Below are 57,671 nucleotides of genomic sequence, written 5' to 3'. Positions count from 1 at the left end.
GCGGCGAGGGCGTCCTGGAACACCATCGCCACGTGGTCGCCGGCGACGGCCCGGCGCTCCTTCGGGCGCATGCCGAGCAGCTCGGTGCCGCGGAAGCGGATCGAGCCGCGCGTCACCTTCGCCGTCGGGCCGAGCAGATCCATCACCGCCAGCGAGCTCACCGTCTTGCCGCAGCCCGACTCGCCGACGATCGCCAGCGTCCGGCCCGCCGTCACCGTGTAGGACAGGCCGTCCACGGCGGGGACCACGCCGTGGGGCGAACGGAACTCCACCGCCAGGTCCTCGACCTCGAGCACCACCTCGCCGCTCATCTCAGTCTCGGATCGAGGGCGTCGCGGAGGGCGTCGCCGAGCACGACGAGGGACAGCACGGTGGCGATCAGGCACGACAGCGGGAACAGCAGCAGATGCGGGTAGCCCCCGGTCACCCATTCGGCGCCGTTGCTGATCATGATGCCCCACGACACCGCCGGCGGCCGGACGCCGATGCCGAGGAAGGCGAGGACCGCCTCGGCGCCGATGATCCCGGCGATCGACGTGGGCACGAGGGCGGTGACCGGTCCGAGGGCGTTGGGCAGGACGTGGCGGAACATCACCCGCAGGTCGGACGCGCCGAGCACCTTGGCGGCCGTCACGTAGTCGAGACCCTTGGCCTCGAGAACGCTGGCCCGTACGTAGCGGGCGTAACCCATCCAGCCGAACATCGTGAGAACGATGGCGGGGAGGAGGATGTCGCCGAACGTGCCCGAGCCGACGTCCACGTTGCGGAACAGCGAGAGCATGAGGAGGGCGGCGAGGAGCAGCGGAACCACGAGGAACACCTCGATGGTCCGCGAGACGATCACGTCGACCCACCCCAGGTAGTAGCCGGCAGCCAGCCCGAGGAGCACACCGATGGTCACCGACACGCTGACGACCACGACGGCGAGGAGTAGGGACGGGCGGGCCCCGTGGACGAGCTGCGCGTACACGTCGCAGCCGAAGGCGTCGGTGCCGAATGGATGGGTGTCGCCGAATCCCTGGGGTCGGAGCTTCGACTGGGTGATGAGGCAGCTCTGCGGATCGGTGCTGGTGAACAGGCCGGGCACGGCGACGACGAGACCGAAGAAGGCGAGGATGACCGCCGCGGCGATCGTGTCGGGCCGCCGCCGGAGGCTGCGCCAGGCGTCGGCGGTGAGCGACCGCGTGGCCGCCGATTCGGCCACCTCGGCCGCCGTGGCGACCGCCGCCATCTCCCCGGCCGCGGCCTCACTCATCGGGGCCCTCCGCGCCACGCGTCACGGCCATCGTGAGCACGTCCCGCGCGGCGGCTGGATCCGGTAACCCTCCGTGTCGCGCTCTGACTCCGTCGGGGGGTTCGGGGGGCGGTAGCCCCCTGATGCGGCGGGCGGGCCGGCTTTGCCGGCCGCCGCCAGCAGCTGGGCGCGGCGGAGCCGCTCTTCGAAACTCGGCCGCCGAAGCGAGCGAGCGCAGCGAGCGATGCGGAGGCGGTCGACATCATTCGTAGCGGATCCTCGGATCGAGGGCGGCGTAGGCGACGTCGACGACGATCATCACGACGACGGTGACGATGGCGAGGATCGTCACCACGCCCACCACGAGCGAGACGTCGGACGCCCGCACCGCCTCCCACAGCACGCCACCCATGCCGTAGATGTTCATCATCCCCTCGGTGATCACCGCACCGCCGAGGGCATCGGCGAACGTCAGGCCGACGGCGGTCACCACGGGCACCGACGAGTTGCGTACCACGTGGTGGGTGACGACGTGCCGCTCGGGCAGTCCTTTGGCGCGTGCGGTGCGCACATGTTCGCTGCTGTAGCTCTCCAGCTGGCTGGCCCGGACGAGGCGGACGAAGGCCGCCGAGCCGGCGAGGCCGAGCAGGATGCCGGGGATCAGGAGCGTGGCCCACGGGTGATCGGCGTCGAACGACGGGCGGAACCACAGGGCCGGCAGGCTTTCGGCGCCGAAGTTCCTCGCGGCCCACTTCGACAGCGGGACCGAGAACACGTAGCGGTACACGAGCAGGAGCACGAACACCGGCAGGGCGTCGATCAGGACGCTGGTGAGGCGGATGCCGTGATCGGCGGCCTTGCCCCGCCACCGGGCGGCGATCGATCCGAGGACCATGCCGAGCGTCAGCCACGTCACCGTGACGATGCAGAACAGACGCAGCGTGTTGGGCGCCGCCGTGAACACGATGTCGGTCACGTCGCGGCCGCGCAGGTTGGTGCCGAAGTCGAGGCGGGCGTAGTCGGCGATGCGATCGAGGAACGGACCGAGGCACGGATTGCCCGGCTGGTCGTAGCACGGGTTGTCGAGGCCGTAACGCTTCTCGACGGCCGCCAGCTGCGCCGCGCTCGGCTGCCGGTCGCCGAAGAACGCCAGAGCCGGGTTGCCGTTGAGCTGGATGGCGAGCGTGGTGAGCAGATGCAGGGCGAGCACCACCAGGAACAGCGTCACCACCGCCTGGAGACATCGCCTCGCGATGTACCTGCCCATGTCAGGATCGCTCGACGGGGTCACCCGAGTGCCGGGTGTCCCGAAGGGGGACGCCCGACACTCGGGTGCGCTTCGACACTCGGGTGGGTTGGGCCGTCAGGCGGCGACCTCGAGCAGGCGCAGCTTGACGCGGCCGCTGAAGGGGTCGAGCACCACGTTCGACAGCCGCTCGCTGTAGTACACCGAGCTCACCGAGTAGTAGAGAGGCGCCGTCGGGAAGTCGGCGGCGAGGATCGCCTCGGCCTCCTGGTAGGCGGCCACCGCTTCGTCGAGCGTCGCCGCGCCGTCGCCTTCGGCAATGGCGGCCTCGAAGTCGGCGTTGTAGTAGCCGAAGTTGGTGTTGCCCTCCTCGGCGTTGCCCGAGGCGTACACCGGGGCGAGGTAGTTCTCGTTCAGCGGGTAGTCCGGGAACCAGTTGTTCCGGAACGGGCCGACGAACGCCCGCTCGCGGCGGTTGGCCGAGAAGTCGGGCGTGGCGTTGAGCTCGTAGGGGATGCCGAGGGTGGCCTGGATCGAGTCGCCGATCGCCTTGAAGATCTGCTCCTGCGTCGAGTCCTGACCGAGGCTGAGCACGAGCGTCTCGCCCTCCGGCCAGCCACCTGCCGCCTCGAGGGCGGCGACGGCCGCCTCTGGGTCGTAGGTGCACCACTCGCACGTGCCGGCCTCGCCGCCGGGCACCGCTCCGGGCACCACCCACGAGTCGGCCGGCAGGTACTGGCCGGGCAGGAGCGCGGTGAGGATGTTGTCACGATCGATCGCCATCGAGATCGCCTTGCGGAACTCGATGTCGTCCCAGGGCGCCCCGAGGTACAACGGGAAGCCGAGGTAGGTGAGGGCGGCGCCGGGGCGCTCGACGTACCGGGACTGCAGGTCGGGGTCGGCCTCGGCGGCCGCCAGCTCGCTGGGCGGTGGGGCCGACGCGTCGATCGCGCCGGACAGGAAGTCGGGCCAGTCGTCGGTGCCGGCGTACTCGGTCCACTCGACCACGTCGAACGCGGGCGCCTCGTCGAGGGTGTAGTCGGCCCACTTGCTGGCCGTGAGGCTCACGCCCTGCTCCCACTCGTCGACCTGGAACGGCCCGTTGCCGATCGGCTGGACGGCACACGCCTCGATGTCGTCCACGCACGCCTGGGCGATCGGGAAGAACCCGGTGTAGCCGAGCATCGTGGAGAAGCCGGCGAACGGCGCCGTGAGCGTGACCTCGAGCGTGAGGTCGTCCGCGATGTTGAGGCCCGACAGCTCGGTGGCCTCCGGCTCGACGGTGACGGTGACGTTGCCGTCGTCGTCCTCCTCGTACTCGCCCTGCATCGCGTCGTAGCCCTCGATGCGCTCGAAGAAGTAGTTGTTCCCCATCGCGTTGGGGCCGTAGGCGGCGTAGTTCCACGCCCGTGCGAAGGCGCTGGCGTCCACCGGCTCGCCGTTCTGGAACGTCAGGTCGGGCCGGATCGTGATCGTCCACACCTGGTTGTCGGTGGTCTCGATCGACTCGGCGACGTACGGGTAGGGCTCGGTGGTCTCGGGGTCGTAGCGGACGAGACCGTCGTACACGACGTCGAGCACAGCGATGTTGTCGTCGAAGTTCGTGTCCATCGGCAGGAGCGTGTCGACGTTCTGACTGAGCGTGAGGTGCACGGTGACCGGCTCGCCGGAACTCTGCGCATCGCTGGCCCCGACTCCGCCGGCGACGGTCCCGACCGTCACTGCCATGGCCACGGTGGTGGCTGTCGCCACCGCCATCCGTCTCGTCGTCATCGACATCTCCTCTCGTCGTCTCGTGACCCTGGCGCGCGCCCTCGGATCTGGAGACCCTGGACACCACCTCGAGTGGCCCGAACCTAGCCCCTGTCGGAAGGGTCGTCGGACGGGCCCTGTGAACGCCGGGTGAACGGCCGCCGCCGGCTCGGGGATGCGTGCCGGAGGGTCGGGCAGCGGTCACGATGGAGTCGATGACGTCTCACGATCCGGTCCCGTTCGCCCCGGGAGTCCGTCCTCCGCGGTTGCGCGACGGCGACGTGGTGGCCGTCGTCGCGCCGTCGGGGCCAGTGCCACCGGACACGCTCGAGGCCGGTGTCGCGGTGCTCGAGGCGTGGGGAGTGCAGGTGCGCGTGATGCCCCACGTGCTCGACACACATCCCTCGTTGGGCTATCTCGCCGGCACGGATGCCGCACGCGCCGACGACTTCACGGCGGCGTGGGCCGACCCCGAGGTTCGGGCGGTCGTCTGTGCGCGCGGCGGGTACGGCGCCCACCGGATGGTCGATCTCGTCGACTGGGACACGCTGCGCGACGCCGCGCCGAAGGTGCTCGTGGGCTACAGCGACGTGACGGTGCTGCACCAGGCGGTGGCCTCGCGGCTCGGCGTCGTCACGCTGCACGGCCCGATGCCCGGGACGCGCGAGTTCGTCGACTCGACCGCGATGCAGGACCATCTCCGAGCCACGTTGTTCGAGCCGGAGACTGTGCAGCGGTTGGGCGGGCCCGATGCGCACGCCATCGTCGACGGCACGGCGACGGGCGTCACGACCGGTGGCTGCGTCTCGCTGATCACCACGTCGGTGGCGACGCCGACGCTGCCGGCGGCGCGCGGCGCCATCGTGCTGCTCGAGGACATCGACGAGAAGGCGTACCGCCTCGACTCCTACCTGACCCACCTGCGCCGAGCCGGCTGGTTCGACGGCGTCGCCGGCATCGCCCTCGGGTCCTGGGTCGGCTGCGAGATCGCCGAGCCGGTCGTCGCCGACATCCTCGGTGATCGCGGCGTGCCGATCCTCGGCGGTGTCGGCTTCGGCCACGGCCCCGACGCGCCGACCGTCCCCCTCGGCGCCGTCGCCACCATCGACACCGCCGACGGCTCGCTCACCTTCCACGAACCGGCACTGGCATGAGCCGGCCGCCGCCTCCATCGTAACGATCCTCCGCTCGTGACCACGCTCGTAGACTGAGGCCATGACGAAGGTCGTCGTGCACCGAGAGCGGTTCTCGGACGCCGTGCGCGGGGGGACGGAGCCGACCGCCGACGACGTCACGATCCTCCGTGACGGCCGCCGGCTCGACTCTGCGGAGAAGGTCCGGGCGTTCGTCGCCGAGTTCGACGCCGAACTGGCCCGACGCCGACGCATCGACGCGGACCGCGAGCGTGACCCGGGCAGACGCTGACATCGAGCCCGACGACGGGCCGCCGTTCGACCCCGATCGCCTGGTCGAGACGCTTGCCCGCCACGACGTCGACTATCTGTTGGTGGGCGGAATGGGGGCCCGCCTCCACGGGGCGACGCGACTCACCAAGGACCTCGACTGCCTGCCCCGCTTCGACGAGCACAACACGATGCGTCTCGCTGGCGCGATGCGCGAACTGCATGCTCGCTTGCGGGTGAACGGCCTCAGCGATGCCGAGAGCGTCAAGCTCACCAGCCACTTGCCGTCACCCGAGTTCTTCCGCCGCGACCAGATCTCGAACTGGATGACGGACGCCGGCCCGCTCGATGTGCTTCAGGACATGCCCGACCGGAGCGGTCAACGGCTCGTCTACGAGCAGCTCGTCGACCGAGCCACTGCTCACCAGTACGCCGGCGGCATCACCGTCGTGGTCGCCGGACTCGACGACATCGTGGCGTCGAAGGAGTACGCCGACCGCGACAAGGACCACGAGGCCCTGCCTGAGCTCTACCGGCTGCTCGGCCGCGACGACAAGCCAGACTCCACGGCCTGAGCTGGCACAGCAGTCGGTCGGGGATGCCGACGGGTACCACTCCGCGACCGCCGGGCTCCGGTAGTGAAAGCGCGGACGTCGGCGCTTAGGGTCGCTGGTCGCTACTTGGACGACTGCGCCGGACGCTGAGACCGGACACCCACGCACGACGGAGGCCGCAATGGCTTGGGATTTCTCCACCGAACCTGAATTTCAGGCGAAGCTCGACTGGGTCGCCCAGTTCTGCAAGGAGAAGGTCGAGCCGCTGGATTACGTGTTGCCGTACGCGGTGCGTTCGCCGGATCCGGTGGTGAAGGAGTACGCCCGCAGCCTGCAGCAGGAGATCAAGGACCAGGGATTGTGGGCGATCTTCCTCGACGAGGAGCTCGGCGGACCGGGGTTCGGGCAGCTCAAGCTGGGACTGTTGAACGAGGTGATCGGCCGCTACTCGTCGGCTCCGCAGCTGTTCGGCGCGGCGGCACCGGACACGGGGAACATGGAGATGCTCGCCGCCTACGGCACCGAGGAGCAGAAGAAGCGCTGGCTCGAGCCGCTGCTCGCCCAGGAGATGTTCTCGGCGTACTCGATGACCGAGCCGCAGGGCGGGTCCGATCCCAACCTGTTCAAGACGCACGCGGTGCGTGATGGCGGCGAGTGGGTGATCAACGGCGAGAAGTGGTTCACGAGCGCCGGCCGGGTGGCCGACATCTTGTTCGTGATGTGCACGAACGGCATGTTCGTGGTGCCGCGTGAGACGCCGGGCGTGGAGATCATGCCCGAGCCGCGCAACCACAACCACATCATCTACCGCGACGTCCGCGTGCCGCTCGACCACCTGCTCGGGCCCGAGGACGGCGCCAAGGTGTTGGCCCAGCGCCGTCTCGGCGGCGGGCGCATCCATCACGCGATGCGGACGATCGCCCAGTGCAAGCTGGCCTTCGACATGATGTGCGAGCGGGCGTTGAGCCGCGAGTCGCACGGCAAGATCATCGGTGAGCACCAGATGGTGCAGGAGAAGATCGCCGAGTCGTACGCCTCGTTGAAGATGCTGCGTCTCTACGTGTTGGAGACGGCGTGGCGGATGGATCAGACGTCTGGCCAGGAGACGCGCACCGACATCGCGGCCGTGAAGTTCACGATGGCCAAGGTGTTGCGGGAGATCTCGTTCAACGCTCTGCACATCCACGGCTCGTTGGGCACGACCGATCTCACGCCGTTGCAGGCGATGTACGCATCGGCGCCGACGATGGGTCTCGCCGACGGCGCTGACGAAGTGCACAAGGCGACCGTCGCCCGGCGCGTGCTCAAGGAGTACCGGCCGCACGAGGGCTACTGGCCGACGGAGTACCTCCCCGCCAAGCGCGAGGAGGCGTGGAAGAAGCTGGAGCCGGTCTTCGCCGAGAACCCGGCCCTGCGCGAGTCGGCCGAGCGCTACAAGGCCTACCTCGCCAAACGCCGTCGCTGACCCGCCCCAGCCCGACCCACCCGAGTGTTGAACCGCGCCGGAGTGTGGAATGCCCGCCTCTCGGGCATTCCACACTCGGATGGGTGCCGCGGTCAGGGTCGGTAGTCGCCGTGGCCGTCCACCCGATACGTGCCGGCCACGTCGCCGGCGACGATCGCGTCGAGGGCCTCCAGCAACCGGTCGACGTCCGACTCGTCGTTGTGCAGGCCGAGGCTCGCCCGCACGAAGCCCGGTCGGTCGGCGAAGCGGCCGGCGCGTATCTGCGCCACCTGTGCCCGTGACCCGGCTCGGTCGATGCCGAGCAGATGGGCGACGTATGGCTGGGCGCAGAAGCAGCCGCTGCGCACGCCGATGCCGTGCTCGAAGCCGAGGATCGCCGCGACCAGCCCGTGCGGCATGCCGCCGACGGTGAACGGGACGACGCCAATGGTGGTGGCGGGATCCTTCGGGCCGTAGACCCGCACGGCCGGGATCCGCGCCAGCCCGGCGAGCAGCCGCTCGTGCAAGCGCCGTTCGTGCTCGACGAGCGAGTCCCAGCCGAGCTCGCCCAACCGGGTCGCCGCTGCGGCGAACGCCACGGCCCCAGCCAGGTTCGGCGTTCCCGCCTCCTCACGGTGGGGCAGACCGGTCCAGACGATCTCGTCGAGCGTCACGGCGTCGACCGTCCCGCCGCCCGGATGCCCGGGCGCGGCGCCGAAGGCGCGACGGTCGCCGACGATGGCGCCGCTGCCGAACGGGGCGTAGAGCTTGTGGGCCGACAGCGCCACGAAATCGAGATGTTCGGGGTCGTCGTGGGGACGCATGTCGATCGGTCGGTGCGGCGCGAGCTGGGCGGCGTCGACGAGCACCCGGCCGCCGGCGGCGTGCACCCGGCGGGCGATCTCGTGGATCGGGGGCACGACGCCGGTGACGTTGGACGCGCCCGACACCACGAGCAGGGCGACGCGGCCGGCGAACTCGGCGAGGCGCCGGTCGAGATCGTCGAGATCGAGGCGACCGTCGCAACCGGCGCCGATGTGCCGGGTCGGCACGCGCGTGCGCCACGGCAGGTCGTTCGAGTGGTGCTCGAGGATCGTCGTGAGCACGACGTCGCCGTCGGCGACGGGCATCGATCCGGCCAAGGTGTTGACGGCCTCGGTGGTGTTCTTCGTGAACACGACCGTGTCGCGTTCGGGATCGGCACCGACGAAACGGGCGATCGCCGCACGCGACTCCTCGAATGCGTCAGTCGAGCGGCGGGCGTTGTAGCCGGCCCCGCGGTGGACGCTCCCGTAGTGGGGCAGCGCCTCCGAGATGGCGGCGATGGCCACGTGCATGGCCGGCGTCGTGGCGGCGTTGTCGAGGTTGACGTATGGCATGCGCCGGCCCGAGAGCGTGGGCACGCGCTCGCCCGAGCCGACCACCTCACGGCGCAGGGTCCGCGCCGCCGGCACAACCTGGGGCGCGTCGAGCTCGGGCACGGTGGGGACGGCCGGCACGTCGCGATGGGCGAGTCGCCCGAGGGCCGCGCGCATCCGGCCGTGGGACGGCGGCGTCCGGCGGGCGGTCGCCGGCGCGCCGGGCGCCGTGCCGACCGAGAACGACTTGGCGACCTGCGCCGCCATGAGGAATCGCGTCATGCCACCACTCACGCGCCGAGTCGCCGGAAGCGGTAGCGGGATATCCCTACACGTCTTCACGGGCGGTGGGCGCCGGTCGACGCCAGCCCTGAGACGACCGCGTCAGCGCGTGGTCACGACGGCTGCACGGCGACCGTCGCCAGCTCCGTCCGGGACCGAACGCCCAGCTTGCGGTACATGCGTGTGAGGTGGGCCTCGACGGTGGCGACGCTCACGTAGAGCTGGGCGGCGATCTCGCGGTTGCGGAGGCCGGCCGCCACCATCGTGGCGATCCTCGCCTCGGTCGGGGTGAGCTCGGCGCGCTCACGGCCGGGAGCGACCCGCTCGAGCTCGGCGTCGGCCTGCATGACCCATGGCTCGGCCCCCATGCCGGCGAACCGCCGGCGGGCGTCGGCGAGGGTGTCGGCGGCGGCGTTGCGCCGGCCGGACCGCCGCAGCGCTCGGCCCAGCTGGAGCAGCGTGCGGGCGGCGTCGACCCGATACCCGAGCTCGTCGAATCGACGGGCGGCATCCGCGAGTGGCCCGGCGGCGTCGGCCCGCCCGACGAGGGCGGCCATCCCGCGCCCGCGTATGGCTGCGGCGTCGATCCACGGTTGGTGCAGGTCGCTCGCCAGTTCGTCGAGCTCGGCCGACAGCTGGCCAGCAAGGCCGCGGTCGCCGGCGAGGGCCACGGCCTCGATGGCGTCGGGGAGCACCGGGACCACCGAGGGGAGTCGCACGCCGATCTCCCGCATCATCCTCAGGGCCGGCGCCAGGGCGGTGAGGGCCACGCTGGGTGCGCCCGACGCCAGGGCGAGGACGCCGAGGACGTGGTGGGCCATGACGAGACGGCTGCGCCCGTCCTGCTGGGCAGCCCGGGCCCGCAGCAGGTTGGCGGCGTCGCGCGCCCGGGGTGCGTCGCCGAGGTGCGACTGGACGATCCCGACCGGATACCCGAGCCAGGCGACGGCCTGCGCGTTGCCGGCGTCGGCGGCCGCCTCGACGCCTTCGTCGGCCAGCTCGGCGGCCGCCGCGAGGTTGCCCGAGGCGATCTCGAGGGCGGCCAGATCCAAGATGCGGTAGGGCCGGCTGAACTCCAGACCGGCCTCGACGCTCGCCCGGTGCAGGTCGACGAGGATCGTGCGGGCCTCGTCGAGTCGTCCGCACCACAGGCAGTGGCGTCCGTAGGTGCTCACCGGACCCCGCCCCAGTCGCTGGCCCGCGCCGGTCTCGGCGCGCCTGGCCAGTTCGAGCGCCCGGTCCATCAGGTCGTCGCGCGGCCGGCCGAGGAGGAGCCCGGCCGCCGCCACCGTCCCGGCGGCGAGCATCTCGAGCGTGACGTCGCCGAGCCGCGTGGCGATGGCGAGCGCTTCGCTCGCCTGGTCCATGCCCTTCTCCAGCTCGGCGCGGTGCACCACGTCGAGCCAGCCGCGCAGCTCGAGGATGCGGCCCCGCAGCGGCTCGTCGTCGCCCGCCTCGACGAGCGCCTGGGCGAGGTACTCGTCACCGCCGTCGAAGTCGATGCCCACGCGCAGGGCGATGGCCTCGGCGCGGATCGGTCCCGGCGGCAGCATGGCCACGAGGCGGTCGCCCTCGATCAAGGCCGTCGCCTTCTCGCCCGCCGCGGCCCGGTGGGCGATCGCCGCGAACACGCGCCGGATCCGCGCCTCGACGTCGTCGGGCGGCGTGACCCGGACGCTGTGCCACGCCAGATCGGCGGCCACGGCGACGGCACCGCGTCGAGCGGCGCGCGTCGCCGCCTCCTGCAGTTCGGCGGCGGCCGCGCGGTCGGGCTCGACGCACGAGAGGGCCACGTGGCGGGCCCGGGCGTCGGGATCGAGGACCGCGCCCGCGAGGCGGCCGTGCAGCATGCGCCGCTGCTCGGGGTCGAGCGCGGCGAGGGCCGACGACGCGAGGAGCGGGTGGCTCACCCGCACCAACAGGTCCTCACCGACGGTGAGCAGCCCGCTTTCCACCGCCCTCGCGATCAGGGCGGGTGCGTCGCCGGGGACGGCGCGAGCGATGAGCCCGGCGCTGCTCGGGCCGAGCGCGGCGACGACATGGACCACGTCGAGGACCTCGTCGGAGACGGCCGACAGCCGGTTGGTGAGCGCGCCCGCGAGGGTCGCCGGAAGGGAGGTCTCGAGCGAGTCGCCGAAGCGGTGGGCGTGGCGGGCGAGCTCGGCCGCGTAGAGCGGGTTGCCGCCGGACAGGGCATGGATCCGCGCCACCGTCGGGCGGGGGATGACGTCGACGACCGACGTGGCGACGACGCGGGTCGCGTCGAGCGGGAGCGGGCCGAGGAAGATCTCGTCACGCCGGTCGGCCGGGAGGGTCCGGTCGTCGGGCGGCGTCGACGCATCGGAACGTTCGGTGGCGAGCACGAGGACCGGCTCGGCGTCGAGCCGGCGCAACGCCGAACGGAGCGCCGGAGCCGACACCGGATCGAGCCAGTTCACGTCGTCGATCGCCACGACGACCGGCGACTCGCGGCAGAGCCGGCGGAGGGTGGCGAGGACGGCCCGCCCGCGCTCGAACCGGTCGATGTCGGGGGCGAGGACCCCGGCGCCGGCATCGGTGTCACCGAACAGCTCGGCGAGACCGACGAGCGGGCCACGCGACTCCTCCTCCGAGCACCGCGTGACCAGGCAGCGGTGTCCCGCGCGACGGTGGCGGTCGACGGCCTCGGCCCACAACCTCGTCTTGCCGATGCCGGCCTCACCCCGGATCACCAGGAAGCGGGTCCCCTCCGCGATGGAGCGGACCGTCTGGTCGATCCGATCGAGTTCCGGGTCGCGTCCGACCAGGGGAGCGTCGACCGGAGCGCTCGAGCGCGACACGGTCACGCATCGACCGTACCGGACGCCGCGCCGGCGTGGCGCGGAAATCGCGGCCGGGCCGGGTCGGCACCGGCCGGCCCGTCTCAGCGCACGACCGTGACGAGCTCGGTGCGCGAGCGCACCTGCAGCTTGCGGTAGATGCGGGTGAGGTGGGCTTCCACGGTGGCCACCGAGATGTTCAGCTCGCCGGCGATCTCGCGGTTGCGTCGTCCGGCCGCGACGAGGGCGACGACCCGAGATTCGGTGGGAGTCAGATCGGTGGTCTCGCGGGTGGGAGCGACGCGCCGGATCTCGGCCTCGGTCTGGGCCTCCCATGGTTCCGTGCCGAGCGCGCGAAACCGAGCCTGGGCGTCGGCCAGCGCATCCGCCGATCGCCTGCGCAGGCCAGCGCGCCGGAGGGCCTTGGCCTGGAGGAGAAGCGCCCGGGCGGCGTCGAGCCGGTAGCCGAGCTCGTCGAAGATCGCCGCCGCCTCGCCGAGCCGGGGGACGGCATCGGCGTCGCCGGCGGCGAAGGCGGCCAGCCCGCGCCCTCGGACCGCAGCGGCGGTGACCCACGGTTCGTCCACGGCGGCGGCGCGGCGTTCCATCTCGTCGGCCACGTGGGCGCAGGCCCGCACGTCGCCCGACAACGCCACGGCCTCGGCGAAGTCGCTCACGATCGGCACCATGGCGGGGAGCAGCACACCGGCGGACCGGAAGCGGTCGACGCCCGTGCGCATCTCGGCCGCGGCGTGCGACGGGCGGCCGGCGGCCATCGCCGCCATGCCGAGGACGTGATCGGCCATCACCAGGCGGGAGTGTCCGTCGTCCAGCATCCCGCGCGTCCGGAGCAGGCCCGCCCAGCGTTCGGCGCGGTCGGTGTCGCCGAGGTGCGCCGCAGCGAGTCCGGCGGGGTAGGCCAGCCACGCCGTGGCCTGCTCGTTGCCCCCGTCGCCGGCGGCCTCGATCCCGTCGTCGGCCAGTTCGGCGGCGCGGGTGACATCGCCGGCCGCCAGTTCGAGGAGGGCGAGGTCGAAGAGCCGGTACGGGCGTTGGAACTCGAGGCCGGCGCTGACGTAGGCGCTCGCCAGCTGCTCGAAGATGGCGCGGGCCTCGCCGAGGCGCCCGGACCAGAGGCAGACCCGGCCCTTCACGATGGCCGGTGTGTGCCCGAGGCGGGCGTCGCCAGGCGGGGTGTCGAGGGCGATGGCGTGCTCCATCAACTCGGGCCGCGGCCGGCCGAGCATCGAGCTGGCCATCGCCACGGTGCTCGACGCGAGCATCTCGACGGTCCGGTCGCCGATCGACCGGGCGAGCGCCAGGGCCTGTTCGCCGTCGGCGAGTCCCTCGGTCGGCTGTGACCGGTGCATCGTGGCCATCCACGCCCGCATCTCGAGGACACGTCCGCGCAGGAGATCGTCGTCGCCGGCCTCGTCCAGTGCCTGCTCGAGATAGCGGTCGGCATCGGCGTAGTCGATGCCGACCCGCATCGCGATCACCTCGGCCCGAGCTCGCCCCGGCGGCAGCGAGGCGACCAGGGCATCGGTCTCGCTCAACGCCCGCACGGTGTCGCCGGCCGCGGCGCGGTGGCGGATGGCCGCCGTGCTGCGGCGCACGCGTGACCGCTCGTCGCTCAGCGGGGTGACGCGGACGGCGTGGGCGGCGAGATCGGCGGCCAGCGCCGACGCGCCTCGCCGCGCCGCCCGCCCGGCCGCTCCCTCCAGCTCGGCGGCGACGTCGGCATCGGGTTCGGCGCACGAGTGGACGAGGTGACGGGCGCGCGCGTCGGGGTCGGTCACCACGTCCGCCAGGCGCCCGTGCAGCTCCTGGCGATCGACCGGATTCATCGCCGCGAGCACCGACGCCGACACCAACGGATGATCGAACCGCACGATTCCGTCGGGGCCGACGACGAGGAGGCCCTGGCCGACGGCGTCGGCGATGGTCGCCGCGGCGTCGGCGATGCCGGCCACGCCGGCGATGGTGGCTGCGTCGCTCGGACCGAGGGCGGCGGCGACGCGCAGGACGGACCGAACCGCGGGCGACACGGCGCCGATGCGGGCGGACACGGCGTCGCGGAGCGTCGGCGGCACGGACGCCACGAGCGGGTCGTCGAAGCGGTGCACGGCGCGCGCCAGCTCGATGGCGTACATCGGATTGCCCCCCGACAACTCGTGCACCCGCTGCAGCGCAGGGCGCGGCAACGCGCCGATCGTCGAGGACACGATGTGCCGCGTCGCTCGGCGCGAGACCGGTCCGAGCACGAGGTGCTCGGACCGGTCGGAGGGAATCGTCGTGCTCGCTGCCTCGGCGTCAGGCTCGGTTCGCTCGGTCACGAGCACGGTGACCGGGTCGTGGTCGAGCCGGCGGAAGGCGTACCGCAAGGCGGCCGCGGACACCGGGTCGAGCCACGGGACGTCGTCGATGGCCACGACCGTCGGCCTGTCGGCCGACAACGTCCGCAGCGCCTCGAGCACGAGATGGCCGCGTTCGAGGCGGTCGACGTCGGGCAGCAGCACGCGCTGATCGACGGGCTGGTCCTCGAAGAGGTCGATGAGCCCGACCATCGCGCCCTGGCTCTCCTCCTCGGAGCACAGGGTGACGAGCACCCGGTTGCCGGTCCGGCGCAGACGGTCGAGGGCCCACCGCCACATCACGGTCTTGCCGATGCCCGCCTCGCCGCGGATCGCGACGAACCGGGGTCCTCGTGCCGCCGACTGGACCAGCTCGTCGAGCCGCGCCGCCTCCCGTTCGCGGCCCGGTGGAGCGGTCGCAACCGGCGCGCCCGGGTGCTCCGCGGCCATCGGCCCACGGTAGCCACCGGGCGGTCCGGTGAGCGCCGGGGTTGTCCGTGCGGGCTACTGCGGGTGGACCTGCGCCTCGTACACGCCGAGCGCCTCGTCGGACGCACCGCTCGACTTGTTCAGCGTGTAGGTCCACAGCGCATCCCACTCGTCGACGTAGGCCTCGACGAGGTCGGTGCCGGCGGGCTTGGTGCTGGCCGGAGCCTTGAGGTGGAGGGTCTCGGTCGTCTTGTTCTCGTGGCCACCGACCGTGGCGATCGTGTTGGCGAACGCCTCGCCGTCGAAGACGTCGGCCGCGCCGGCGCCCTTCACCTTGGCGCCGCTCTTGGAGATGATGCGGAGCTTGACGTCCTTCATCGTGAGCGGACCGCGGTTGAAGATCTGCAGCTTGAAGTCGACCTCCTCGTTGGTGTTGATCGACGTGCCGGCGTCGGGTGAGACGTCGACGAACGAGACGGTGACGTAGGTCGACAGGTAGTCCTCCACCGCATCGGCGATGTCGTCGAGGATGGTGTGCACCGGCAGGTTGGGGATGCCATCGATCGGACCGTCGATCGGATTTTCGATCGGGCTGCCGACGATGGTCGGGGTTGCGGTTCCCACGTGGGGCCTCCTTGTGTTGGATCGCGCCCCGGATTCGGTGGGAACGCGACGGTTGTTGTGTTCGTGGCCAACGTAAGGAGAGGGCGGGAACGGGGGTAGCGGGGTTCCCCTACAAAGGTCGGCGCGGCTCAGCCCCCACCCATCCGAGTGTTGAACCGCGCCCGAGTGTGGAATGCCCGACTGCCGGGCAGTCCACACTCGGATGGGTCGTAGGCGTGCCTCACGGGGCGGGCGGCACGGGGTGGTCGTCGGTGCGGCGGTCGCGGACGGTGTAGATGAGCGGGATCGAGGCGACGCTGACGAGTCCCTTGATGACGAGGTTGACGAGGAAGATGTCCCAGACGGTGCCCCAGCCGAGAGCGTTGGCGCGCAGCAGGGGGAGCGAGGCGAAGGCGCCGACGGCGAAGATGGCGTTGTCGACGGGCACGCTGATGGCGTTGGAGACGAGCACACGGGCCCATTGGTGACGGCGGGTGATGCGGGTGACCCACCAGTGGTACACCTCGGTGTCGATCAGCTCGCTGACGATCATCGCCAGCAGCGAGGCGATGACGATGCGCCACACCGGTCCGAGCACAGCCTCGTAGGCGGCGCCGAGTCCCCAGTCGGCGTCGCTCTCCACGGTGACGGTCCAGGCGAGGTAGGCGGCGAGCAGCACGTTGACGCCGGCGCTGGTGGCGATCATCGTGCGAGCCGCCGATCGGCCGGCCACCTTGTGCACGACGTCGCGCAGCGTGAACGTGATGGGATAGAGGAACGTCCCCATGTCGACGGCGCGGCCGAAGACGACCCCGATCTTGAGGCTGGTCACCTGCGAGATGACCTGGACGCCGACGTAGACGCCGATGGCGACGAGCGCGGCGCGCGAGATGGTCAGGGTGATCGGGGAGGCCGCGACGCCGGACGCGGGCGTCGCCGGGGGAGCGATGGTCACGGTGGTCCTTCGGTTTTGGTGAGGCGGGTGACGCCGAATCGCCCGATCAGCACCGATCCGATTCGTGTGGTCCGAGACCGCCGCGGCCTCGATCGTCCGGGAGGCCGCTTCCGGAGCCAGCAGTGTGCCGCGACATCGGCGGATTTTCTTTTCCGTTTCGCCGTTCCGGTGACGCTCCGGGTGAGTGTGACACGACGCCGAGTCCCCGTCGCCGCCGCCCGGAGCCACTCGGCAGACGGCGCGTTCCCATGGGCTATTGTCGCGGTCGAAGTTCGGGGTGGGGATCCCTTGGGTGAGGATATGGCCGAACTACCGGTGGAAACCGAGGTGCTTGGGGCCCTTCCTCACACGCCGCGGGACGGGATCCGATGAGCGGCATCCACCCGCCCAGTGGTCCGGCGTCCGCTCCGTCAGTGTCCGCCTATCCGCTCGACCCGAGCACGGCCGCCCTCCGCCTGGAACTGCCGCTCGGCCTCGGCGACGTCGGCGTTGTCACGGCAGTCCTCTCCGCTGCCGTGCTCGCCGGCGGGCTCGCGTGGCTCGTCACCGGTGGTGCCGTGGCGCTGCCCCTCGCCACCGTCGGTGGCATCACCGTCGCCGCGGCCGTCGCCGACCACCGCACGGGGCGGATCCCCAACGGCCTCGTGCTCGCTGCGCTCGTCGTCGTCGGATGCGGCTGGGGCTTCGTCGGCACGCTCGACGACCGCCGGATGAGCCCGCTGGGGGCCGACCTGCTCGCCGGGCTCGTACTCAGCGGCGCCCCGTTCCTGTTCCTCGTCTGGCTCGTCGCGCCGCGGCTGGTCGGGGGCGGCGATTGGAAGCTCCTCGCCGTCTGCGGCCTGGCGATCGGGTACGTGGCGCCCCTCGCCGCCCTCGTGATGGTGATGGTCGGATTCGTCGTCGCCGTCCTCGTCGCCGCGGCCCGCCGAGCTCGTCACGTCCGCCTCGGCCCGATGCTCGCCCTCGGCTACGCCATGGCGATCGCCGCCGCCATCCTCGCTCCCGAGCTCTTCCAGAACGCCTACCGCTGACGGCTCACCCCGGCGCGGTCCGATCATGACAACCGATCCATCCCGTCCTCGAGTCACAGTGGCTGGCGCGCCGGCGCCTGCCGCTGCGGCGAGCAGTCCGCTCGCGGACCTCCGGGCGCGCCGCGGCCCGAACGATCGGAGCGCGGCGTGCTGAGGAGGGAACGAGCGGCCAGGCGCGCGGAGTCACCGGGAGGCGGCAGCTCGACGATGGCGGCGGCACGGATCGGTTCCACGGGTGCCGGAGCCGCCGTCGCGCCGACTCCGGGATCTCCGGCGGCGGTGTTGGCGAAGGCTCGCGGGACGGGGCTGCGAATGCGCCCGCATCGGCCGATGCGGGCGCTCGTCGGGGCGTTCCTCGTCGTGGCGGCGGTCGTGGCCGCGCTGGCGTTGTACACCTCGCTGGGCGACAAGACCGAGGTGCTCGCCGTCGCGCGCAACGTACTCGCCGGCGAGCAGATCACGTCGGCTGACCTGCGGGTCGTGGCGATCTCGTCCGACGACGACATCCCGACCATCGCCGCCGAACGGCGCGACGAGATCGTCGGGCAGTACGCCAGGGTTCGCCTCGCCGCAGGAGCCCTGCTCGTCGACGAGAGCGTGCAGCCGCGTCCACTCGTCGATCCCGACCGGGTGTTGATGTCGGTCGAGGTGCCGGCGGGACAGGTGCCGGTCGGGTTGCGCGAGCAGTCACGCATCGTGCTCGTCGTCCTCCCGGAGGCGACCGGGACGTCGACCGTCCCCGTGCTCGTCGAGGCGACGGTTGCGGCCGTGCCGAGGAACCTCGCCGACGTCGTGTCGGGTGCGAGCGGCAGCGGCGGCATGGTCGCCCTGTCCGTGGAGGTGCCGGCCGACCTCGTCGCCGTGGTCGGTTCGGCTGGCGCCGTGTCCGTCGGCGTGCTCGACCCTGCGGCCCCGTTCCCCGGTGCGACGGCGACGACCGACCCGGCCGGCGATGCCGGGAACTCGGCCGCCGACTCCGACGCCGCGACGGACGTCGTCGAGCCGGGCGACGGCGCAGGCGAACCAGCACCGTCGACCACCGCTGCGGCGGTGGGCGCCCAGCCGACCGCCCCGCCACCACCAGGAGGCGGTGGCGGATGAGCATCGTCGCGCTGTGCACGCCGGCGGGTTCGTCGGGAACGACCACGACGTCGGTGCTGCTGGGCGCCATGGCCCCGGCGAACACCGCCGTGATCGTCGCCGAGTGCGATCCGTCGGGTGGTGACATCGCAGCGTGGGCGCAGCTCGGGATCGCTCCGGGGTGGGTCACCGCGGTTGCCGCGTCGGACCGGTCCTGGACGGGTCTGCTCCACCATGCGCAGGCGCTGCCGTCGGGTCTCCAGGTGCTCGTCGCCCCGGCCCGCGGCACCGAGGCTCGAACGACGATCGCCGAGGCGGCTCGAGGTTTCGCCGGCCTGCTCACGTCGATGCCTGATGTGATCGCCTTCGCCGACTGCGGTCGGGTCGGCGAATCGGCGCCGGTGTGGGCGTCGCGCGCCCAACTCACCGTCCTGCTCGTACGGCAGTCCGCGCAGTCGGCGCCGGCGACGGTCGCCATCGTCGACCGAGCCCTCGAGGCGCTCGACACCCTCCGTGGCGCCTGCCCTCGCGTGGGCGTCGTGCTCGTCGGTGGGGAGCCGTACCCGGCGCGAGAGATCGAGGCGGCGCTGGGAGTTCCCTTGTTCGGCGCGCTGCCCGACGACCGGGCCGGCGCCGGCGTCGTCGCGGGAAGCTGGACGCTCGGCCGGCGTGCCGCGCGCAGCCCGCTCGCCCGGGCGGCAGCGACGCTCTCGGAGCAGGTCGCGGCGTCGCTGCCTGCCGCCGTCACCGCGGCGACCACGGTGGCGGACCGTGACCGGAGCGAGGACCGCCTCGACATGGACGGCGGTCCGGTGGCCCTCGTCGATCCGGTGCGCAGCCGCATCTTCTCCACGCCGGTGCCCGGGACCACGAGCCCGGATCCGGCACCGCTCCAACGACCCGAGGCCCGCCCGTGATCGTCGAATCGTCTCCCCATCGGCCGTTCGACGCGACCTTCGGCGAGGTCCCGACCGCCGAGCTGCGCGGCCTCGTCCGCCGCATCGCCGACACCGTCGGCAAGGCGGTGGCGGCTCGTGTGCAGGAGCAGGCGGCGGCCGGTGTCCGGGTCACCACCGACGCCGAGAAGGTCTCGTCGGTGACGGCCATCCACCGGGAGCTCGACGAGTACAACCGGGCCCGTGTCGGCCGCGGCATGTCGCCGCTCTCGGAAGCGGCGCGTGAAGCCGTCGTCGATGCCGTCATCGCCCACGTCTACGGGCTCGGCGAACTCGACACGTTGTGGGGACACCCCGACGTCGAGAACATCGACGTCAACGGTCCCGACAACGTCTGGGTCACGTTCGTCGGTGGGGAGAAGGTGCGCTGGACACCGATCGCCTCCGACCAGGACGAACTCGTCGATCTCATCCGTCGGGCCGCCCGCCGGCTCGGGCACAACGAGGCCGAGTTCGACGCCCGTCACCCGCAGCTCGACCTCCAGCTCCCCGACGGGTCCCGCCTGTTCGCCGTGTTCGGCGGGGACGCCGGCAGCGGCATCTCGACGCAGCCGACGCTGTGCATCCGGCGCCATCGGCACCTCGACGTGACGACGAACGACCTCGTCCGGCTCGGCGTGCTGCCGGCGGCGGCGGCCGAGTTCATCGTCGCCGCCTTCCGGGCCGGCGAGAACCTCATCGTCGCCGGCGATCACAATGCGGGCAAGACCACCTTCCTCCGCGCCGTGTGCTTCGACGCCATCGCTCCCCACCAGCGGGTCATCACTGTCGAGGCCTTCATCACCGAGCTCGGCTTGCACAACGGCAGCCGGTTGCCGAACGTCGTGGCCCTGTACAGCCGGCCGCCGTCGGCCGAGGGTGAGGGCGAGGTGACCGTCGCCGATCTCATCCGTCGGGCCACCCGCCGACTCAACCCGACGCGGGTGATCGTCGGCGAAGTGCTCGGCGACGAGGTGGGCCCGGTCCTCGACGTCTTCTCCGGATCGACCCGTGGTTCGGGGTGCACCATCCACGCCCGTTCGGCGCGCGGTGCGGTCCGGCGCTTCGAGCAGTACGGGCTCGGGTCGGTCCCGCCCGTTCCGGTGGAAGCGATCAACTACGGACTCGCCGAGGCCTCGCCGATCATCGTCCACCTCTCCGGTGACGAGTCGACTGCCGGTCGGCTGCACCGCTCGTGTACTTCGATCGTCGAGGTGACCGGGCTGGAGCAGGGTCGGGTCGCCACCACCGAGCTGTGGGGGATCGGCGCCAGTGGAGAGCTCGAGCCGGTGCATGCCCTGTCGTCCGCCCGCCGTGAGCGGCTGGCTCGCTCGGGCTGGGATTGGCACACGCAGGGATGGGTCCCCCGCTCGCCCACCGTTCCCGTCAACGGTTCGGGCTACGGCCCACCCCACGGGGATCGGCGGTCGTGACGATGGCCCTTGTCGTCGGAGTGCTCGCCGGCGCCGCTGCGGTCGGCGTCCTGGTCATCTGGTCGTCGTACTCTCCGGGTCGGGCGGCGCCCGTGGCTGCGGACGGAGCGTGGCGCGAGGCGCTGGTGCCGCTCGCTCTGGGCGTCGTCGCCGGATCGATCGCCATCGCCGGCACCGGCTGGATCGTCGCGGGAGTGGCTTCCGGCATCGGCGCCTACGCAGCCGTGCGGGCCGCCCGCCACCCGCGTCTGCGCCCCGCGGCCGAGCAGGAGCGCATCGAGGCGCTGGCGTCGTGGTGTGAACAGCTCCGCGATCTTCTCGCCGCCGACCAGGGCATCGTCGGCACGATCTCGGCGACGGTTCGAACGTGCCCCGCGGCGTTGCGGCCGCAGGTGACGGCGCTCTCGTCGCGCCTCGCCCGCCAGCGACCGGCGACGGCGATCGCGCAGTTCGCCGACGACGTGGACGATCCGTCGGGCGATCTCGTGGCGACCGTGCTGCTGGAGGCGACGAAGCGGTCGTCGCGGACGAGCGAGCTGCTGTCCGAGTTGGCGTCGACCATTCGCGACCGGGCGGCGATGCGGCTCCGCGTCGATGCCGAGCGGGCCGGCCACCGCAGCGAAGCGCGGTTCGTGATCGGCTTCAGCGTCATCGTCGTCGTGGCGATCCTTCTGTTCGGCCGGGACACGGAGTTCCTCGACGCCTACGACGACGCCACCGGCCAGCTGGTCCTGCTGCTCGTCGCCGGGTTCTTCGGTGGCGGCGGCTGGTGGCTGTCGCGACTGACGCGCTACGAGCGCCCGGCGCGGTTCTTGACCTTCGAGCCCGACAGCGTGGGTGGGGGAGACTCCTGATGCTGCTGGTGATGGTCGTCGCCGTGGCGTTCGCCGCCGGGCTGTGGCTGCTCGTCGATGCCGTGTGGCCGGCCCCGCGGTCGCTCTCGTCGGCCCTCGCCCGACTCAACGCTCCCGGGCAGCCGAGGCGGCTCGTCGGGCTCGACGGTGCCGTCGACGACTCGATCGCCGGGCGGCTCGGACGGTGGGTCGTCAAGCGGGCCCGCGGTGGCATGTTCGACGATCCGCGCACGACCGCCGATCTGGCGATCCTGCATCGCCCGGTCGAACTCCACGCCGGAGTGTGCGTACTCGGCGCCATCGGCGGGGCGTTCGCTGGTCCGGTCCTGTGGACCATCGCCACGGCGGCGGGCTCGCCGCTTCCCCCACTCATCCCGCTCTGGTTCCTCGTGGCCGGCGCCGCGACCGGATTCGTCCTCCCGCGGGCTCTCCTGCGATCCGAAGCGGCCGCCGCGAGGCGGGACTTCCGTCATGCCCTCGGCGCCTATCTGGACGTTCTCGTGCTCCTTCTCGCCGCCCAGGAAGGACCCGAGTCGGCGATGGAACTGGCGGCGAACGCCGGTCGGGGACCGGCGTTCGATGAGCTGCGCAACGCCACGTGGCAGGCCCGGCTCTCCGGCGAGGCGGTGTGGACCGCGCTCGACGAGTTGGGCGAGCGGATGGGCGTGATGGAGCTGCGCGAGATCGCCGCTGCCGGATCGTTGGCCGGCGAGTCGGGTGCAGCCGTCCGCAAGAGCCTCACCGCCAAGGCGAGGGCGCTGCGCACCGCCTCGCTGGCCGCGGCCGAGACGACGGCGCGTCGTCAGTCCCAGGCGATGTTCGCCCCGCTCGTCCTGCTCGGCATGGGCTTCATCCTCTTCATGATCTACCCGCTCGTCACCAACATCACGGTGGGAGGTCCGTGACGATCGGCAGGTCGATCGGTTCATCCCCACCCTCCACGCCTCTCCCGGCCGTTCAGCCCGGCACGCCACGCAGACCCAGTCACGACCAGTTCCCCAAGCGCCACAGGAGCATCGACATGAGCCAGTTCACGATCACCCGCCACTATCTCGAGGCGCGAGCGTCACGCCTGCTGCGGCGGGTCCGCGAGGACGACCGCGGGGCGGCCACGGCGGAACAGATCATCCTGATCGGCGCCGCCGTGGTGGGCGCCGCCGCCGTCGGCGTGATCATCTGGAACAAGATGCAGGACGGCGCCAACGCCATCCCGACGCCGAGCCCCTGAGCGGACGGCGCAGGACCCACGATGATGGCGAGCGGCGATCCCGGCAACGGCCTCGCAGCCGGCCTCACGACTCATCGCGCCCTGCTGCGCGACGAGCGCGGGGTCGCGGCGACGATCGTGCTGTTCCCGCTGTTCGCCGCGTGCGTGTTCATGTTCGTCCAAGCGGTGTTCTGGCAGAACGATCGGCAAGTGGCCTCGGCCGCCGCCGACCGGGCGTCGGCGGCCGTCGCGCTCTACGGCTCGAGCTCCGGCGAGGCCCAGGCGATGGCCGTCCAGCAGCTGACGGCGGCGGGCCTGCGCGACGTCTCGGTGTCGGTCTCACGTGGTGCCGACGCCACGGTCGTCGAGGTGTCGGGCACCGCGCCGGGGCTCCTGTCGGGGATGTCCATCACGGTCACCGCACGGTCGGTGACTCCGAGTGAGGGATTCCGGACGCCGTGATCAATCGACTCTTGGCCCGAGTGAGGCGCGACGTGCGCGGTGCGGCGGACGTCGCGGCGATCATCGTCATCGTGCCGCTCGCCTTCGGCGCCGTGCTGGTGTTCGTGATGTTCGGTCGCCAAGGCGTCGCCGCCGAAGGAGTCACCCAGGCGGCGGCGGTCGCCGCCCGCGCCGCGTCGCTCGAACGGTCGGCGGCCGCGGCGCAGGGGGCGGCGCACGCCGCGGCTGTCGCGACACTGGCCGCGGCGGGAACCAGCTGCACCGGCGGACCGTCCGTCTCGGTGTCGGCCACCACCTGGGACGCGGGTGGGGTGGTCGACGTGACGGTCACCTGCCACATCTCGGGGATCGCCTCGATCGGCGCGGCCGATCGCACCGTGTCGGGGTCGGCGCGATCCACCATCGACTCGTATCGCGGGTACGACCGATGAGGGCCGCGGCCAGCACCGTGAGCGCGGACATTCCGGAACGCCACGGCGGTCGCCGCGGCACGTCGCGGGTCGCCGACCGATCGGGGCCGTCGTGGCGCGACGACAGAGGCGCCGGGTACGTGGCTGCGTTCATCGTGCTGTTCGGCACGCTCACGCTCGCCGGGATCGGTGTCCTCGTCGACACCGCGCGGATCATGTCGACGCATCGTCAGACCGACACGATGGCACTCGAGGCCGCTCGGGCCGGGGCCAACGCGGTCGACGCTCAGCTCTTGCGGAGCGGCGGGGGCATCGCCGTCGATCCTGGCCGTGCGCAGGCCGCGGCCTCGGTTGCGGCCGCGGCGTTCGTGTCCGGATCGGGCGCATCGATCTCGTCCGTGTCGGTCGACGGCGATCGCGTCACCGTTCGGATCTCGGCCACCGTCGACCCGTGGTTCCCGATCATGTCCACGCGCACGGTCTCGTCGCAGGCCTCGGCCACCGCGGCTACCGGCATCGGGACAGAGGCACCCTGATGGGTGGGTCCACGCGGTCCTGGCGGGGTTCGGCTCCCGGTCGGTCCACCCGAGCACCCGGAGCCTGGACGCGATTCTCCTCCGGCCTGGCGGCCGCGATCGTCGCCCTCGTCGGGATCCCGACCTTGCTGATCGTCTGTGCGACGGCGGTGCTCGACCGTCGCCATCCGATCCCGGCCATCGGGTCCGGCGAGGCGATCGGCGAGTACTTCGAGCGGGGCCTCACGGTGACAGAGATCGTGCCGATCGCCGTCCGCGTCCTGTTGGTCGTCGCCTGGCTGCTCTGGCTGGCGATGGCGCTGTCGATCGTCGGATCCGTCGTCGAGGCGGCCACCGGGAACCGTCGGCGCTGGCCCCACTTCCGGCTGTTCGCCGGACTGTCCCGGTGGATCGCCGCCGGGCTGACGGCGGTGTCGTCGCTCTCGGCGAACTTCGTGTCGGCCGGGGCGATGCCGTCGCCGTTGCCGTTCACGATCAGCGCTGTTCAGACGATCGACACCGCCAGCGCGATGCCCGTGGAGCGGGCCGTCCCGGCAGGCCACGCACGCGTACTCCCAGGAGAGTCCGCCGAGACCTTCGCTCTGCGGACCCTCGGCGACGCTGGTCGCTGGATCGACATCTGGCAGCTCAACCAGAACCGACCCGTCGGTCCCGGCGGCGAGATCTGGACGGCCGCATGGAAGCTCTCCGCCGGCTGGGACCTACGACTCCCGGCCGGGACGGCCGGGACAGCTGGTGCCGCTGCGCCCGCGGAGTGGCTGGACGGTGGTGCCGGAATCCCAGTGGTTCCCGTGCCTGATGGATCCGGCATGGCCACACCGGCTGACGCGGCGCCGTCTGCCGATACCGACGTGGTGCCTGCTGCCGACGCCGAGCCCGCTGGGTCGCTCGACGAGGTCGAGCAGTACCGGGTCCGGCCGGGCGACAGCTACTGGGCGATCGCCGAGGGGCGGCTCGGGCCGGGCGCCTCGGGGAGCGCCGTTGCTGCGTACACGGAGGCCCTGATGGTGCACAACGCCCCGCGGCTCGGTCACCCGACGCCGGCGATGCTGCAGCCCGGGGACCTGGTGAGCCTCGTCACGCCGCCGACGGACGTCGACGTCGGAGTGTCGACGAGCGGCGACGAGACGGTCGACGACCGCGGTGAGCCATCAGCGACCGGAGCCCACGTCCATGTCGTCGAGGCAGGCGACTCCTACTGGCGGATCGCCGAGCAGCGAGCGGTGCGACTCCACGGGAACGACGGGGCCCACGGCACCGTCGTCTACGGGTTGATGCTCGACCTGATCGATCTCAACGCACCCCGGCTCGGCTACGACGACCGCGAGATGCTGCACCCCGGCGACGAGGTCTGGCTGTTCGATCCGGCGCTGTCGACGCCCTCACCATCCGAGCTCGCGGTGCCGGTCGCCGAGGCGGCATCGGCGATCGTCGAGACGGCGACGGCCGCGGCGGACGTCGCCGTCGGTGCTGTGGCCGAGAACGCCGAAGAGGTCGCCGCCACCGGCAGCTCTGACGATCGGGAGCCGAATCCTCCGGAGTCCGCTCCGCCTCCGACGACGGTGGAGGCGCCGACGAGCACCGACGTCCCGCTCGGTCCGGCCGGTGGCGACGCGTCGGGCGACGCCGCGGAGTCACCGAGGCGGTCGTCGCCCTCGCCGATCGGGCTCGGCGAGGCGGCGCTCATCGCAACTGGCATCGTCGCCCTCATCGCCGCCCGTCGCCGCGCGCGACTGCGATCGGCCGAGCCGCCGGCGCGGGTCCCGCTGCCCGGTGCGTCTGCGGCCGCCGTCGAGCGCGAGCTGCGTCGTGTCAGCGCGGCCGACCGGTTGCTGCGTCTCGACATCGCCGTTCGGGCGGCGGCGGCGACGATGGCCGACACCGCCAGCCAGATCGCCGCCGTGTGCTCGTCATCCGACGGCTCGATCGAACTCGTCACCACAGCTGCGGTCACCCTGCCCGAGCCGTGGTCGGGCGCCGGCACCCGGTGGACACTTGCCGCCGACGTCGCGGTGGACGACCTCGCCGTGGCGTCGAGGACCGTCGGCGTCCCGTGCGTCGCCCTCACCGAGATCGGCGTCGACGACGAGGGCAGGGACGTGCTCGTCGACCTCGAGGCGTTCGGCGTGATCGCCATCGACGCCGATCCGGAGTCGTCCGACGACATCGTCCGGGCGATCGCCACGGGGTTGGCGAGCTCGGAGTTCGCCGAAGTGGCGCACCTCGTCGGCGTCGGCGTGGATGATGCGGCGTTCCTCGACCACCGGCAGGCGCACTCGGCCGGCACCGTCGACGAGGCGGTGGAGCTGGCGGCCACGCTGGTGGGGCCGACGGCGTCGGCGCAGCGCAGCACGTTCGCCCTGCGCTCCCGGCACACGGGAGGTGAGACCTGGGAACCGGCCGTCATCCTGGTCGCTACGTCGGCCGCGGACGAGCTGACACCGCACGTGTTGCGGGACGTGATGTCGCGTCGCGGCGTGGCGCTCGTCGTCGGCGGCCCGGTCGTCGGAGCGGCGTCGACGCTGCGACCGGCCGGCGACACCTGGTTGCTCGATCCGTTGGGGATCAAGGTCCGTCCCGTCGGACTCGACCGCGCGTCGCTCGACGACCTGGCCGACGCCGTCGCAGTGCCGGCGGCGGTCACGGTCGACTTTGCCCCGCCGCCTGTGGCGTCGGCTGGATCGGTCGACGCGGATGAGGCGATGGCCGTTGGTCCCGGCCGGGTGATTCACGACCTGCTCGACGCCGGGACGCCGGACTCCGCCGCTCACGTCGTGGTCGTCGACGTCGCGGCCGGAGCGTCGGACCTGGCGTTGGCGCCGATCACGATCGCCGAGACGGGGAACGATCGCGGGTCGGCGGTGCCCGGCATCAACGGCGTCACCCTTGACGTGCCGAGCAACGGCAATGGCCACGGTCCTGGCGCCGCCGGAGACGGGACTGGTCGCCAGGGGAATGGCCGCGGTCCCGGCGTCGCCGAGTGCGGAGCAGCGCTCAACGGCGCGTCGCCGTCGCCGCCATCGCCTGCGCCGTCAGGCTCGGGGCAGGCGTCGCAGCCCGCAGCGTCGCTGGTCGTGCGGCTCCTCGGCCCCGTCGACCTGATCGACGGGGCCGGCCGGGCGGCCCGGTTCGAGCGGTCCAAGACGCTCGAGCTGTTGGCCTGGATCGTCACCCACCGGGACCGGGCCACGCGCAGCGGCGCCCGCACGGCGCTGTGGGATCTCGACGTGCGCGATGCCACCTTCGCCAACGTCGTGTCCGAGGCCCGGCGGGTGATGGGCCGGCACGTCGACCCGCCCGAAGGTGATGAGTGGCTGCGCCGGACGATGACCGACGAGTTGTCGTTGCACGACGGGGTGGTGGCCGACATCGACATCGTGCGGGCTGCGCTGGCCGCTGCTCGTGGCGTTGACGGCTCCGAGGGGTTGGCGCTGCTTCGCCCCGCAGTCGAGCTCGTACGTGGGATGCCGTTCGCCGGCACGTCGTACCTGTGGCCCGACGTGGAGGGCCTCACGTCGAACCTGGTGCTGCTCACGACGTCGGTCACGGCCGAGTACGCCCGCCTCGCGCTCGACGCGGGCGATGTCGACGGCGTGTTCTGGGCGACCGGTCAGGGGCTCAACGTGCTCCCCGGTCAGGAGTCGCTGATCGGCGTTCGCATGCGCGCCCACGCCGAACGGGGCGACCTCTCCGGAGTCCGAGTCGAGTGGGAGGCCTACGAGCGGGTGCTGAACGCCGACCCGTGGAGCGATGGCGAACCCGCCGAGAAACTCGTCCTCCTGAGGAAGCAACTCCTCTCCAAGTGAGATCGATCGGGCAGGCTGGGTGGATGCCGTCGAGCGACACGAACGAGACCCGCGTGAACGAGGAGCCGCTCGTCGGATTCCTCAACGCCGGTTCCGTCGTTCGCATCGGCGCCACGGTGCGCCGCCCGCGCAACCCCGGATCCGACGTCGTCGAAGCGCTGCTGGTCCATCTCGACGACGTCGGATTCTCCGCCGCGCCGCGGTTCCTCGGCGTCGACGGTCAAGGGCGACAGATCCTGGAGTACGTCGGCGGCCAGGTGTACCGCCAGCCGCCGTGGCAGTCCGACGACGCCGAGAACGCGGTGCGGCTCGGTGAGCTCGCCGCCCTGCTCGCCCGCCTGCACGAGGCCACGGCGTCGTTCCGGCCGCCGGACGGTGCCGAGCCGCAGCGCCCGCTGCCGGTGCCGGGGGCCACGTGGACGCACGGCGACCCCGGCTATCCCAACGTCGTCTATCGCGGCACCGACGTGGCGGCGCTCATCGACTGGGAGTTCGCCGGGCCGGGTGACCCGCTGTGCGATCCGGCGGCGCTGGTGGCCCTGTACGTGCGCGGACCCCGTCCCGACGCCCACGATCTGCCGCGACGCGAGGCTGCCACGGCGGCCGCTTTCGCTGCCGTCGTCCGTGGCTACGGGATGTCGTCCGAGCAGGTCGCCGGACTGCCGGCGGCAGCGGCACTGGTCCTCGACGACACCGCAGAGTTCCTCGGCAGCCGCGCCGAGCCCGGCGTCGTCCCCAACCTGCGCTGGCGGGCCACGTGGTTCCGCGACCACGCCGACCACCTGCTCGCCGGCTGATTCGCGCGTAACCGACCTCCGGCGTGCTGCCATGGCGGGCCGTTCCACTACCGTCGCCCGGCATGACGACCGAGTGGAACATCGCTGACGTGTACGAGGCCGTCGCCGCGGCGGTACCCGATCGACCTTGCCAGATCCAGGGCGACCGTGTGATCACGTGGCGCGAGTTCGACCGGCGGGCCTCGGCGCTGGCCGCCGACCTCGCCTCGGCCGGGCTGGTGCACCAGTCGAAGGTGGCCAACTACCTCTACAACGGCGTCGAGTATCTCGAGGGCCTCGTCGGGGCGTTAAAGGGCGGCTTCGCACCGGTGAACACGAACTACCGCTACGGGCCGCAGGAGATCTACTACCTGTTCGACAACGCCGACGCCGAGGCGGTCATCTTCGACACGGCGTTCACCGAGCTGCTCGACGGCATCCGCGGCGACCTCACCAAGGTGAAGCGCTGGTATGCCGTGCGGGCCCAGGACCCCGATGCCTCGCCGGTGCCGGAGTGGGCCGTCGACTACGAGGCGGTGGTGACCGGCGAGATTGCCGACGTGCCCGCGCCGAAGCGCACATCCGACGACCTGCTCCTCCTGTACACGGGCGGCACGACCGGCATGCCCAAGGGCGTGATGTGGCGTCAGGACGACCTGTTCAACGTGCTCGGCGCCGGCGGCAACATCGTCGCCGGACTGCCCCCGGCCACCAGCGTCGCCGAGGTCGGTGAGCGGGCGGCCGAGAAGGTGCCGCCGGTGCAGCTCGTCGCCTGCCCCCTGATGCACGGCACGGGACAGTTCTCGGCCCTGATGGCGATGGCCGACGGCGGGTGCGTCGTCTCCCTCGCCGGGCGCAGGTTCGATCCCGCCGAGCTGTTCGCCACCGTCGAGGCGCGCAAGGTGACCGGCATCTCGATCGTCGGTCAGGCCTTCGCCGGCCCGATGCTCGACTACCTCGAGGCCAACCCGGGCGCCCACAACCTCAGCTCGCTGCTGGTGATCATGTCGTCGGGCGTGATGTGGAGCCAGGAGAACAAGACCGGGCTGCTGCGCCACATGCCGACCACGTTGCTCTACGACTCGTTCGGCTCGTCGGAGGCCGTGGGCCTCGGTGCCAACGTGTCGGCGGCCGGCGTGGCCGAGCAGACCGCTCGCTTCATGCAGACCGACAACAACGCCGTGTTCACCGAGGACGGCCGGCGGGTCGAACCCGGCTCCGACGAGATCGGCATGGTCGCCGTCGGCGGCTACATCCCCGTCGGGTACTACAAGGATCCGGTGAAGTCGGCGGCGACGTTCCGCGAGTACGAGGGGCGCCGCTGGAGCATCCCGGGCGACTTCGCCCAGGTGAACGCCGACGGCACGATCCACCTGCTCGGCCGGGGTTCGGTGTGCATCAACACCGGCGGCGAGAAGGTGTTCCCCGAAGAGGTCGAAGAGGCGCTCAAGACCCACCCGTCGGTGCGTGACGCCGTCGCCGTGGGCGTGCCCGACAGCCGCTTCGGCGAGACGATCGCCGCCGTGGTCGAGCCGTTTGGCGACGCCACGCCGACGCTCGAGGAGCTCAAGGCCCACGTCAGCTCCAAGCTCGCCGCCTACAAGGCGCCGCGGCACCTGGTGATCGTGGAGTCGATCGCACGAGCGGTGAACGGCAAGGTGGACTACAAGCGCCTCAAGCAGCTCGCCGTCGACACGGTCGGCTCCAGCACCTGACCCGACCACGAACGATCTGGGCGCGGATCGTGACGCTGACCGTCACGATCCGCGCCCAGGAGCGCGAATGGCACGATTCGCGCCCAGAAGCTCAGTTCACTTGGCGGGTGTGGCCGGCCCAGAAGGGCTCGCGGAGCTTGAACTTCTGCAGCTTGCCCGTGGCGGTGCGGGCCAACTCGGTGCGGAACTCGACGCGCTTGGGGCACTTGTAGCCGGCCAGGCGCTGCTTGGTCCACGCGATCACGTCGTCCTCGGTGAGCGAGCTGCCCTCGGTGACCACGACGAGGGCGGTGACGAGCTCGCCCCACTTCTCGTCGGGCACGCCGATCACGGCCACCTCGGTCACGTCGGGGTGCTGGAAGATGGCGTCCTCCACCTCGATCGACGCCACGTTCTCACCGCCGGAGATGATCACGTCCTTCTTGCGGTCGGAGATGATCACGTAGTTGTCCTCGTCGATCCGGCCGCCGTCGCCGGTGTGGAACCAGCCGTCGACGATGGCGGTCGCCGTGGCGTCGGGCTGGTCCCAGTAGCCGTCCATCACCACGTTGCTGCGCGCCAGCACCTCGCCCTCGGCGTCGACGCTCATCTCGCAACCGATCGCCGGGCCGCCGGCGCGGCCGAGCTTGACGGCGCGCTCGGCCGGGGAGAGGTCGTCCCACTCGGCCCGCGGGCGGTTGATCGTGAGCAGCGGTGACGTCTCGGTGAGGCCGTAGATCTGGTTGAACTGCCAGCCGAGGTCGGTCTCGACGCGCTCGATCGTGCGGGTGGGCGGCGGCGCCCCGGCGACGACGATGCGCGTGGTTCCGGCACCGGGGATCGGGCCGTCCCAGTTCGCCGCGGCGTCGAGCACCATGTTGACGACGGCGGGGGCGCCGCACATCAGCGTCACGCCGTGCTGCTCGACGCGGCGCAGGATCTCGGTGCCGTCGACCTTGCGCAGCACCACCTGCGTGCCACCCATGCCGGCCACGGCGTAGAGCATCCCCCAGCCGTTGCAGTGGAACTGGGGGAGCGTGTGGAGGTAGACGTCGCGGTCGTTGACACCCATGTGCCAGCCGAACGTCGTGGCGTTGGTCCACAGGTTGCGGTGCGTGAGCTGCACGCCCTTCGGCCGGGCGGTGGTCCCCGACGTGTAGTTGATGGTGGCCGTGGCGTTCTCGTCGGCGTCCCACGGCGCCGGCTCGACGCCGGGCCGCAGCAGCACGCCGTCGGACTCGTCGCCGATCACCAGGCGGTGCTCGCACGCGACGTCGGCGAGGGCGGCGTCGAGCTCGGGGTCGATCAGCAGCACGCGGGCACCGGAGTGCCCGACGATGTAGCGGATCTCCTCGGCGACGAGGCGGAAGTTGATCGGCACGAGGATGCGTCCCGAACCTGACACGCCGAACAACGCGGTGATCAGTCGGGACGAGTTGTGGCTGACGATCGCCACCCGCTCGCCGACGCCGATGCCCAGGGCGTCGAGGCCGGCGGCCATCGCCCGGGCCCGCTCGGCGACCTCGCGATACGTGAGCGATCCCCACGACGGTGCCGGCTGATCGGGCTCGTCGACGATGCCGATGCGGTCGGGATAGAGCAGCTCAGCCCGGCGCAGGAAGTCGTTGACGGTCATCGGCACACGCATGCCCGAAGTATCGCGCTGGCTGTGCGTTCCCCGGCCACGCAGGCCGCGTGTGCCGGCTCCCTCGCTGGCGCTCGGTCGCCTACGCGCTCGGACCTCGGGGAGCTCGCTTCGCTCGCTGGATCTCGCCGTGCGTGTTGCGTTCCTCGGCCACGCAGGCCGCGTGTGCCGGCTCCCTCGCTGGCGCTCGGTCGCCTACCCGCCCGTCCTTTCATCCGAGTACTGAAGGTCGCCCGAGTATGGAGGGTCCCGAATCGGGCCGTTCGGTACTCGGATGAGAGAACTCTGTAGCACCGCTCGTGCATGATGGGCCCATGTCGATCGCCGAGCGCCCGGGCCGAGCCGGTCGGGCCAGCCGCACCACCACCGTGCTGTCCTGCGTCGAGTGCGGCACGCCGCACTCCAAGTGGGTCGGCCAGTGCTCCACGTGCGGCGCCTGGAACAGCCTCGTGGAGGAGACCGTCGAGCCGTCCGCTCCGGCGGCTCGCGTCCAACCGGCGATCGCCCCGCTCACCCGCCTCGACGCCGTCGATGCCGCGTCGGCGGCGGCGCAGCCCACCGGCATCGACGAGCTCGACCGTGTGCTCGGCAGCTCCGGCGATCCGCAGGCGCAACGACGAGGCGGGCTCGTCGCCGGTTCGGTCACGCTGCTCGGTGGCGAGCCGGGCATCGGCAAGAGCACGCTCGTCCTCCAGCTGGCTGCCGGCTGGCCAGGGCCGGTGCTGTACGTCAGCGGCGAGGAGAGCCCGCAGCAGGTGAAGGCCCGGGCCGAGCGGTTGGGCCACGGCGCCGCCGAGCACCTGTGGATCGCCGCCGAGACGTCGATGCGGGGCATCATCGCCGCTCTCGACGAGGTGCAGCCCACGCTGGCCGTCATCGACAGCATCCAGACCATCGCCGACGAGCGCATCGCCTCGTCGCCCGGGTCGCCCAACCAGGTGCGCGAGTGCGCCCAGCAGCTCGTGTCCGAGGCCAAGCGCCGCGGTGTGGCCGTCATCCTCGTCGGCCACGTCACCAAGGAGGGGTCGCTCGCCGGTCCGCGTGCGCTCGAGCACGTCGTCGACACCGTGCTGTCGTTCGAGGGCGAGCGACACCATGCGCTGCGCCTGATGCGAGCCGTCAAGCACCGCTTCGGCTCCACCAACGAGCTCGGGCTGTTCGAGATGACCGGCGAGGGGCTCGAGGGCGTGCCCGACCCGTCGCACCTGTTCCTGTCCGACGGCGCCAAGGGCGTGTCGGGATCGGTCGTCGTGCCGGCGATGGAGGGCCAGCGCCCGCTCCTCGTCGAGATCCAGGCGCTCACCGTGTCGATCCCGCCGAACGCCTTCGGCCGGCGTCACGCCCAGGGCCTCGACAACAGCCGCCTCGCGATGCTGCTCGCCGTCATCGACAAGCGGCTCCACATGCCCAGCACCAATCTCGACGTCTACGCATCCACGGTCGGGGGCGCCAAGGTCGATGAACCGGGCACCGACCTCGGCGTGGCGCTCGCCGTGGTCGGGGCAATCGCCGACCAGTCGGTCCCCCGCGACACCGTCGCCATCGGTGAGATCGGTCTCGGCGGCGAGATCCGCCGCGTCGCCCAGACCCCGCGGCGCCTGGCGGAGGCCGCCCGCCTCGGCTACCGGCGGGCACTCGTCCCTCGCGACGCCCCGACGGTCGACGGCATTCACAACATCGCCGTCGACACCATCGGCGCCGCCGTCTCCGTCGTCATGCCCGCGGCGCTGGCCGTTCGCTCCGGCTGACGCCAGGTTCACTTCCAAGCGGCCGAATCGGCTCCGACCGCACCGGGCGGCCCCGGCGGGCTCGTAGAATCGGGCCATGCCCATCCGCTATCGCCCGGCCAACGACGGGATGCGTGATGCGCTGGGCCTGGTCGCACCCGGTACGCCGCTTCGCGCCGGGCTCGACCGGGTCGTGCGGGCCAAGGCCGGGGCCCTGCTCGTCATCGACGACGGCCCCGAGGTGCTCGCCATCTGCTCGGGCGGCTTCCTCGTCGACGCCCCCTACAGCCCGCAGCGGCTCTCCGAGCTGGCCAAGATGGACGGGGCCATCATCGTGTCCGCCAACTGCGACCGCATCGCCCGGGCCAACGTCCACCTCGTTCCCGACCCGACGGTGCCCACCAGCGAGACCGGCACCCGCCACCGCACCGCCGAGCGCGTCGCTCGGTCGCTCGGCGTGCCCGTCGTGTCGGCCAGCGAGGAGATGGGCGTCATCAACCTCTACGCCGGCGGCTCCAAGCACATGCTGCAGGACATCAGCCGCCTGCTCGACCGGGCCAACCAGGCCCTGCAGACGCTCGAGCGCTACAAGGTGAAGCTCGAGGACGCCCTGCTCAACCTCACGTCGGCCGAGCTCGAGGACGCCGCCTCGCTCCGCGATGTCGTCACCGTCGTGCAGCGCGGTGAGATGGTCAACCGCATCGCCGAGGAGATCGAGACGATGATCATCGAGCTCGGTGTCGAGGCCCGGCTGCTGCGTCTGCAGCTCGACGAGCTCTACGGCGACATCGATGCCGAGCTCGAGCTGGTCGTCGCCGACTACCTGCCGCCCGGCCGATCGGCCGCCGACACGCTGGCCGCCATGGCCACGCTGTCCGACGACGAGGTGCTCGACGTCAAGTCGGCCGCCGCGATGTTCCGGGGCGACGGCGACCGCATGTCGGTCGGCGACCTCGACCAGGACGTCGCGCCCAAGGGACTGCGCCTGCTCAACCGGGTGCACACGCTGCCCGAGGACTCGGCGTCGAAGATCGCCGACCACTTCGGCGGCCTCGCCCGCCTCCAGCGAGCGACGGTCGGCGACCTGATGGCCATCGACGGCGTCGACGGCGAGCTGGCGATCTCGATCAAAGAGACGCTGCAGCGAGTCACCGAGTCGGCGATCCTCGACCAGTACTCGTAAGCCGCGGGCGCCTGAGCCGGCTGGCCCGGCGATCTCCAGAGGTTCTCCCGGTCGTCTCCAAGCGCGGTCCGCGCCGGTCTGAGAACACTCGTCGGGTCGTCCCCACCGCCGAGGAGATTCCCATGCCCGCTCTGTTCTTCGACACCGTGATCATCCGCCGCGACGGCGTCAGCGCCGCCGGTCTCGACCGCACCTACGCCCAGCTGGGTCTCGGGAGCACGGAGACGCTCACGGTGTGCGCCCGCGAGATGACGGTGCAGTCCGTCCCCGACCGCAACCTCAACCTGGCCGCCGACAAGCTCTTCGTGGCGGGCCCACAGTCCTTCGACATCCCGGACTCGGGGAAGCGGACCGTGCGCATCGCCGCCGAGCGCATCGAAGGACCGCTCGTGGTCACCCGTCGCGGGCGTCGCGGCGCGCAAGGTGCGCCCGGCGCCAATGGGCTGCCCGCCAAGGTCCGCATGGTCATCGCCGATCCCTCCGATCCGGACATCCGCGAACCGCGGCTGGTCAGCCCGCCGACCGCCGGCAAGAACGGCCAGCCGGGCGGACCCGGTGAGGACGGCGGCACCGTGCGCGTCTGGTTCGCCACGGCATCGGTGTCGCCGGGCGTCGCTGCCCCAGGCGGCGCCGGCGGCCCGGGTGGCGCCGGCGGCAAGGGCGGCGCGGGCTACGAAGACCTCGGTGTGCCCAAGGCCCCGAACGGCAAGCCCGGTCCGGCAGGCACGCCGGGTCGCGCGGGCCTCGCCGAACGTCGGCCCTTCGCCAACCCCGCCGAGCTGTGGGCGCGCTGGGCGGCCGAGTTCGCCGCACCCGGGATCGCCACCACCTGGTCCGGTCACCGCCTACGGGTCGCCGAGTACGAGTACCGCAGAGGAACCGTCGACTCCCTCGCTGCCGCGAGGCGTCACCTCGAGGTGCTTCTCAAGCGGCCGGGCAGCGATCCCTTCGCCCCGCGCGCCCGGGTCCTGCTCCAGCAACTGTTCGAGCACGTGACGTATTCCGGTGTGCCCCGCGATCTCGATGTCGTCCCCGATGTCGCCTTCGCCGCGCAGCGCAGCGGCGCTTTCCTCGATGCGGCCCTCGACCTGCTCGGACGGGCCCAGACGATCGCCACGGGAGGCGACGTCCAATCGACGATCGCCTCGACGGTCACCCTGCAGGCCGACAAGAGCCGCAACGCCCTCGGTGCCGCCGACGCCCGCAAGACCCACGCCCAGGAGGCCGTGAAGACCGCCGTGTCGGGGACCGACCTCGCCAAGGCGCGAGCCAAGAACATCGACGGCCAGATCAGCGGGCTCCGGACCCAGATCGAGGCCAACAACGCCGCCAACTCCGGCCCGTTCGCCCTGATGAAGCAGGTCATCGACGTCGGCAGCAAGGTCGCCGGTGCGGCGATCGGCGTGTCCACGGGGGTCGGCGCATTCGCTCAGATCGGCAGCGGCTTCGCCGCGCTGAGCGAGATCGGCTCGACGTCGACCGACCTCTTCGACCTCGTCGGCGACGTCAGCAAGGCCCTGTCGAGCTCGGACTTCAAGCCGTTCGTGAAGAGCATCAAGGAGGTCGGTCAGGCGGGCAAGTCGATCTTCGACATCGGCGCCTTGATCGCCGACCTCGACAGCATCAAAGCCACCCACTCCGATCCGCTGGTGGCCAAGCTCGCCGAAGCCCAGCGCGAGAGCCTCCTCCAACAGCGGCAGGTCGCTCTCAATACGCAGATGGAGAAGGAGGCCCAGCTCGGCGTCACCGCGGCGGTCGCCGAGATCGGTGGCATCAACGCCGACATCGCCGCCGCCGACAAGCTGGCCGCCGACATCCGCAACGGCATCACGGTGAGCGCCGACGCCGCGGTCGAACGAATCCTCGTCGCCGTCCGTCGGCTGCTCGATGCGCTGTCGGCCGACGTCTTCCGCACACAGCGGGCCCGCGAGATCTACTTCGCCCAGGACCCCGTGGCTCCCGTGCGACATGACGCCGGCTATCTCCACCCCGACATCGACCGCATCCTGCCGGTCCGCGACCGGCTCAAGCGCATCGCCGACGACCTCGACGCCCGGGCGCCCCAGCTGATCGCCTGGTCGGGCCTCGTCGAGGAACTCGAGAACACCAGCGGCCAGAGCCGCAGCCCCGTCACGCTGTCGTTCTCGACGACCGACGCCGCGCTGCTCGGTCCGCTGCGGGCGTCGGGACGGATGGGGTTCTCGATCGCGATCGAGGACCTCTTCGAGGAGGACGGCTCGCAGCTCCACGAAGTGAAGTTCGACGGCGTGACGATCGTGCTGCGCGGCGCCTCCATCGTCACCGAGGCCGTCGCCGGCGTCGGTGCCGCGACCCAGTCGATCCGCCTTCGCCAGCTCGGGCGCAGCGTGGTGCGTCGCCGCGACGGGGTGATCAAATCGATGACCAGCCCGTCGTTGCACGTGCACGTGGCCTGCGAGGCGACGGCCGACGGCGTCGTCGCCCGGATCACTCCGCCGGCCAACCCCCGCGCCCAGCCGCCGTTCAGCCTGTGGGGCCGCGGCGTCGCCGGCGACTGGGAGCTCCAGGACGTCGACGGCATCGACTTCTCCGGCCTGACGCGCATCGAGGTGGCCTTCGAGACGCAGGCGATCTCCAGCGGACCGCTGCGGGTGGCGTCGACCCGGGCGGCCCAGCGCCAGCTTCGCCCGATCCCCGGAGGTCTGCCCGCCGACCCGCCGCCCCGCCAACCGGTGAAGGTGCCGCCCCGCGGGATGCCGTCCTACTCGTACTCCTACGGGGTCGGCGTCGCGGGTGTGGCCGCCGTCGGCGCCTCGCTGGTCTGAGGGCGCCGGCATGAGAGCCGTCTGGTCGTTCTGGCCCGCCCCGTTCGCCTTGGCCCGGGCCAACGCCTGGGGCACCGAGCGCAACCACCTCCTGGCCTGGGTCCTGTCGTTCGAGTGCGCCCGCCGCCATCACGAGACCACGGCCCTGGTCACCGATGCGGTCGGCGCCGAGCTGCTGGTGGACGGACTCGGCCTGGAGTTCGACGACGTGTCGCTGTCGCTCGATCGTCTCGGCGCCGCCGACCGCTCGTGGTGGACGGTCGGCAAGCTCGTCGCCATCGCCGAGCAGTCCGAACCGTTCGTCCACCTCGATCCCGACGTCTTCCTGTGGAACGCCCTGCCCGACCGGCTGACCGGCGCGGCGGTGTTCGCCCAGAACCCCGAGGCCTACGAACCGGGCAGCACGTACTACAAGCCGGAACTGATCGAGACGGCCCTCACCGCCACCGGCGGCTGGCTGCCACCCGAGTGGGACTGGTACCGCCGGCCGGGAGTCGTGCCTCGAGGTGAGTGCTGCGGCATCGTCGGCGGCAACGACGTACGGCTGCTGCGCCACTACGCCGAGACCGGCTTGCGCCTGATCGGTGATCCGGGCAACGCCGCCGGGCTCGCCGCCTTGCCGGAGCGACAGGCCCTCACCATCACGCTCGAGCAGTACCTGCTGGCCGCGTGCGTGGAGCACCACCGGACGCCCATCAGCTATCTGTTCCCGACGTGGGCGGCCGCCGGCGACGAGCCCACGGCGATCGAGGCCGGCTTCACGCACCTGATCGCCGACACCAAGCGCGAGCCGGGAGTCGTGGCCCGTCTCGAACAGCGGGTCCGCCGGGAGTTCCCCGGTCGTTACGAGCGATGTGTGGCGCTCGCCGGTTCGCCAGGCACGGCATCCCGGCAGGCGCCGGTGCTCGCCGCCGGCGCCTAGAGCCGTGACCACAAACGTTCGCACGCCACGACGGCCGGATGACGCCGCTGGTTGCGTTGCTGCTCCTCGTGGTTGGGCAAGGCAGGCACGTCGTCGCCGCGCCTTGCCAGCGACGCCCCCGACTCGCCGTGGACGAGGCGACCGTTCATGGCCACGGCACTAGTCGGACTTGGGCGGCCGGGGTTCCTGGGGCGGCTGTACCTGACGGGCCAGGATGCCGAGCGTCGCCCGCAGGGCGGACTCGGGGACGACCGGGAAGATGTTGGCGTCCCGCCAGGTCTGGTCGATCTCGGACCAGTCGTAGTACGACGTCGCCAGCGTGCCCTCCTCGTGGGGCTCGAGGCGGTAGCCGTAGACGTGGCCGATCTGCGGGCGGATCTGGCCGAGGATGGTCCAGGCGATCTCGCGGTCCTGCTCGAACGTCTTGATCGTCACCGTCACGTCGTACAGACCGAGCGGGTAGTCGTTGAGCGACTCGCGATCCATGTGCACCACGAAGCTGTCGCCGGCCTTGGTCACGGGATCGCCCGTCGCCGACATCAACATCCCCGAGCTGTCGATGGCGACGTGACCCTGCGGGTCGGCCAACACCTTGAAGATCGCCGCCGGCGTCGCCCGGATGATGCGCTGCACTTCGATGCGGTCGGTGGTCATCACGCGATCCTGCCATCTCGGGGGCACCGGACTTCGCCCGGAGCGCAGGGGCCGGTCGCTCGGTACCGGCCGGTTTCGTTCGGTACGGTTCGGCGGTCAGTAGAAGCGGCGTAGCGCCCGGCTGCGGCGACGGTTGCGGGCCTGGACGACCCGCCAGATCAGCACGCCGCCCGCCACGAGCCAGGCGATGCCGGCCACGAGGGCGATCGTCGACACGAGGCTCCCGCCGCCTCCGCCACCGCCGGCACTGAGCACCGACCGTGTCGTGAGGTCGACCGCCGAACCGTCGAGCGGTGCCTCCCAGACGATCGCTCCATCGCGCTCGTCGCCGGTGGTCTCGGCGACGTCGCCCGGGAGGCGCAGCGACAGCTCGACGGTCATCGACGACGCCGGCGTCGCCCCGGCGGCGGCGAGCTGGGCGGCGAACGGCACACCGCCGACGGCGCCCACCAGCTCGGCGTCGGCGAAGGCGTCGAACGTCCCGCCAGGCAGCGAGAGCGACCCGGCGACCGTCACGGTGACGTCGTCGTCGGTGATCACGTGGCCGATGGAGAGACCGCTGAAGGGCGGGCCGAGGCTGTTGAGCAGACTCGTCGCCTCCTCGACCGACGTGAACGGGTGACGCAGCGAGACCGACAGCCCGCCGTCCTCGGTTGCCGTCGGCGGGTCGACCGCCCACCCCGCGGTGGTGGCGTCGGCGAGCTGGAGGGCGCCGGCCAGCCCCGGTGCCTGCGCCACCACGTCGGCGTCGACGACGGCGGTCACGGCGACCTCGCCCGTGCCGTCGGCGTTCACCGTCACGCCGACGTCGACGTTCAGCTGACAGCCGGCGAGGACGGCGATGGCGACGATCAGGCAGACGACGGTGGTCAGCGGCCGCCGCTGGCCGGCGCGTTCAGGTCGAGGGGTGGAGAACAGCAACCGACCGATGATGGCAGAGGCGGCCGGCGGTTTTCGTACTTCACTGATCGCGTGTGCGGGCGCTCGTGCTGGACCTGTGCGTCAGGACGGGTGTGATGCCGTGCTGCGGCACGGATGTCTGCTCGTGAAGCTGGAGTGCCGCCGTCGGTGGTCTGACGACGCGACGGTCGAGGTTTGTGACGCCGGTTGCGGTTGTCGCATCCTCCGTCACAAACCTCGGGGTCTCGAGGTCGGTGCGAATCGAGGCGACGTTTCCGGGGGTCGATGCGTGACGGTTTCCGACACTGCCGTGTCGCGGGGCTTCCCTCACGCATGTCGCGGGGCTTTCCTCTTGGTGGGGTTGATGGTAGGTGCTGGTGGTGGTCCGGGTCGGTCGTAGAGGGGTTGGTTGCGTTTCGTGGGGTCGATGGCGAGGCGGCGGATGTGGTGGCCGGCGATGAAGACGTGGGCGGTGTCGGCGGTGATGACGACGGTGGCGGGGAGTCCGTTGTAGGCGGCTCCGACGGTGATCCGCAGGTTCCGGCTGACATCGACGCGGCCGCCGCTGATGGTGGCGTTGTAGGTCTGGGTCGGGGTTCCGATCGGCTGGTCGGCGGGGCCGCTCTTGGCTGCGGTGGCCCACACGTCGGCAGGGAACCGTCGGCCGATCGAGCGGTGGGGGCGGTGGTGGTTGTAGATCAGGCGGAACAGGTCGAGTTGGGTTTGCAGATCGTCGATCGTGGTCGCCGGTGGCTGTTTGGCGAGCCACTTCTTGAGGGTTTGGTGAAAGCGTTCGACCTTGCCGCAGGTCTGGGGGTGGGACGGCCGGGAGTGGCCGGCGCGGACACCGAGCTTGGCGAGTGCGTCGGCGAGCACGTGGCAGAAGGCGCGGGCGTTGTCGGACAAGAATCGTGCCGGCCAGCCCAGCACCGCAGCGGCCGCCGCCAGGGCGGCCAGCGTGGCGGCACCGGTGCACGTCACCATGGCGCTCGAGGCCACGAGCAGACGTGAGTGGTCGTCGATGACGTTGAGGACTTTCACGTCGGTGCCGTCGGCGAGTTGCCACGCCGTGTCGTCGAGCTGCCAGCACTCGTTGGCCCGCTCAGCAGTGAAACTGCGATGGCCGCGCTTGGGACGCTTGGAGGGATCGGCCTCGATGAACCCGCGTGACTTGAGGATCCGCCAGATCGTCGCTTCTGACGGCACACCGGGCAGGTCAGCGAGATGGAACCGGATCGTTGCCGGCCCGGCGTCCAAGCCGACGTCGGCCAACCGCTTGCGCTCGGCGATGACTGCTTCTTCGACGTTCGAGGGTGTCCGGTTGGCCACCGTGTGCGCAGCACGCGACTTCGGTTCCAACACGACGTCGCCCTCGCGTCGATACCGCCGTCGCAGATCCCAAAAGAACCACGTCGACACGCCGTGGTCCTTGCAGAACTGCGTCACGTTGAACGTCGATGGGTCGCTCTCGATGATCGCTCGACGAACACTCACTGGGACTTCCTCTCGTGGCATGAACACCAAGGCTCAACGCCCCGGCGGTCACCGTGAGGGATGCCCCGCGACACCCGTGAGGGATCCGCTGCAAGAACGCACGTGACGGTTTCCGACACGATCGAGCCCCCGATCACCGAGTGGCACGATCGAGCCCCAGATTCTCGACGGGCTCCAACTCGGACCCGGCCACCGATGTCGATCACCTCACCTTCGGAGCAGCAGCCGTGACTGGCGAAAGAGCGCAACCTGCAGTGAGGTGCGACCCGCCGAGCGGAAGTGCCGACCCAACGACCTGCCAGCGGCCCATTCCGTATGCACTTCCAGCGTTCAGCCCTACGGAAGCGCCCGGAAACGCGACCGAAAACGCGACTCTCAGGCGTCATACGTCGCGAAATCGCGACGTCTGACGCCTGAGAATCAGTTTTCCGGGTGGTCGAGGAGGTGGGCGCCGGGGGAGGGGTGGACGTACCAGGCGGCGGCGTCGTGCCGCGTGCCTGTTCCGGCCACCGCCGCCACCGCCGTCGCGTCGACGGCGCCGGGGCGGGTGAGGGCCACGACGGCGCCGCCCCAGCCGCCGCCGGTGATGCGCGACCCGAGCACCCCGGGGGTGGCGTCGAGGCGGGCGCACAGCACGTCGACGTGAGGCGCCGACGACTGGTAGTCGTCGCGGAGGCTGCGGTGGCTGTCGGACATCAGGGCTCCCGCCGCGACGACGTCGCCGGCGGCGATCGACTCGGCGAACGCCGCGACCCGCGCGTTCTCCGACACCACGTGGCGAGCCCGGGACCGCAGCACCGGATCGCGCAAGCCGGCGACGTCGTCGGCCGACGCATCGCGCACCGGGCCGATCTCCTGCTCGACCGCGGCCAGCTCGGCGACGCGCGTCGTGTACTGCGAGGCAGCCAGCGATCGGGCGCCGGTGAAGACGACCAGCCACTCCGCCTCGTCAGTGGGCGGGAGCGGTACGGGTGTCGTCGTCAGGGCCCGACAGTCGATCAGCAGCCCGTGACCGGCGACGCCGCCGATGCACGCCAGCTGGTCGAGGAGGCCGGTGGGTACGCCGCGTGCCGCGTGCTCGGCGGCCTGGCAGAGACGGGCGAGGGCGACCGGATCGGTGCCGTCGGCGCCGAGGACGAGGGCGACGGCCACCTCGAGCGCGGCGCTCGACGAGAGTCCGGCGCCGGCCGGCAGGGTGCTCGTGACGGTGCCGGCGAAGCCGACGCTCGGCCGGAGCTGGCTGACCACCCCCGCCACGTACCGCGCCCACTCCGGGCTCTGCGCGGCGGGGTCGGTCACGTCGAGGGGCACGACGGCGTCGGGCTCCCCCGGCGTCGTCAACCGCACGACGCCGGCTGCCGGCGAACCGGCGATGTCGATGTGCCGATCGATCGCCATCGGGAAGCACAGGCCGCCCGTGTAGTCGGTGTGGTCGCCGATCAGGTTCACCCGCCCCGGAGCGCGAGCGGCGACGGCCGGCGCGCCAGTGGTCATCGTGCCTGCACGATCGTCGGGATCGTGACGTCGCCACGGCGCCCGACCAGTGCGGCGAGGGCGGCGGCGGTCTCCTCCGGCGCCGTGTCGTTGATGAACACCCCGAGCGCCGTCTCCACGCTCGCTCGCACCTTGAGCCGCTCGGCGTTGCGATGCGGCGGCAGCAGTTCGACGTGCAGGTGCCAGTCGCCGCCATCGTCACCGGGAGCCTCCTGGACCGCCATCAGATAGGGGAGCTCGAACCCCCAGAGGCCGTCGTAGCGGGCGACGACGTCGGCGATGGCGGAGACCAGACCGGCGGCCGCGTCGTCGTCGAGATCGCCCAATCGGCCGATGCCGTGTGCCTTGGCCCGGATCTGCACCTCGTACGGCCAGCGCGCGGCGAAGGGCACGGCGGCGAGGAAGTGCTCGTTCTCGTGCACGACGCGAACGCTGCGGATGTCCTCGTCGACGAGCGTGCAGCCGAGGCAGCTGCCGTGGCGCTCCCGGTGATCGCGGTGGGCGTCGAGCTTGCCGACGACGGCCGGTGGGAGGTGGTCGAGGGCGTAGATCTGGCCGTGGAGGTGGGGAAGCGTGGCCCCCACCTCGCTGCCGTGGTTCTCGAACGCCATCACGTAGCGATGGCCCTCGTCCCAGAGCGAGGCCGTCCGCTCCCGCCACACGGCGACGACGCCGGCGAGCTGATCGAGCGACAGATCGGCGAGATCGGTGACGTGATCGGACGTGTAGACGACCACCTGACACCGGCCCCGAGAAGCGCCGACCAGCTCGGCCGACCACCACGGCGAGGTCGCGGGCGTCGGCGCGTCGGGGGCGAGCGAGGGGAAGCGGTTGTCGAACACGGCGAGGTCGAATCGGCCAGGCAGCTCCGGGCCTCCGGGGCACAGCGGGCACGCCGGTGCGGCGTCGCCCGACGTGGTGGCGCTGGGGCGTACGTTGCGGGCTGGCGAGACGAGCACCCAGGTTCCGGTGAGGCGGTCGAAGCGGCGGTGCAGGTGCGTCACGTCGTAGCCGCTCGCCACCGGGGCGTCGGCGATGGCGCGCAGCGTCGCCGGATCGACGCGCCCGTAGAGGTGGAACTGCCGGCCGTCGGGGTGGACGACGTCGTGGCGGACCATCTCGCCCGGCTGGGCGTCGGTCGGGGCGGTCACACCACGGCCCCGATGTGGAGGAGGATGGCCGATTCCGGTCCGGCGACGGGGAGCCGGAGGCCGTGGGTGGCCAACTGGTGGCCGGTGAGCTCGATTCCGTCGACCACGGGGAGACGGTCGCGCGTCAGCCAGCGCGCCGCCTTCAACGGTGCGGCGACGACGACCCGATAGCGCCGGGCGAGCTCGAGCTCGGGGATCCGCAGCGGCAAGGGTGCGAGCGAGGGGGCGGTCGTCAGCTGCACGTAAGCGACCAACGCCTCGGCGCGACCGGCGGCGAGCACGCCGTGAGCCACGGCATGCCCGCCCGTGGCCCCGAGGTCGATGCGCAGCACGTCGCCGTGGTGGAGGAGGTGCCGGTGCCGGCGGTACAGGGCGATCCAGTCGGCGAGCTCGGCGCGCTCGTCGTCGGACGCGTCGAGCAGATTCCACTCCACGCCGAAGTGGCCGAACAGCGCCGTTGCCGCGCGGAACGCCAGCGTGTGCGTGCGGCCGGTCGTGTGGGCCGTGGGCGGCCCGACATGGGCGCCAAGCACCTCCAGCGGGACGAACGTCGATGCCCACCGCTGGATCGTCTGGCGCTCGAACGCGTCGTTGCAGTCGCTCGTCCAGACGCGGGCCGTGCGTTCGAGGATCGCGTGGTCGATCCGCGCCCCGCCCGACGAGCAGCTCTCGAACTCGACAGCCGGGTGGCGGGCGCGCAGCTCGTCGAGCAGCCGGTAGAACGCCAGCGTCTGGCGATGGGTCCCGGCCCGGCCGTCGGCCCCGCTGCCCTGCACGTGGTCGCGGTTCATGTCCCACTTCACGTAGTCGATGTCGTGATCGGTGAGGATCGTGTCGAGCCGGCCGAGGATCTCGGCGAAGGCGTCCTCCCGTGCGACGTCGAGCACCAACTGGTGGCGCCCGAGGACCGGCTCGTAGCCGCTGGTGGTCAACGTCCAGTCGGGGTGGGCGCGGTAGAGGTCGCTGTCGGGGTTCACCATCTCCGGCTCGACCCAGAGGCCGAACGACATGCCGAGCGAACGCACCCGCTCGATCAGCGGTCCGAGCCCGTCGGGATGGGCGTCGGGCGACACCCACCAGTCGCCGAGACCGCTGGTGTCGTCGCGGCGGCTGCCGAACCAGCCGTCGTCGAGCACGAAACGCTCGACACCGACCTCGGCCGCCCGCTCGGCGAGGGCGGTGAGCCGGTCGAGGTCGTGGTCGAAGTAGACCGCCTCCCACACGTTCAGCGTCACGGGTCGAGGCGCGTCCCGGTGGGCCGGCAGCGATCGCACGTAGCCGTGGAACACGCGGCTCGCCGGCGTCAGCCCGAGGTCGCTGCCGGCGAGCACGACCCACGGCGTGGCGTAGGACTCGCCGGGGCCGAGGACGATCTCACCGGGATGGAGCAGCTCGCCGAGCTGGAACCGGCAGCGCCCGTCGGGGAGCCGCTCGGCCGACAGCCGACTGTTGCCGCTCCACGCCAGGTGGGCGCCCCACACCTCGCCTTGGTGCTCGCCGAACCCCGCCGTGCCCGCCCACACGAGCGGGGGGTGCTCGTGTGAGGTGCGGCCGCGGCGGTTCTCGGCCACGACAGCTCCGGGCCCGAACGGGCGGCGCTGCGGGTGGAGCTCCCGGCACCAGCGGCCGTGGAACGTGATCAGCTCGCCGGCGTGGGGCGGGACGGCGACGCTGATCGACAGCTCGTCGAGCCGGTACTCGGTGCCGGCGGTGTTGGTGAGGACGGCCCGGACGCGGTGACCGCCGCCGGCCGTCGCCTCGATCTCGTGGGTCAGTTGGAGTTCGGCGGTGTCGTCGCGACACGTGATGACGACGCGATCGGTGCCGATCGACTGCTCGTCGATCGTGGCGAACCGCGGCGCCCACGCCGTGCCGTCGGCCCGGCTGCCGAGGATGCCCGGGTGGCCGGGAAAGCCGCTGCCGTGCTCGGCGACGATGGCGACGGGCGCGACGGTGTCGAGCGCGCCGGCCGTCGCCGGTGGGCGGGCGGCCGACGATGCCACGGCCAGCGCCTCGCTGTCGGCGCCGTCGAGCGCCCGGCCCCAGTAGACGACCTCGGGTGGTCCGCTCGAGGTGTCGACGACGAGGCTGCTCGCCCCCGAGATCACGTGGTGGATCACGGCATGCCCATCCCCATCGCACTCGCGCGGAATGACGACCGGTCGGCCCCCTCGTCACGGACGGACTCCGTCGGGGGTTTCAGGGGGCAGTCGCCCCCTGATTCGGCGGGCCAGGCGAGCTTGCTCGCCCCGCCGAGAGAAGCTGGGTGCGGCGAAGCCGCTCGAAAGACCTCGCCGCAGGCGAGCGAGCGAAGCGATGCTCGCCGAGGACGAAACATCGTCAGCCTTTCGAGGACCCGAGGGTCAGCCCACCGATGAACTGACGCTGGAGCAGGAGATACACGACGAGCGTCGGGAAGGCGACCAGCATCGACCCGGCCGCGACGAGGTTGTCGTTGGTGAAGAACTGCCCACCGAGGTTGGCCAGCGACGAGGTGATCGGCCGGTCGGCCCCCTGGTTCTCGAGCAGCACTGCCCAGAAGAAGTCGTTGAACACCCACGTGAACTCGAGGGTGGCGAGGGCGGCGAGAGCGGGCTTGCACAGGGGAAGGATGATCTGGAAGAACTGGCGCAGCACTCCCGCGCCATCGATCTTGGCGGCCTCACCGATCTCGTCGGGCAGCGTCTTCATGTAGTTGCTGAGCACGAACGTACAGAATCCGGCCTGGAACGCCACGTGCACGATGATCAGGCCGACGGTGCTCCCGAGCAGGTACCCGGTGTCGCTGAGGAACCCGGGCAGCGGGATGCGCTTGTACATCTGGAACAGCGGCTGGGCGAGCACCTGCGGAGGCAGCAGGTTGCCGGCCGTGAACAGCAACAGCAGTGCGAGGTTGAAGCGCCAGGTGAACCGGCTGACGCCGAAGGCGACGAAGCTGGCGAACAGCAGGGTGATCAGCACCGACGGGATGACGATCAGCGCGGTCACCCAGTAGTGGTGGCTCATCTCACCCTGGTTCCAGGCGTCGCGGTAGTTCTGCAGTGTGAGGGTGTCGGGTAGCGAGATGAAGCCCTTCTCAGAGGTCTCCTCGTACGGCCGCAGCGACGAGTAGATCGCTCCGCCGATCGGCACCAGCCAGCCGATCGCCATCACGATCAAGAACGCGTGGAGCGTGGCGCGCCGGACCCGTGCCTGGCGCGACCGCGGCACCTTCGGGACCGGCACGACGGCGGGGGCGACCATCCCCGCCCTCATCGCTCGGCTCGTTCGCGGCGCAGGTGGTTCGACAGGTACCAGATGATGAACCCGACGCACAGGAGCAGGAGGATCACCCCGTACGCCGACCCGCGCCCCGCGTTCCCGCCGCCCTCGCCGATCAGGTTGTCGGTGACGAGGATCGACAGCAGTTCCATGCCCCGTGGTGACTTGAGGGCGAACACGATGTCGAAGGCGCGCAGCGCCTCGATCACGGTGATCACCCCGACCACCACGTTGATCGGCTTCATCGCCGGGAAGATGATGTGGCGGAAGGCCTGCCACTCGTTGCAGCCGTCGATCGATCCCGCTTCGCGCAGCGCGGGGTCGACGCTCTTCAGCCCGGCGAGATAGAGGACCATGATGTAGCCGACGTGGCGCCAGGCGATGGCGATGAGGATCGCCGCGAAGTTCTTCGACACCCCGTACTCGCCGATCGACACGAGGTGCGTGCGGTCGCCGAGCCAGTCGATCTGGTTGGCCGGATCGGTACGACCGAGCAGCGTGGAGAACACGCCCTGCTTGGGCGAGTACATCACGCTCTTCCAGATGAACCCGACGACGGCCAGTGACAGCACCACCGGCAGGTAGAAGATGCTCTGGTAGACGGCGCCACCCCGCAGGTTCTTGTCGAGGAGGTAGGCGAACAGCACGCCGAGCGCCGTCGGCGCGATGAACAGGAACACGACGAGCACGCCGTTGTTGATCGCCGCGGACCACACGTCCTTCTCGAAGATCGTGAAGATCTCCCAGTAGTTGCGGAAGCCGACGAAGCGGATGTCGGCCACGCCGGAGATGCCGTTCCAGTCGGTGAACGACAGCACCACGGTGGAGAGTGCCGGGAACCACACGAACGCCACGTGGACCAGCGTGGGGATGCCGATCAGCAGGATCAGGGCGAGGCGGTCACCGCGCGAGAACTGGGCGACGCCCCGGCCCCGTCGGGCGCGACGGGACCGGGACGGCAAGGGCTGGAGACTCATCGAAGGGAGTTCGCGCGGACTCAGCCGTCGGCGAAGATCACACCCTTGCGCTCCTCGACGTCCGAGAGGATCGAGTCGATCGACCCCGGATCGGCGATGAAGTCGGCGAGGGCGTCACCCATCACGTTGGAGGCGAACTCGGGGTTGGTATCGCGGTCGAGGAACTGGGCGATGTTGGCCGTGCCGGCGATCAGCTCGGCCGACTTCTGCTGGAGCGCCGTGTAGCCCGACGTGTCGGCGTCGTCGGCCACCGCCACCGAGCCGGGGTTCGCGGTGAGGAACGTGATCTGCGCCTCGCCCGTGGCGAGATAGGCGAGGAACTCCTTCGCCGCGGCCTCGTTGTCGGGGTCGGCGGCGAGCATGAAGCCGTCGATCGGCGCGTCGATCGAGTCGGTGCCGTGATCGGCGTTGACCTCGGGGAACGGGAAGAAGTCGAGGTCGTCCAGATCGTCGACGAACTGCTCGCTGACGAACGTGCCGAGCAGCATCATGCCGGTCTCGCCGGACTTCAGGGACTGGGCGGCCTCCTGCCACGTGCGGCCGTTGGCGCCGCTCTGGTGATAGGGCAGGAGCTTCTCCCACTCGGCGAACACCGTTTTCACCTCATCGCTGGTCCAGTCGCCGTTGCCGGCCATCAGGTCGACGTGGAACTGGTAGCCGTTGATGCGCATGTTGAGGATGTCGAACGTGCCCATCGCCGGCCACTTGCCGTCGTTGCCGAGCGAGAACGGCGTCACGCCGCCGGCCTGCATCTCGTCGGCCAACGCGGTGAGCTCCTCGAGCGTGGTGGGGATCGCCCACCCGTTCTCCTCGAACACGCTCGGCTTGTAGTGCACGGCCCACGGATAGTTGTAGAAGGGGATCAGGTACTGCTCGCCGTCGTCGCCGGTGCTGGCGGCCTTGAAGTTGTCGCCGATGTTGGTGACGCCCTCCCACACGTCGCTGATGGGCGACAGCAGGCCCTGGGCGGCGAAGTACCGCAGGCGATACCCGGCGAACCAGGTCATCACGTCGTCGGGCTGCTGGAGGTAGTTGGTGATGTTCTCCTGAAACGAGTTGTGATCGACGGTGTTGATGCTGATGTCGACGTCGGCGTTGGGGAACCCGTCCACGACCGCCTGGAACGCGTCCTTGGGGACGTCGTCGGAGTAGTTGCTGCCGATGCTGAGCGACCCGGTGGCCGCCGACAGGGCGCGCCCGCCGGACGGTGCCCGAGCGGGGAGGCCACCGGCCCCGGCAAGACGCGAACCACCGAGCAGCACACCGGCGCCGAGCGCGCCGCTGCCGGCGAGGAAGTGACGGCGGCTCAGCGACGAGTGCGGATGCGCCGACGGGGCCGGCGAACGACGGGTGGTGGTGTGACGGGCCATAGCTGCTCCCCCTGGGGTCGAGTGCCGCCCCCCGGCGACACATTTTCCGACACGATCACACGCGAGACGTCAGACGTCAAGAGGATTCGCACAGGATCAAACGTTTTCCTACGAAATCTGATCGATTCTGTTGACTTGGCAACGTGGGGGGCGGCATCATGCCGCCGTGACGTCCGCCTCCCGCCCGCTCGCCCGGCGTCGCCGAGACCTCATCCTCGAGCTCGTCGCCAACCAGGGATCGGTGCGGGTCAGTGAGCTCACCGACCGCCTCGGCGTCAGCGACATGACCGTGCGGCGCGACCTCGACGCCCTCGCCAGCGAGGGCGTCGTGCGGAAGGTGCACGGCGGTGCGACGCTGCCCGGCGACGCCCGGGCCACCGTCGGCGAGCCGGGCTTCGCGGCCAAGCTGACCGAGCAGGAAGACGAGAAGGCCGGCATCGCCCTCGCGGCGGCGGCGCTCGTGCAGCCGGGCACGGCGATCGGTCTCACCGCAGGTACCACCACGTGGCGGCTCGCCCGCGAGCTCGGCGGTGTCGCCGATCTCGTCGTCGTGACCAACTCGATGCGCATCTGCGAGACGCTGCTGGCGTTCGAGCGGCCCGATCAGACCGTGATGCTCACGGGTGGGGTGCGCACACCGTCCGACGCGCTGGTCGGCCCGCTCGCCGAGCAGTCGTTGCGCAGCCTCCACCTCGACCAGGTCTTCATGGGGGTGCACGGCATGACCGAACGGGCTGGGTTCACCACACCGAATCTCATGGAGGTCGAGACGAACCGGGTGTTCGTAGCCGCCGCCGAGCGTCTGGTCGTCATCGCCGACCACACCAAGTGGGGCACGGTGGGCCTGGCGACGATCGCTCCGCTCTCCGCCGCCGACGTCGTCGTGACCGACGCCGCCATCCCCACCGGTGCCGCCGAGGCACTCACCGCCGCCGGCGCCGACATCGTGCGGGCCGCAACGACGCCGGCGTAGACCCGATCGAGCGCGAGGAGCCGCGATGACCACCGATCCGTTCCCGCTGTCCCGATGGCTGGGGCCGAGTACCACCGGTGTCGGCCGGCTGCCCATGGCCGGCGCCGCCGATCCGTTCGACGACGCCGATGAGGCTCGCCGCGGCGAGTCGTCGTGGGTGCGCTCGCTCGACGGCGACTGGCAGTTCCGTGAGTTCGCCAACCCCGACGACATCGGACCCGCCGAGGTCGGCGGTGAGTCGGCGAACGAGGGCGAGCCATGGTCAGTCGTCCTGGTGCCCGGCGCCTGGCCGCTCCAGCGCGACGACAGCCGGGCCCGGCCCATCTACCTGAACGTGCGGATGCCGTTCGGCGGCCACCCGCCGTCCGTGCCCGAGGACAACCCGACCGGCGTCTACCGGCGCACGTTCACCGTGGCGGCCCGGTGGCGTCGCCGCCGCACGCTGCTGCGGGTGGGCGCCGCCAACTCGATGGGTTTCGTCTGGGTCAACGGCCGGTTCGCCGGGTTCGGCACCGACAGCCACCTGGCGTCCACGTACGACGTCTCGGCGCTGCTGCGCCCCGGCGAGAACGACGTGACGATCGTCGTGCCGCGCTGGAGCGCGGCGACCTGGATCGAGGACCAGGACCAGTGGTGGCTGCCGGGGCTCCACCGATCCGTCGAGCTGTTGTCGGTGCCGCGACCCGTGTCGATCGCCGATGCCGCCCTCGTGCCAGGGCTCGCCGTCGACGGGACGACGGGGACGCTCGACGTCGACATCGCCCTCGACGTTCCGGCTGACACGCTCGACCCCGGCGAGTACCAGGTCGCCATCGTCGTCGAACCGCTCGACGTACGCCTCGGAGCGAGACCGAAGCGACTGGCCACGACGACCATCACCGTCCCTCGCTGGATCGAAGGCGAGCCCGACCGCCACCGCATCGCCTACACCTGGCCGGGCCATCGGGCGCGCGGGCGCGTCGAGGTGCCAGGCATCGTCGCCTGGAACCACGAGCAGCCGCAGCGCTACCGGGCGATCGTCGAGCTGCGCGATGCCGCCGGCACCGTCGTCGACGTCAGCACCAAGCTCGTCGGCTTCCGCCGGGTCGAGATCGCCGACCGCCGGTTGCTGATCAATGGGATCGCGGTCGTGATCAACGGCGTCAACCATCACGACATCCACCCCGACACCGGACCTGTCGTCAGTGTCGACGATCTGCGCCGCGACCTCGAGTTGATGAAGCGCCACCATGTCAACGCCGTGCGCACGTCGCACTATCCGAGCCGCGAGGCGCTCTACGACCTGTGCGACGAGCTCGGCCTGTACGTGGTGGACGAGGCGAACATCGAGTCGCACGCCCGGTGGCGGTCCGTCGCCGAGGACCCGCAGTACGCCGCGGCGATGCTCGAACGGGGGATGCGGATGGTGCTGCGCGACCGCTCGCACCCGTGCGTGATCGCCTGGTCGCTCGGCAACGAGTCGGGCTACGGAGCGTCGCACGACGCGATGGCGGCCTGGATCCGGCGCGTCGATCCGTCGCGTCCGACCCACTACGAGGGCGGCTTCTCGCTCGACCTCGACGCCGCGTCCCCGGCGAGCGACATCGTCTGCCCGATGTACGCCTCGGTCGATCGCATCGTGCGCTGGAGCCGCGAAGGCGGCGTCGGTGGCGCGAGCCGCGAAGGCGGCGTCGGTGGCGCGAGCCGCGAAGGCGGCGTCGGTGGCGCGAGCCGCGACCGGCGGCCGCTGATCCTGTGCGAGTACAACCACGCGATGGGCCAGGCCGGCGGGCTCGCCGACTACTGGGCCGTGTTCGGCGTGGAGGACGGGCTCCAGGGTGGCTTCGTGTGGGAGTGGGCCGATCACGGCCTGCGCCGCCGCGGCGTCGACGGCATCACTGAATGGTTCGCGTACGGCGGCGACTTCGGCGAGATCGACCACGACGGCACGTTCGTGTGCGACGGGCTCGTCTCACCGGACCGGGTCCCGCATCCGCTGCTGCTCGAGCTCGCCGCCCTCACCCAGCCCGTCGCCGGCGAGCGGCTCGGCGACGGTCGGCTGCGGATCACGAACCGGAGGTGGTTCACCGATCTCTCCGACCTCCAGGCGAGGTGGAAGCTGGCGATCGACGGCGAGAAGGTCGCCGGATGGTCGGCGCTCGAGTTGCCGCCGATCGCCCCGCAGTCGTCGGTGATCATCGACTCGCCCGCTCCGTCACCGGGTCGCCCCGGTCGAGCCACGCTGACCGTGCGCTTCGCGCCGGCCCGCGGCAAGCGACCGGCGTGGGCGAGCGAGGACTGGGAGCCGGCGCTCTGCATCGTCGACGTGCCCAACGGGGAGCCGGATCGGCGACGCCATCAGGTCAGCCGGCCGGTGGTGCCGATCGACGTCCACGACGATGCGCTCGGTGTCGAGGGGATGTCGGTCGCCTCCCCATCGTTGTCGCTGTGGCGGCCACCGACCGACAACGACGACCCGCCCGGCACGGCGTGGGCCGGCTCGGCGGCCGCGCGTTGGCGGGCGCAGGGCCTCGACCGGATGGCCGAGCCCGACGACGAGGTGCTCACGCGGCGCGGCGCCACGGTGTCGCGTGATCGCCGGTACCGGCTGGCGACGGGGGAGGTCGTCGGGCATCGCCAGCGCATCCGGCGTCTGCCCGACGGATCGGTGCAGTTCGACGAGCGGGTCGACATCCCGAGGTCGCTGACCGACATCCCCCGTGTCGGGATCCTCCTCGTGCTGCCCCCCGACTTCGACCACCTGTCGTGGCTCGGGCGCGGGCCGGGCGACAGCTATCCCGACCGCCACGCGGCGACGCGCCACGGCCGCTGGACGGCATCGGTCGGCGACGTGCAGGTGCCGTTCGTCGTCCCCCAGGAGTACGGCCTCCATCTCGACACCGAGTGGTTCGAGCTGTCGACGGGATCGCTCACGCTCCGCATCGCCGGGGACCGTCCGCTCGCCTTCTCGGCCCTCCCACACGGGCCCGATGCACTGACCGCCGCGGGCCATGCCCACGAACTGCCGCCCCGGCAGGCGACGTGGGTGCATCTCGACGTCGCCCATCGCGGCCTCGGCACCGCGGCGTGTGGTCCCGACACCCACGACCGCTGGAAGATCCACGGCGGCCGCTACCGGTTCACCTGGACCCTCGGCGCCACCACTACCGATGTGTGAGCCCTGAACGCAGGTTTTCCGCGTCTCCGCTCACACTTCCGGGCGGCCGCCGGTACCAGACGCGAGCTGTGAGCAGCGGAGACAGGTTTCCGCGCTGTCCGTTCACAGTTCGCCGCTGTCGGCTCAGCGGAAGTGCGGGGCGATCTGCTCGATGATCGTGTCCATGCGGTCGGTGCGTTCGGCCCCGGTGCCGAGCGAGAAGTCGGGGACGATGATCTCGTCGACGCCCGCGTCGCGCCAGGCTCCCACCTGCTCGGTGAGGCGTTCGACCGATCCGGCCACGGCCGCCCGGGGGGCCACTCGCTCGACGATCGCCGCGCCCTTGGACTCGTCGTCGATGAAGAACCACAGGGCCTGCGCCGACGTGGCGATCGACGACGGGTCGCGACCGATCCGCTCGCAGGCGGCGTCGAGTGCGGCGCGGCGCTCGGCGATCTGCGCGGGCACCCCCCACATGTTCCACTCGTCGGCGTGACGGGCGACGACGCCCATCATGCGATCGCCCTTGCCGCCGATGAGGATGGGTAGATGCTGCTGCAGCGGCTTGGGCTCGGCGATCGCCCGCGTGAGTTGATAGTGCCGGCCCTCGAACGTCGTCTCCCGCTGGGTGAAGATGCTGCGGATCACGGTGAGCGCCTCCTCGAAACGATCGATCCGGACGCCGGGGCGGCCGAGCTCGATGCCGTACTGCTCGTGCTCGTTCTCCTGCCAGCCCGCTCCGACGCCGAGCACCAAGCGGCCGCCGGCGATGTGGTCCGCGGTCGCCGCCCAGTTGGCGAGCACCGCCGGGTGCCGGTAGGTGATGCCGAAGACGAGCGTGGCGAGCCCGATGCGATCGGTGATCGTTGCCAACGCGGGGATCGCGGCGGTCGCCTCGTGGACAGTCGCCAGCTTCTCGCTGTCGGCGGTCTCACCGTCGACCATGAAGTGGTCGGCGACGTACGCCCGGTCCCACCCGGTGGCCTCGGCGTGGCGGGTGACGGCCACGACGTCCGCCCAGGATTGGTTCAAGCTCGGCCAGATGGAGAAGCGCACGACGCCGAATCTAGGTGGTGTCGGCTACCGTGCGCTCAGCCCCCATGAACGCTGTCCTCGCCAATCCTGATTCCGCATGCCCGGCGGCACTCCTCGCCGATCAGGAGGTGCTCGAGGTCCGACACGTGGGGTTCGACGGGACGGAGCACACGGGCACGCTCGAGGTGCACCGCTCGGTCGCCGACGACGTCGCCGACTTCTTCCGGCTCGCGCTCGACACCCGATTCCCGATCGAGCAGGTCGTGCGGGCCAGCGAGTTCGGCTGGGACGATCCGCGACTGATGGCCGCCAACTGTTCGAGCGGTTTCAACTTCCGCACCGTCGCCGGCCGGCCGTCGCTGTCGATGCACGCCTTCGGTCTCGCCTTCGACGTCAACACCCGCCAGAACCCGTTCATCCGGCGGCGCGCCACCGATGACGGACCTGTCGAGACGATCGAGCCCGAGGGGGCGTCGTTCGACCCCGATGCGCCGGGCACCCTCACCGACGGACACCCGCTCGTGCAGTTCCTCGTCGACCGTGGGTGGACGTGGGGCGGGCACTGGACGCTCGACGCCGACGGCGTCGTCGACTACCAGCACTTCGAGAAGCGCCTCGCCCCCGGCGAGCGCGACGGCCTCTACGAGCGCTACGGCCTGCCGAACCCGTAGCCGAGCGGCGGGGGACGGTGCCCGGCACTGTCATCCGGTGTCAGGCGACGTCGGCGAAGCGCGGCGCGCCCGGCTCGAGGGCGACGCGCGCGGCGCGGCCGGCGAAGCTGATCGCGTGGTACCAGCCGCAGAGCAGCAGCAGGTCCAGGAGCTGGGCGTCAGTGAACGCGCCGGCCAGTTCGCCCCACAGCGTGTCGTCGATGTCGGACGTCTCGTGGAGCGCGTCGACCGCCCGCATCAACAGCGCCTCGGTCCGCTCGGTCCAGCACTCGTCGGCCGGGCCGCCGTGGGTGATCGAGCGAACCTGCTCGGTCGTCAGTCGCACGCGCTCGGCGAAGAAGGCCACGTGCACGCCCCACTCGTACTCGCAGCCGCAGCGGGCACACGTGCGGTCGATGACGATCTCCCGCTGGCGCATGGTGAGCGAGAGGCCGCGGCCGAGCTCGTAGGCGCCCCAGCCGCCCATCGCCCGGGTCATCGGCATGTTCTGCACGAACGTGCGGAAGAGCCCGATCGGTTCGGCGCCAGGCGGCATCATCGACTGCAGCTGGGTGGCGACGTCGGGCTCGTAGGGCGGCGTGACGGCGACGATCCGCGGCGTCATCGTCCGGCTCCCCGGTACCAAGCGTGATCTGGAAATAGAATCATCACGAGCACCCTAGTGCTCTGGAAAACAGATCCCTACCTGAGCTCGCACCTCGAGAAGGAACCCGTCGATGTCTCGCTCGCCACGTCCCGGCACCGCCGTTCGCGGCTCCACCACCGGCCGCCCGCTCATGGCCGCCCTCGACCTGTTCGGTCACCGCTGGATGCTGCGGGTCCTGTGGGAGCTGCGCGACGGAGCGGTGGGGTTCCGTGAGCTGATCGCCCGCTGCGACGGCATCTCGGCCGCCGTGCTTCGGGCCCGGCTCGTGGAACTGCTCGACGCGGCACTCGTCGAGCAGGACGCCGAGCGCCGCTACCTCCTCACACCCCTGGGTCGCGACGTCGCCGAGGCGATCGCCCCGCTCGACGCCTGGGCGCGCCGATGGCAGCGGGCCACCGACCCGGCGCACTGAACCGACGCGGCTCGTGGGAGATGTTTCGGGGGCTGGATCGTGACCTTGGCCTCAACCGGTGGTCGCGACATCACAGCCTTGGAGGTGTTGTGATGGGAGCTATTGGGCGTCCGAGGATTCCTCGGTCGAGGGTTGCTGTGGCGTTGTCGGCGGTCGCTCGTGGGGTCCCGCGGCCGGAGGCGGCAGCGATGGCGGGGATCTCGAGAAACACGTTGCAGCGTCGTATCAACGAGGAAGCTGTTGTCGTGTTGAGACAACGCACAGCACGTCCGAACGCGCTCACGCTCGCTGAGCGTGAGGAGATCCGCGTTGGCATCGAGCGTCACGAGACCGACGCGCAGATCGCCCGCCGACTCGGCCGACATCGCGGAACAATCGGCCGTGAGATCGCGGCTGGTGGTGGCCGTGAGCACTACCGGGCCTATGTCGCTCAGGACCAGGCCGACGCACGGGCTGAGCGGTCCAAGCCGTCGTGGATCGAGGATCGGCCGTGGCTGTGGGACGAAGTCGTCACCTTGCTGCGCATGAAGAAGTGGTCGCCCGAACAGATCGCCAAGCGGCTCCGCAAGGAGCATCCCGA

General features: G+C 71.3%; 48 protein-coding genes (1 of these 48 running past the window's edge). 26 read left to right on the top strand and 22 right to left on the bottom strand.

Annotated elements, in window-relative coordinates:
• The 4 genes from DN771_RS08195 to DN771_RS08180 all read right to left on the bottom strand — a co-directional run.
• Window positions 1-311: the start of an ABC transporter ATP-binding protein gene (locus DN771_RS08195; protein ID WP_116996878.1), read on the bottom strand. Its footprint begins 733 nt before the window's first position; only the first 311 of its 1,044 coding nucleotides appear in the window; the start codon lies at window positions 309-311; the stop codon falls past the left edge of the window.
• Window positions 308-1,255, bottom strand: coding sequence for an ABC transporter permease (locus tag DN771_RS08190; RefSeq protein WP_116996877.1), 948 nt, complete (start codon window positions 1,253-1,255; stop codon window positions 308-310). Before DN771_RS08190 ends, DN771_RS08195 begins: the two co-directional genes overlap by 4 nt.
• Window positions 1,256-1,496: 241 nt before the next feature.
• Window positions 1,497-2,501: an ABC transporter permease gene (locus DN771_RS08185; RefSeq protein WP_116996876.1), complete on the bottom strand. Its 1,005-nt coding sequence runs from the start codon at window positions 2,499-2,501 to the stop codon at window positions 1,497-1,499.
• 96 nt (window positions 2,502-2,597) lie between these two features.
• Window positions 2,598-4,253, bottom strand: coding sequence for a peptide ABC transporter substrate-binding protein (locus DN771_RS08180; RefSeq protein WP_162941702.1), 1,656 nt, complete (start codon window positions 4,251-4,253; stop codon window positions 2,598-2,600).
• Window positions 4,254-4,438: 185 nt separating this feature from the next.
• On the opposite strand from DN771_RS08180, the gene DN771_RS08175 reads away from it, so the two are divergent.
• The 4 genes from DN771_RS08175 to DN771_RS08160 all read left to right on the top strand — a co-directional run bounded on the left by DN771_RS08175 (window position 4,439) and on the right by DN771_RS08160 (window position 7,654).
• On the top strand, window positions 4,439-5,386 hold the full coding sequence (locus DN771_RS08175; RefSeq protein WP_420810922.1) for a S66 peptidase family protein: 948 nt from the start codon (window positions 4,439-4,441) through the stop codon (window positions 5,384-5,386).
• A 61-nt stretch (window positions 5,387-5,447) separates the two neighbouring features.
• On the top strand, window positions 5,448-5,657 hold the full coding sequence (locus DN771_RS08170; protein ID WP_116996873.1) for a hypothetical protein: 210 nt from the start codon (window positions 5,448-5,450) through the stop codon (window positions 5,655-5,657).
• On the top strand, window positions 5,638-6,210 hold the full coding sequence (locus DN771_RS08165; protein ID WP_116996872.1) for a hypothetical protein: 573 nt from the start codon (window positions 5,638-5,640) through the stop codon (window positions 6,208-6,210). Before DN771_RS08170 ends, DN771_RS08165 begins: the two co-directional genes overlap by 20 nt.
• A gap of 160 nt (window positions 6,211-6,370) precedes the next feature.
• Entirely contained in the window at window positions 6,371-7,654 is a 1,284-nt protein-coding gene (locus DN771_RS08160; RefSeq protein ID WP_116996871.1) for an acyl-CoA dehydrogenase family protein, read from the top strand.
• A 92-nt stretch (window positions 7,655-7,746) separates the two neighbouring features.
• Here DN771_RS08160 and DN771_RS08155 read toward each other — a convergent pair whose 3' ends face one another.
• From DN771_RS08155 to DN771_RS08135, 5 genes are all read right to left on the bottom strand, one after another.
• Window positions 7,747-9,273, bottom strand: coding sequence for an aminotransferase class V-fold PLP-dependent enzyme (locus DN771_RS08155; protein ID WP_116996870.1), 1,527 nt, complete (start codon window positions 9,271-9,273; stop codon window positions 7,747-7,749).
• Between the two features lie 113 nt (window positions 9,274-9,386).
• Entirely contained in the window at window positions 9,387-12,098 is a 2,712-nt protein-coding gene (locus DN771_RS08150) for an AAA family ATPase (protein WP_162941701.1), read from the bottom strand.
• A gap of 77 nt (window positions 12,099-12,175) precedes the next feature.
• Window positions 12,176-14,875 (bottom strand): LuxR C-terminal-related transcriptional regulator, encoded by a 2,700-nt coding sequence (locus tag DN771_RS08145; RefSeq protein WP_116996868.1) that lies wholly within the window; start codon window positions 14,873-14,875, stop codon window positions 12,176-12,178.
• Between the two features lie 54 nt (window positions 14,876-14,929).
• The gene (locus DN771_RS08140) at window positions 14,930-15,478 is read right to left on the bottom strand and encodes a hypothetical protein (RefSeq protein WP_116996867.1); all 549 of its coding nucleotides are present in this window, start codon (window positions 15,476-15,478) and stop codon (window positions 14,930-14,932) included.
• A 220-nt stretch (window positions 15,479-15,698) separates the two neighbouring features.
• A complete protein-coding gene (locus tag DN771_RS08135; protein WP_116996866.1) occupies window positions 15,699-16,412 on the bottom strand; it encodes a queuosine precursor transporter in 714 nt (237 codons plus the stop codon).
• Window positions 16,413-16,825: 413 nt separating this feature from the next.
• On the opposite strand from DN771_RS08135, the gene DN771_RS08130 reads away from it, so the two are divergent.
• The 13 genes from DN771_RS08130 (at window position 16,826) to DN771_RS08070 (ending at window position 30,657) form a co-directional block, all read left to right on the top strand.
• Complete coding sequence (locus DN771_RS08130; protein WP_162941700.1) at window positions 16,826-17,443, top strand: prepilin peptidase; 618 nt, start codon at window positions 16,826-16,828, stop codon at window positions 17,441-17,443.
• A 312-nt stretch (window positions 17,444-17,755) separates the two neighbouring features.
• Complete coding sequence (locus DN771_RS08125) at window positions 17,756-18,544, top strand: SAF domain-containing protein (protein WP_162941699.1); 789 nt, start codon at window positions 17,756-17,758, stop codon at window positions 18,542-18,544.
• Entirely contained in the window at window positions 18,541-19,440 is a 900-nt protein-coding gene (locus DN771_RS08120) for a CpaE/TadZ family protein (protein ID WP_116996863.1), read from the top strand. The genes DN771_RS08125 and DN771_RS08120 overlap by 4 nt, the downstream gene beginning before the upstream one ends.
• Complete coding sequence (locus DN771_RS08115) at window positions 19,437-20,891, top strand: TadA family conjugal transfer-associated ATPase (protein ID WP_116996862.1); 1,455 nt, start codon at window positions 19,437-19,439, stop codon at window positions 20,889-20,891. Before DN771_RS08120 ends, DN771_RS08115 begins: the two co-directional genes overlap by 4 nt.
• 2 nt (window positions 20,892-20,893) lie before the next feature.
• Window positions 20,894-21,745 carry a type II secretion system F family protein gene (locus DN771_RS08110; RefSeq protein WP_227462293.1) on the top strand — a complete coding sequence of 284 codons (852 nt, stop codon included), beginning with the start codon at window positions 20,894-20,896 and terminating at the stop codon, window positions 21,743-21,745.
• Window positions 21,745-22,650: a type II secretion system F family protein gene (locus tag DN771_RS08105; RefSeq protein ID WP_116996860.1), complete on the top strand. Its 906-nt coding sequence runs from the start codon at window positions 21,745-21,747 to the stop codon at window positions 22,648-22,650. The genes DN771_RS08110 and DN771_RS08105 overlap by 1 nt, the downstream gene beginning before the upstream one ends.
• A 116-nt stretch (window positions 22,651-22,766) precedes the next feature.
• Window positions 22,767-22,973 carry a hypothetical protein gene (locus DN771_RS08100; RefSeq protein WP_116996859.1) on the top strand — a complete coding sequence of 69 codons (207 nt, stop codon included), beginning with the start codon at window positions 22,767-22,769 and terminating at the stop codon, window positions 22,971-22,973.
• 21 nt (window positions 22,974-22,994) lie between these two features.
• Window positions 22,995-23,414, top strand: coding sequence for a hypothetical protein (locus DN771_RS08095; RefSeq protein ID WP_162941697.1), 420 nt, complete (start codon window positions 22,995-22,997; stop codon window positions 23,412-23,414).
• Window positions 23,415-23,434: 20 nt separating this feature from the next.
• Window positions 23,435-23,845, top strand: coding sequence for an ATP/GTP-binding protein (locus DN771_RS08090; RefSeq protein WP_162941696.1), 411 nt, complete (start codon window positions 23,435-23,437; stop codon window positions 23,843-23,845).
• Window positions 23,842-24,360, top strand: a complete 519-nt coding sequence (locus DN771_RS08085; RefSeq protein WP_116996856.1) for a hypothetical protein — start codon at window positions 23,842-23,844, stop codon at window positions 24,358-24,360. The genes DN771_RS08090 and DN771_RS08085 overlap by 4 nt, the downstream gene beginning before the upstream one ends.
• Complete coding sequence (locus tag DN771_RS08080) at window positions 24,360-28,166, top strand: AfsR/SARP family transcriptional regulator (protein ID WP_116996855.1); 3,807 nt, start codon at window positions 24,360-24,362, stop codon at window positions 28,164-28,166. The genes DN771_RS08085 and DN771_RS08080 overlap by 1 nt, the downstream gene beginning before the upstream one ends.
• Window positions 28,167-28,189: 23 nt before the next feature.
• Window positions 28,190-28,963 carry a phosphotransferase family protein gene (locus DN771_RS08075; protein ID WP_116996854.1) on the top strand — a complete coding sequence of 258 codons (774 nt, stop codon included), beginning with the start codon at window positions 28,190-28,192 and terminating at the stop codon, window positions 28,961-28,963.
• A 62-nt stretch (window positions 28,964-29,025) separates the two neighbouring features.
• A complete protein-coding gene (locus tag DN771_RS08070) occupies window positions 29,026-30,657 on the top strand; it encodes an acyl-CoA synthetase (protein WP_116996853.1) in 1,632 nt (543 codons plus the stop codon).
• A gap of 91 nt (window positions 30,658-30,748) precedes the next feature.
• Here DN771_RS08070 and DN771_RS08065 read toward each other — a convergent pair whose 3' ends face one another.
• The gene (locus DN771_RS08065) at window positions 30,749-32,284 is read right to left on the bottom strand and encodes an AMP-binding protein (RefSeq protein WP_116996852.1); all 1,536 of its coding nucleotides are present in this window, start codon (window positions 32,282-32,284) and stop codon (window positions 30,749-30,751) included.
• A 311-nt stretch (window positions 32,285-32,595) separates the two neighbouring features.
• Here DN771_RS08065 and radA point away from each other — a divergent pair, with 311 nt between their 5' ends.
• The 4 genes from radA (at window position 32,596) to DN771_RS08045 (ending at window position 38,917) form a co-directional block, all read left to right on the top strand.
• A complete protein-coding gene (radA, locus tag DN771_RS08060) occupies window positions 32,596-34,029 on the top strand; it encodes a DNA repair protein RadA (RefSeq protein ID WP_116996851.1) in 1,434 nt (477 codons plus the stop codon).
• A 76-nt stretch (window positions 34,030-34,105) separates the two neighbouring features.
• Window positions 34,106-35,191: a DNA integrity scanning diadenylate cyclase DisA gene (disA, locus tag DN771_RS08055; protein WP_116996850.1), complete on the top strand. Its 1,086-nt coding sequence runs from the start codon at window positions 34,106-34,108 to the stop codon at window positions 35,189-35,191.
• A 122-nt stretch (window positions 35,192-35,313) separates the two neighbouring features.
• Entirely contained in the window at window positions 35,314-37,995 is a 2,682-nt protein-coding gene (locus DN771_RS08050) for a hypothetical protein (protein WP_116996849.1), read from the top strand.
• 10 nt (window positions 37,996-38,005) lie between these two features.
• A complete protein-coding gene (locus DN771_RS08045; protein WP_162941695.1) occupies window positions 38,006-38,917 on the top strand; it encodes a DUF6734 family protein in 912 nt (303 codons plus the stop codon).
• Here the strand turns inward: DN771_RS08045 and DN771_RS29385 are convergent.
• From DN771_RS29385 to DN771_RS08000, 10 genes are all read right to left on the bottom strand, one after another.
• Window positions 38,914-39,066: a hypothetical protein gene (locus DN771_RS29385; protein WP_162941694.1), complete on the bottom strand. Its 153-nt coding sequence runs from the start codon at window positions 39,064-39,066 to the stop codon at window positions 38,914-38,916. The genes DN771_RS08045 and DN771_RS29385 overlap by 4 nt on opposite strands.
• 10 nt (window positions 39,067-39,076) lie before the next feature.
• Window positions 39,077-39,571: an SRPBCC family protein gene (locus DN771_RS08040; protein WP_116996847.1), complete on the bottom strand. Its 495-nt coding sequence runs from the start codon at window positions 39,569-39,571 to the stop codon at window positions 39,077-39,079.
• Window positions 39,572-39,667: 96 nt separating this feature from the next.
• The gene (locus tag DN771_RS08035; RefSeq protein WP_116996846.1) at window positions 39,668-40,492 is read right to left on the bottom strand and encodes an LppM family (lipo)protein; all 825 of its coding nucleotides are present in this window, start codon (window positions 40,490-40,492) and stop codon (window positions 39,668-39,670) included.
• A gap of 306 nt (window positions 40,493-40,798) precedes the next feature.
• A complete protein-coding gene (locus DN771_RS08030) occupies window positions 40,799-41,965 on the bottom strand; it encodes an integrase core domain-containing protein (protein ID WP_162941693.1) in 1,167 nt (388 codons plus the stop codon).
• A gap of 420 nt (window positions 41,966-42,385) precedes the next feature.
• Window positions 42,386-43,459, bottom strand: coding sequence for a galactokinase (locus tag DN771_RS08025; RefSeq protein WP_116996844.1), 1,074 nt, complete (start codon window positions 43,457-43,459; stop codon window positions 42,386-42,388).
• Window positions 43,456-44,610 carry a galactose-1-phosphate uridylyltransferase gene (gene galT / locus DN771_RS08020; RefSeq protein WP_116996843.1) on the bottom strand — a complete coding sequence of 385 codons (1,155 nt, stop codon included), beginning with the start codon at window positions 44,608-44,610 and terminating at the stop codon, window positions 43,456-43,458. Before galT ends, DN771_RS08025 begins: the two co-directional genes overlap by 4 nt.
• Complete coding sequence (locus DN771_RS08015; protein WP_116996842.1) at window positions 44,607-46,730, bottom strand: alpha-galactosidase; 2,124 nt, start codon at window positions 46,728-46,730, stop codon at window positions 44,607-44,609. The genes galT and DN771_RS08015 overlap by 4 nt, the downstream gene beginning before the upstream one ends.
• A 220-nt stretch (window positions 46,731-46,950) precedes the next feature.
• On the bottom strand, window positions 46,951-47,865 hold the full coding sequence (locus DN771_RS08010) for a carbohydrate ABC transporter permease (protein WP_205528483.1): 915 nt from the start codon (window positions 47,863-47,865) through the stop codon (window positions 46,951-46,953).
• Entirely contained in the window at window positions 47,862-48,848 is a 987-nt protein-coding gene (locus DN771_RS08005; protein WP_116996840.1) for a carbohydrate ABC transporter permease, read from the bottom strand. The genes DN771_RS08010 and DN771_RS08005 overlap by 4 nt, the downstream gene beginning before the upstream one ends.
• Before the next feature lie 20 nt (window positions 48,849-48,868).
• On the bottom strand, window positions 48,869-50,218 hold the full coding sequence (locus tag DN771_RS08000; protein WP_116996839.1) for an extracellular solute-binding protein: 1,350 nt from the start codon (window positions 50,216-50,218) through the stop codon (window positions 48,869-48,871).
• 166 nt (window positions 50,219-50,384) lie between these two features.
• Between DN771_RS08000 and DN771_RS07995 the strand changes: the two genes are divergently transcribed.
• Complete coding sequence (locus DN771_RS07995; protein ID WP_116996838.1) at window positions 50,385-51,191, top strand: DeoR/GlpR family DNA-binding transcription regulator; 807 nt, start codon at window positions 50,385-50,387, stop codon at window positions 51,189-51,191.
• Window positions 51,192-51,216: 25 nt separating this feature from the next.
• The gene (locus tag DN771_RS07990) at window positions 51,217-54,348 is read left to right on the top strand and encodes a glycoside hydrolase family 2 TIM barrel-domain containing protein (RefSeq protein WP_116996837.1); all 3,132 of its coding nucleotides are present in this window, start codon (window positions 51,217-51,219) and stop codon (window positions 54,346-54,348) included.
• A gap of 123 nt (window positions 54,349-54,471) precedes the next feature.
• Here the strand turns inward: DN771_RS07990 and DN771_RS07985 are convergent, their stop codons facing one another.
• The gene (locus tag DN771_RS07985; protein ID WP_116996836.1) at window positions 54,472-55,383 is read right to left on the bottom strand and encodes an LLM class flavin-dependent oxidoreductase; all 912 of its coding nucleotides are present in this window, start codon (window positions 55,381-55,383) and stop codon (window positions 54,472-54,474) included.
• Window positions 55,384-55,427: 44 nt separating this feature from the next.
• On the opposite strand from DN771_RS07985, the gene DN771_RS07980 reads away from it, so the two are divergent.
• Window positions 55,428-56,033: a M15 family metallopeptidase gene (locus DN771_RS07980; RefSeq protein WP_116996835.1), complete on the top strand. Its 606-nt coding sequence runs from the start codon at window positions 55,428-55,430 to the stop codon at window positions 56,031-56,033.
• 40 nt (window positions 56,034-56,073) lie between these two features.
• Here the strand turns inward: DN771_RS07980 and DN771_RS07975 are convergent, their stop codons facing one another.
• Complete coding sequence (locus DN771_RS07975; RefSeq protein WP_162941692.1) at window positions 56,074-56,637, bottom strand: carboxymuconolactone decarboxylase family protein; 564 nt, start codon at window positions 56,635-56,637, stop codon at window positions 56,074-56,076.
• A 112-nt stretch (window positions 56,638-56,749) separates the two neighbouring features.
• On the opposite strand from DN771_RS07975, the gene DN771_RS07970 reads away from it, so the two are divergent.
• A complete protein-coding gene (locus DN771_RS07970) occupies window positions 56,750-57,091 on the top strand; it encodes a winged helix-turn-helix transcriptional regulator (protein ID WP_116996834.1) in 342 nt (113 codons plus the stop codon).
• Between the two features lie 188 nt (window positions 57,092-57,279).
• A partial coding sequence (locus DN771_RS07965) for a helix-turn-helix domain-containing protein (protein ID WP_205528482.1) occupies window positions 57,280-57,671 on the top strand: 392 nt, incomplete at its 3' end.

Origin of the sequence: Desertimonas flava (assembly GCF_003426815.1) — a bacterium.
Classification (GTDB): Bacteria; Actinomycetota; Acidimicrobiia; order Acidimicrobiales; family Ilumatobacteraceae; genus Desertimonas; species Desertimonas flava.
The sequence above is the reverse complement of the archived record's forward strand: the minus strand, read 5'-3'. Positions and strand labels throughout refer to the sequence as shown.

Coding starts and splice junctions, on each gene's coding strand:
- DN771_RS08190 (WP_116996877.1), bottom strand. CDS start 1,255: ATGAGTGAGGCCGCGGCCGGGGAGATGGCGGCGGTCGCCACGGCGGCC.
- DN771_RS08185 (WP_116996876.1), bottom strand. CDS start 2,501: ATGGGCAGGTACATCGCGAGGCGATGTCTCCAGGCGGTGGTGACGCTG.
- DN771_RS08180 (WP_162941702.1), bottom strand. CDS start 4,253: ATGACGACGAGACGGATGGCGGTGGCGACAGCCACCACCGTGGCCATG.
- DN771_RS08175 (WP_420810922.1), top strand. CDS start 4,439: ATGGAGTCGATGACGTCTCACGATCCGGTCCCGTTCGCCCCGGGAGTC.
- DN771_RS08170 (WP_116996873.1), top strand. CDS start 5,448: ATGACGAAGGTCGTCGTGCACCGAGAGCGGTTCTCGGACGCCGTGCGC.
- DN771_RS08160 (WP_116996871.1), top strand. CDS start 6,371: ATGGCTTGGGATTTCTCCACCGAACCTGAATTTCAGGCGAAGCTCGAC.
- DN771_RS08155 (WP_116996870.1), bottom strand. CDS start 9,273: ATGACGCGATTCCTCATGGCGGCGCAGGTCGCCAAGTCGTTCTCGGTC.
- DN771_RS08145 (WP_116996868.1), bottom strand. CDS start 14,875: ATGGCCGCGGAGCACCCGGGCGCGCCGGTTGCGACCGCTCCACCGGGC.
- DN771_RS08125 (WP_162941699.1), top strand. CDS start 17,756: ATGCGCCCGCATCGGCCGATGCGGGCGCTCGTCGGGGCGTTCCTCGTC.
- DN771_RS08120 (WP_116996863.1), top strand. CDS start 18,541: ATGAGCATCGTCGCGCTGTGCACGCCGGCGGGTTCGTCGGGAACGACC.
- DN771_RS08110 (WP_227462293.1), top strand. CDS start 20,894: ATGGCCCTTGTCGTCGGAGTGCTCGCCGGCGCCGCTGCGGTCGGCGTC.
- DN771_RS08105 (WP_116996860.1), top strand. CDS start 21,745: ATGCTGCTGGTGATGGTCGTCGCCGTGGCGTTCGCCGCCGGGCTGTGG.
- DN771_RS08100 (WP_116996859.1), top strand. CDS start 22,767: ATGAGCCAGTTCACGATCACCCGCCACTATCTCGAGGCGCGAGCGTCA.
- DN771_RS08095 (WP_162941697.1), top strand. CDS start 22,995: ATGATGGCGAGCGGCGATCCCGGCAACGGCCTCGCAGCCGGCCTCACG.
- DN771_RS08085 (WP_116996856.1), top strand. CDS start 23,842: ATGAGGGCCGCGGCCAGCACCGTGAGCGCGGACATTCCGGAACGCCAC.
- DN771_RS08080 (WP_116996855.1), top strand. CDS start 24,360: ATGGGTGGGTCCACGCGGTCCTGGCGGGGTTCGGCTCCCGGTCGGTCC.
- DN771_RS08075 (WP_116996854.1), top strand. CDS start 28,190: ATGCCGTCGAGCGACACGAACGAGACCCGCGTGAACGAGGAGCCGCTC.
- DN771_RS08070 (WP_116996853.1), top strand. CDS start 29,026: ATGACGACCGAGTGGAACATCGCTGACGTGTACGAGGCCGTCGCCGCG.
- DN771_RS08065 (WP_116996852.1), bottom strand. CDS start 32,284: ATGCGTGTGCCGATGACCGTCAACGACTTCCTGCGCCGGGCTGAGCTG.
- radA (WP_116996851.1), top strand. CDS start 32,596: ATGTCGATCGCCGAGCGCCCGGGCCGAGCCGGTCGGGCCAGCCGCACC.
- disA (WP_116996850.1), top strand. CDS start 34,106: ATGCCCATCCGCTATCGCCCGGCCAACGACGGGATGCGTGATGCGCTG.
- DN771_RS08050 (WP_116996849.1), top strand. CDS start 35,314: ATGCCCGCTCTGTTCTTCGACACCGTGATCATCCGCCGCGACGGCGTC.
- DN771_RS08045 (WP_162941695.1), top strand. CDS start 38,006: ATGAGAGCCGTCTGGTCGTTCTGGCCCGCCCCGTTCGCCTTGGCCCGG.
- DN771_RS29385 (WP_162941694.1), bottom strand. CDS start 39,066: ATGAACGGTCGCCTCGTCCACGGCGAGTCGGGGGCGTCGCTGGCAAGG.
- DN771_RS08040 (WP_116996847.1), bottom strand. CDS start 39,571: ATGACCACCGACCGCATCGAAGTGCAGCGCATCATCCGGGCGACGCCG.
- DN771_RS08025 (WP_116996844.1), bottom strand. CDS start 43,459: ATGACCACTGGCGCGCCGGCCGTCGCCGCTCGCGCTCCGGGGCGGGTG.
- DN771_RS08010 (WP_205528483.1), bottom strand. CDS start 47,865: ATGAGGGCGGGGATGGTCGCCCCCGCCGTCGTGCCGGTCCCGAAGGTG.
- DN771_RS08005 (WP_116996840.1), bottom strand. CDS start 48,848: ATGAGTCTCCAGCCCTTGCCGTCCCGGTCCCGTCGCGCCCGACGGGGC.
- DN771_RS08000 (WP_116996839.1), bottom strand. CDS start 50,218: ATGGCCCGTCACACCACCACCCGTCGTTCGCCGGCCCCGTCGGCGCAT.
- DN771_RS07990 (WP_116996837.1), top strand. CDS start 51,217: ATGACCACCGATCCGTTCCCGCTGTCCCGATGGCTGGGGCCGAGTACC.
- DN771_RS07980 (WP_116996835.1), top strand. CDS start 55,428: ATGAACGCTGTCCTCGCCAATCCTGATTCCGCATGCCCGGCGGCACTC.
- DN771_RS07975 (WP_162941692.1), bottom strand. CDS start 56,637: ATGACGCCGCGGATCGTCGCCGTCACGCCGCCCTACGAGCCCGACGTC.
- DN771_RS07970 (WP_116996834.1), top strand. CDS start 56,750: ATGTCTCGCTCGCCACGTCCCGGCACCGCCGTTCGCGGCTCCACCACC.